55 protein-coding genes, 1 tRNA gene and 2 pseudogenes (2 of these 58 running past the window's edge) are annotated in these 55718 nt (G+C 65.0%); 25 read left to right on the top strand and 33 right to left on the bottom strand.

Annotated elements, in window-relative coordinates:
• From uvrC to D1F64_RS17215, 4 genes are all read right to left on the bottom strand, one after another.
• Positions 1-1300, bottom strand: partial view of an excinuclease ABC subunit UvrC gene (uvrC, locus tag D1F64_RS17230; protein WP_117413417.1) — the 5' portion only. The gene continues 704 nt to the left of window position 1, outside the view; 1300 of the gene's 2004 nt are visible here — the first part of the coding sequence; its start codon is at positions 1298-1300; the stop codon falls past the left edge of the window.
• Positions 1301-1337: 37 nt separating this feature from the next.
• Positions 1338-2114, bottom strand: a complete 777-nt coding sequence (locus D1F64_RS17225) for an SDR family oxidoreductase (RefSeq protein ID WP_117413416.1) — start codon at positions 2112-2114, stop codon at positions 1338-1340.
• A 30-nt stretch (positions 2115-2144) separates the two neighbouring features.
• Positions 2145-3182, bottom strand: coding sequence for a calcium/sodium antiporter (locus tag D1F64_RS17220; protein ID WP_117413415.1), 1038 nt, complete (start codon positions 3180-3182; stop codon positions 2145-2147).
• Positions 3183-3314: 132 nt separating this feature from the next.
• The gene (locus tag D1F64_RS17215; protein WP_117414685.1) at positions 3315-4091 is read right to left on the bottom strand and encodes a glycosyltransferase family 2 protein; all 777 of its coding nucleotides are present in this window, start codon (positions 4089-4091) and stop codon (positions 3315-3317) included.
• Positions 4092-4323: 232 nt separating this feature from the next.
• Between D1F64_RS17215 and D1F64_RS17210 the strand changes: the two genes are divergently transcribed.
• A complete protein-coding gene (locus tag D1F64_RS17210) occupies positions 4324-4992 on the top strand; it encodes an outer membrane protein (RefSeq protein WP_117413414.1) in 669 nt (222 codons plus the stop codon).
• 59 nt (positions 4993-5051) lie between these two features.
• Here the strand turns inward: D1F64_RS17210 and D1F64_RS17205 are convergent, their stop codons facing one another.
• Positions 5052-5660 (bottom strand): glutathione S-transferase family protein, encoded by a 609-nt coding sequence (locus D1F64_RS17205; protein WP_117413413.1) that lies wholly within the window; start codon positions 5658-5660, stop codon positions 5052-5054.
• Positions 5661-6047: 387 nt separating this feature from the next.
• Between D1F64_RS17205 and D1F64_RS17200 the strand changes: the two genes are divergently transcribed.
• A complete protein-coding gene (locus D1F64_RS17200) occupies positions 6048-6368 on the top strand; it encodes a hypothetical protein (protein ID WP_117413412.1) in 321 nt (106 codons plus the stop codon).
• A gap of 47 nt (positions 6369-6415) precedes the next feature.
• Here the strand turns inward: D1F64_RS17200 and D1F64_RS17195 are convergent, their stop codons facing one another.
• Together D1F64_RS17195 and D1F64_RS25255 are read right to left on the bottom strand one after the other, a co-directional pair.
• Positions 6416-6868, bottom strand: coding sequence for a cytoplasmic protein (locus D1F64_RS17195; RefSeq protein ID WP_117413411.1), 453 nt, complete (start codon positions 6866-6868; stop codon positions 6416-6418).
• 117 nt (positions 6869-6985) lie between these two features.
• The gene (locus D1F64_RS25255; protein WP_205470516.1) at positions 6986-7549 is read right to left on the bottom strand and encodes a cold-shock protein; all 564 of its coding nucleotides are present in this window, start codon (positions 7547-7549) and stop codon (positions 6986-6988) included.
• Positions 7550-8057: 508 nt separating this feature from the next.
• Between D1F64_RS25255 and D1F64_RS17185 the strand changes: the two genes are divergently transcribed.
• Positions 8058-8387: a hypothetical protein gene (locus D1F64_RS17185; RefSeq protein WP_162901623.1), complete on the top strand. Its 330-nt coding sequence runs from the start codon at positions 8058-8060 to the stop codon at positions 8385-8387.
• A gap of 350 nt (positions 8388-8737) precedes the next feature.
• The gene (locus tag D1F64_RS17180; RefSeq protein ID WP_117413409.1) at positions 8738-9379 is read left to right on the top strand and encodes an MBL fold metallo-hydrolase; all 642 of its coding nucleotides are present in this window, start codon (positions 8738-8740) and stop codon (positions 9377-9379) included.
• 10 nt (positions 9380-9389) lie between these two features.
• Here D1F64_RS17180 and D1F64_RS17175 read toward each other — a convergent pair whose 3' ends face one another.
• From D1F64_RS17175 to D1F64_RS17165, 3 genes are all read right to left on the bottom strand, one after another.
• Positions 9390-9698 (bottom strand): septal ring lytic transglycosylase RlpA family protein, encoded by a 309-nt coding sequence (locus D1F64_RS17175; RefSeq protein ID WP_117413408.1) that lies wholly within the window; start codon positions 9696-9698, stop codon positions 9390-9392.
• A gap of 167 nt (positions 9699-9865) precedes the next feature.
• On the bottom strand, positions 9866-10609 hold the full coding sequence (locus D1F64_RS17170) for an SIMPL domain-containing protein (protein WP_117413407.1): 744 nt from the start codon (positions 10607-10609) through the stop codon (positions 9866-9868).
• Between the two features lie 144 nt (positions 10610-10753).
• A complete protein-coding gene (locus D1F64_RS17165; protein ID WP_205470515.1) occupies positions 10754-11866 on the bottom strand; it encodes an AI-2E family transporter in 1113 nt (370 codons plus the stop codon).
• Positions 11867-12103: 237 nt separating this feature from the next.
• Here D1F64_RS17165 and D1F64_RS17160 point away from each other — a divergent pair.
• Positions 12104-12180: transfer RNA gene (locus D1F64_RS17160), tRNA-Ile, on the top strand.
• Positions 12181-12739: 559 nt separating this feature from the next.
• Here the strand turns inward: D1F64_RS17160 and D1F64_RS17150 are convergent.
• On the bottom strand, positions 12740-13225 hold the full coding sequence (locus D1F64_RS17150; RefSeq protein ID WP_117413406.1) for a hypothetical protein: 486 nt from the start codon (positions 13223-13225) through the stop codon (positions 12740-12742).
• A gap of 351 nt (positions 13226-13576) precedes the next feature.
• Entirely contained in the window at positions 13577-14182 is a 606-nt protein-coding gene (locus D1F64_RS17145; RefSeq protein WP_117413405.1) for a tail fiber protein, read from the bottom strand.
• A gap of 108 nt (positions 14183-14290) precedes the next feature.
• Between D1F64_RS17145 and D1F64_RS25170 the strand changes: the two genes are divergently transcribed.
• The gene (locus tag D1F64_RS25170; RefSeq protein ID WP_256372877.1) at positions 14291-14425 is read left to right on the top strand and encodes a hypothetical protein; all 135 of its coding nucleotides are present in this window, start codon (positions 14291-14293) and stop codon (positions 14423-14425) included.
• A gap of 575 nt (positions 14426-15000) precedes the next feature.
• Here the strand turns inward: D1F64_RS25170 and D1F64_RS17135 are convergent.
• The 3 genes from D1F64_RS17135 to D1F64_RS17125 are packed head-to-tail and all read right to left on the bottom strand — an operon-like array spanning position 15001 to position 17788.
• A complete protein-coding gene (locus D1F64_RS17135; RefSeq protein WP_117413404.1) occupies positions 15001-16029 on the bottom strand; it encodes a hypothetical protein in 1029 nt (342 codons plus the stop codon).
• A complete protein-coding gene (locus tag D1F64_RS17130; protein ID WP_117413403.1) occupies positions 16026-16988 on the bottom strand; it encodes a hypothetical protein in 963 nt (320 codons plus the stop codon). Before D1F64_RS17130 ends, D1F64_RS17135 begins: the two co-directional genes overlap by 4 nt.
• A complete protein-coding gene (locus tag D1F64_RS17125; protein WP_162901622.1) occupies positions 16985-17788 on the bottom strand; it encodes a methyltransferase domain-containing protein in 804 nt (267 codons plus the stop codon). Before D1F64_RS17125 ends, D1F64_RS17130 begins: the two co-directional genes overlap by 4 nt.
• Positions 17789-17857: 69 nt before the next feature.
• On the opposite strand from D1F64_RS17125, the gene D1F64_RS17120 reads away from it, so the two are divergent.
• Complete coding sequence (locus tag D1F64_RS17120; RefSeq protein ID WP_162901621.1) at positions 17858-18811, top strand: WbqC family protein; 954 nt, start codon at positions 17858-17860, stop codon at positions 18809-18811.
• Here the strand turns inward: D1F64_RS17120 and D1F64_RS17115 are convergent.
• Positions 18808-19479, bottom strand: coding sequence for an acetyltransferase (locus D1F64_RS17115; RefSeq protein ID WP_162901620.1), 672 nt, complete (start codon positions 19477-19479; stop codon positions 18808-18810). The two genes, D1F64_RS17120 and D1F64_RS17115, sit on opposite strands and share 4 nt — an antisense overlap.
• A 220-nt stretch (positions 19480-19699) precedes the next feature.
• Here D1F64_RS17115 and D1F64_RS17110 point away from each other — a divergent pair, with 220 nt between their 5' ends.
• Positions 19700-20845 carry a DegT/DnrJ/EryC1/StrS family aminotransferase gene (locus D1F64_RS17110; RefSeq protein WP_117413401.1) on the top strand — a complete coding sequence of 382 codons (1146 nt, stop codon included), beginning with the start codon at positions 19700-19702 and terminating at the stop codon, positions 20843-20845.
• A 34-nt stretch (positions 20846-20879) separates the two neighbouring features.
• On the opposite strand, the gene D1F64_RS17105 is transcribed toward D1F64_RS17110, so the two are convergent.
• The 3 genes from D1F64_RS17105 to D1F64_RS17095 form a co-directional block, all read right to left on the bottom strand.
• Complete coding sequence (locus tag D1F64_RS17105; protein ID WP_205470513.1) at positions 20880-22619, bottom strand: radical SAM protein; 1740 nt, start codon at positions 22617-22619, stop codon at positions 20880-20882.
• 196 nt (positions 22620-22815) lie between these two features.
• The gene (locus D1F64_RS17100) at positions 22816-23478 is read right to left on the bottom strand and encodes a GntR family transcriptional regulator (RefSeq protein ID WP_117413400.1); all 663 of its coding nucleotides are present in this window, start codon (positions 23476-23478) and stop codon (positions 22816-22818) included.
• 33 nt (positions 23479-23511) lie between these two features.
• Entirely contained in the window at positions 23512-26454 is a 2943-nt protein-coding gene (locus D1F64_RS17095) for an FAD-binding and (Fe-S)-binding domain-containing protein (protein ID WP_117413399.1), read from the bottom strand.
• A gap of 102 nt (positions 26455-26556) precedes the next feature.
• Between D1F64_RS17095 and D1F64_RS17090 the strand changes: the two genes are divergently transcribed.
• From D1F64_RS17090 to D1F64_RS17070, 5 genes are all read left to right on the top strand, one after another.
• On the top strand, positions 26557-27750 hold the full coding sequence (locus D1F64_RS17090; protein ID WP_117413398.1) for an aminotransferase class V-fold PLP-dependent enzyme: 1194 nt from the start codon (positions 26557-26559) through the stop codon (positions 27748-27750).
• A gap of 50 nt (positions 27751-27800) precedes the next feature.
• Positions 27801-28784: a TRAP transporter substrate-binding protein gene (locus D1F64_RS17085; RefSeq protein ID WP_117413397.1), complete on the top strand. Its 984-nt coding sequence runs from the start codon at positions 27801-27803 to the stop codon at positions 28782-28784.
• Positions 28785-29001: 217 nt separating this feature from the next.
• Positions 29002-29514, top strand: coding sequence for a TRAP transporter small permease subunit (locus tag D1F64_RS17080; RefSeq protein ID WP_117413396.1), 513 nt, complete (start codon positions 29002-29004; stop codon positions 29512-29514).
• Positions 29515-29517: 3 nt separating this feature from the next.
• Positions 29518-30798 carry a TRAP transporter large permease gene (locus tag D1F64_RS17075; RefSeq protein WP_117413395.1) on the top strand — a complete coding sequence of 427 codons (1281 nt, stop codon included), beginning with the start codon at positions 29518-29520 and terminating at the stop codon, positions 30796-30798.
• 3 nt (positions 30799-30801) lie between these two features.
• Entirely contained in the window at positions 30802-31608 is an 807-nt protein-coding gene (locus D1F64_RS17070; protein WP_117413394.1) for an enoyl-CoA hydratase/isomerase family protein, read from the top strand.
• Positions 31609-31644: 36 nt separating this feature from the next.
• Here the strand turns inward: D1F64_RS17070 and D1F64_RS17065 are convergent.
• The 5 genes and pseudogenes from D1F64_RS17065 to D1F64_RS17045 all read right to left on the bottom strand — a co-directional run bounded on the left by D1F64_RS17065 (position 31645) and on the right by D1F64_RS17045 (position 35302).
• Positions 31645-32240, bottom strand: a pseudogene (locus D1F64_RS17065) (protein-L-isoaspartate(D-aspartate) O-methyltransferase).
• A 112-nt stretch (positions 32241-32352) separates the two neighbouring features.
• Complete coding sequence (locus D1F64_RS17060) at positions 32353-32901, bottom strand: HPF/RaiA family ribosome-associated protein (protein ID WP_117413393.1); 549 nt, start codon at positions 32899-32901, stop codon at positions 32353-32355.
• Between the two features lie 101 nt (positions 32902-33002).
• On the bottom strand, positions 33003-33749 hold the full coding sequence (locus tag D1F64_RS17055) for a LuxR family transcriptional regulator (protein WP_117413392.1): 747 nt from the start codon (positions 33747-33749) through the stop codon (positions 33003-33005).
• 72 nt (positions 33750-33821) lie between these two features.
• Positions 33822-34472 (bottom strand): acyl-homoserine-lactone synthase, encoded by a 651-nt coding sequence (locus D1F64_RS17050; RefSeq protein ID WP_117413391.1) that lies wholly within the window; start codon positions 34470-34472, stop codon positions 33822-33824.
• A 98-nt stretch (positions 34473-34570) separates the two neighbouring features.
• A complete protein-coding gene (locus D1F64_RS17045; protein ID WP_117413390.1) occupies positions 34571-35302 on the bottom strand; it encodes a LuxR family transcriptional regulator in 732 nt (243 codons plus the stop codon).
• A 453-nt stretch (positions 35303-35755) separates the two neighbouring features.
• Here D1F64_RS17045 and D1F64_RS17040 point away from each other — a divergent pair, with 453 nt between their 5' ends.
• Genes D1F64_RS17040 through D1F64_RS17010 form a run of 7 tightly spaced genes read left to right on the top strand, consistent with a single transcriptional unit; the run spans position 35756 to position 44476 of the window.
• Positions 35756-37960, top strand: coding sequence for a NosR/NirI family protein (locus D1F64_RS17040; protein ID WP_248304494.1), 2205 nt, complete (start codon positions 35756-35758; stop codon positions 37958-37960).
• A gap of 25 nt (positions 37961-37985) precedes the next feature.
• On the top strand, positions 37986-39914 hold the full coding sequence (gene nosZ / locus D1F64_RS17035) for a TAT-dependent nitrous-oxide reductase (RefSeq protein WP_117414678.1): 1929 nt from the start codon (positions 37986-37988) through the stop codon (positions 39912-39914).
• Positions 39911-41191 carry a nitrous oxide reductase family maturation protein NosD gene (locus D1F64_RS17030; protein ID WP_346432258.1) on the top strand — a complete coding sequence of 427 codons (1281 nt, stop codon included), beginning with the start codon at positions 39911-39913 and terminating at the stop codon, positions 41189-41191. The genes nosZ and D1F64_RS17030 overlap by 4 nt, the downstream gene beginning before the upstream one ends.
• Positions 41188-42081 carry an ABC transporter ATP-binding protein gene (locus D1F64_RS17025; RefSeq protein ID WP_117413389.1) on the top strand — a complete coding sequence of 298 codons (894 nt, stop codon included), beginning with the start codon at positions 41188-41190 and terminating at the stop codon, positions 42079-42081. The genes D1F64_RS17030 and D1F64_RS17025 overlap by 4 nt, the downstream gene beginning before the upstream one ends.
• 3 nt (positions 42082-42084) lie before the next feature.
• Positions 42085-42915, top strand: a complete 831-nt coding sequence (locus D1F64_RS17020; RefSeq protein ID WP_117413388.1) for an ABC transporter permease subunit — start codon at positions 42085-42087, stop codon at positions 42913-42915.
• Positions 42912-43484, top strand: coding sequence for a nitrous oxide reductase accessory protein NosL (locus D1F64_RS17015; RefSeq protein WP_117413387.1), 573 nt, complete (start codon positions 42912-42914; stop codon positions 43482-43484). Before D1F64_RS17020 ends, D1F64_RS17015 begins: the two co-directional genes overlap by 4 nt.
• A complete protein-coding gene (locus D1F64_RS17010; RefSeq protein ID WP_117413386.1) occupies positions 43481-44476 on the top strand; it encodes an FAD:protein FMN transferase in 996 nt (331 codons plus the stop codon). The genes D1F64_RS17015 and D1F64_RS17010 overlap by 4 nt, the downstream gene beginning before the upstream one ends.
• Before the next feature lie 30 nt (positions 44477-44506).
• On the opposite strand, the gene D1F64_RS17005 is transcribed toward D1F64_RS17010, so the two are convergent.
• From D1F64_RS17005 to D1F64_RS16980, 6 genes are all read right to left on the bottom strand, one after another.
• Positions 44507-45223, bottom strand: a complete 717-nt coding sequence (locus D1F64_RS17005) for a Crp/Fnr family transcriptional regulator (protein WP_205470512.1) — start codon at positions 45221-45223, stop codon at positions 44507-44509.
• Positions 45224-45442: 219 nt separating this feature from the next.
• Entirely contained in the window at positions 45443-47776 is a 2334-nt protein-coding gene (locus tag D1F64_RS17000) for a heavy metal translocating P-type ATPase (protein ID WP_117413385.1), read from the bottom strand.
• A 79-nt stretch (positions 47777-47855) separates the two neighbouring features.
• Positions 47856-49163: an APC family permease gene (locus D1F64_RS16995; protein WP_117413384.1), complete on the bottom strand. Its 1308-nt coding sequence runs from the start codon at positions 49161-49163 to the stop codon at positions 47856-47858.
• On the bottom strand, positions 49163-49834 hold the full coding sequence (locus D1F64_RS16990) for a VTT domain-containing protein (RefSeq protein WP_117413383.1): 672 nt from the start codon (positions 49832-49834) through the stop codon (positions 49163-49165). The genes D1F64_RS16995 and D1F64_RS16990 overlap by 1 nt, the downstream gene beginning before the upstream one ends.
• Positions 49835-50023: 189 nt before the next feature.
• Entirely contained in the window at positions 50024-50680 is a 657-nt protein-coding gene (locus D1F64_RS16985; RefSeq protein ID WP_117413382.1) for a glutathione S-transferase family protein, read from the bottom strand.
• The gene (locus D1F64_RS16980; RefSeq protein WP_117413381.1) at positions 50677-51123 is read right to left on the bottom strand and encodes a DoxX family protein; all 447 of its coding nucleotides are present in this window, start codon (positions 51121-51123) and stop codon (positions 50677-50679) included. The genes D1F64_RS16985 and D1F64_RS16980 overlap by 4 nt, the downstream gene beginning before the upstream one ends.
• Before the next feature lie 94 nt (positions 51124-51217).
• Here D1F64_RS16980 and D1F64_RS16975 point away from each other — a divergent pair, with 94 nt between their 5' ends.
• Together D1F64_RS16975 and D1F64_RS24765 are read left to right on the top strand one after the other, a co-directional pair.
• Positions 51218-51661, top strand: coding sequence for a MarR family winged helix-turn-helix transcriptional regulator (locus D1F64_RS16975; protein WP_117413380.1), 444 nt, complete (start codon positions 51218-51220; stop codon positions 51659-51661).
• Between the two features lie 51 nt (positions 51662-51712).
• Positions 51713-51832: pseudogene (locus D1F64_RS24765) on the top strand (LysR family transcriptional regulator); the annotation flags it as partial.
• Between the two features lie 347 nt (positions 51833-52179).
• Here D1F64_RS24765 and D1F64_RS16965 read toward each other — a convergent pair.
• Together D1F64_RS16965 and D1F64_RS16960 are read right to left on the bottom strand one after the other, a co-directional pair.
• Positions 52180-52653, bottom strand: coding sequence for an SRPBCC family protein (locus tag D1F64_RS16965; RefSeq protein WP_117413379.1), 474 nt, complete (start codon positions 52651-52653; stop codon positions 52180-52182).
• Between the two features lie 32 nt (positions 52654-52685).
• Complete coding sequence (locus tag D1F64_RS16960; protein WP_117413378.1) at positions 52686-53549, bottom strand: NmrA/HSCARG family protein; 864 nt, start codon at positions 53547-53549, stop codon at positions 52686-52688.
• 106 nt (positions 53550-53655) lie between these two features.
• On the opposite strand from D1F64_RS16960, the gene D1F64_RS16955 reads away from it, so the two are divergent.
• Positions 53656-54549: a LysR substrate-binding domain-containing protein gene (locus D1F64_RS16955; protein WP_117414675.1), complete on the top strand. Its 894-nt coding sequence runs from the start codon at positions 53656-53658 to the stop codon at positions 54547-54549.
• Here D1F64_RS16955 and D1F64_RS16950 read toward each other — a convergent pair.
• On the bottom strand, positions 54534-54788 hold the full coding sequence (locus D1F64_RS16950; protein WP_117413377.1) for a hypothetical protein: 255 nt from the start codon (positions 54786-54788) through the stop codon (positions 54534-54536). The two genes, D1F64_RS16955 and D1F64_RS16950, sit on opposite strands and share 16 nt — an antisense overlap.
• A gap of 104 nt (positions 54789-54892) precedes the next feature.
• On the opposite strand from D1F64_RS16950, the gene D1F64_RS16945 reads away from it, so the two are divergent.
• Entirely contained in the window at positions 54893-55465 is a 573-nt protein-coding gene (locus D1F64_RS16945) for a TetR/AcrR family transcriptional regulator (RefSeq protein ID WP_117413376.1), read from the top strand.
• Positions 55458-55718: the 5' portion of an NAD-dependent epimerase/dehydratase family protein gene (locus D1F64_RS16940; RefSeq protein ID WP_117413375.1), read on the top strand. It continues 717 nt past the right edge of the window; only the first 261 of its 978 coding nucleotides appear in the window; it begins with the start codon at positions 55458-55460; its stop codon lies off the right edge, out of view. Before D1F64_RS16945 ends, D1F64_RS16940 begins: the two co-directional genes overlap by 8 nt.

The raw sequence follows: 55718 nt of genomic DNA, 5'->3' as shown, positions 1-55718 counted from the left end.
TCATGCCGCCCACGGCGTTGGTGCCCATGATATGCGAGTTGTCGTAGACCTCGATGCGCCGCGGCGGATGCTCCAGCCCGAAGACCTGGGCCACCCCTTCCAGCAGCCGCGCCTGGCTCGAGGTTTCCGCCAGCCTGCGGCCCAGCGCCTCGCGCGCGTTGGTCACCGCGTGATCGACCAGCGCCTTTTTCTCGCCGCGCCGGGGCACAGCCACCTCGATCCGGTGCCCGGCGCGCTGGCTGAAGGCTTCCGCCAGCAACGCGCGCTCGGGGATGTCGTGGCTGAGAAGCACCAGTCTCGGGCAGGGTTTGTCGTCGTAGAACTGGGTGAGGAACGGCTCCAGCACGGCGTCCGGCTCCAGGCTCTTGTCGGCCTTGGGGTAGTAGGCGCGGTTGCCCCAGTTCTGGCCGGTGCGGAAGAAGAACACCTGAATGCACGTCTGGCCGCCGTCCTGATGCACGGCGAAAACATCGGCTTCCTCCACCGTCTGCGGATTGATGCCCTGTTGCTGCTGCACATGCGACAGGCCGGCGAGCCGGTCGCGGTAGATCGCGGCGGTCTCGAAATCGAGCGCGTTGGACGCGGTTTCCATGGCGTTGGCCAGATCGGCCTTCACGATCTGGCTCTTGCCGGACAGGAACGCCTTCGCTTCGCGAACGAGTTCGGCGTAACCCTCCATGCTGATCTCGCCGGTGCAGGGCGCCGCGCACCGTTTGATCTGATGCAGCAGGCAGGGGCGCGAGCGGTTGGCGTAGTAGCTGTCCGAGCAGTTGCGGATCAGGAAGGCCTTCTGCAGCGCGTTGATCGTGTGATTGACCGCGCCGGCCGATGCGAAGGGTCCGAAATAGGCGCCCTTGCGCTTGCGCGCGCCGCGGTGCTTGACCATCGCGGGCGCCTCGTGGTCGCCGGTGATCAGGATGTAGGGAAACGACTTGTCGTCGCGCAACAGCACGTTGAAGCGCGGCCGCAGCCGCTTGATCAGGTTGGCCTCCAGCAGCAGGGCCTCGGCCTCGGTGCGGGTAGTGACGAATTCCATCGTCACGGTTGCCTGAATCATCCGGATGATGCGGTTCGACTGGCCGCCGATGCGCGCGTAGTTGGAGACGCGCTTCTTCAGGTTGCGCGCCTTGCCGACGTACAGAACCTCACCCTGGTCATCCATCATCCGGTAGACGCCGGGCGCATTGGGCAGGCGGGTGACGAAATCGGCGATCACCGCCACGCCGCGGGGCATCGCGGCCCGCTCATCCGGGGTCGGGATGGCGTCGTCGCCGGGCTGTTCGATGCTGTCGTCGGTCATGGTCGAAAACTGGTGCTCACAGGGGCATCTGGCAAGGTCATTCCGGCATGCCCGTGACATCCGGTGTCTGCCAGGCAAGATGCTGGCCGCCGTCGAGCGCGATCATCTGCCCGGTCACCGATGGCGTCTCGGCGAGAAAGCGGATGGTGCGGCCGAATTCCGCCAGTGCCGGTCCGTGACCCAGCAGCAGATTGTCCGTCTGGCGCCGGAAATCATCCTCCGTCTGACGGGTGTTCGGCAAGGTCGGTCCGGGTCCGATGGCGTTGACGCGAATGCGCGGCGCGAGCGCCTGCGCCAGGGTGCGCGTGGCCGCCCACAACGCGGATTTCGACAGCGTGTAGGAAAAGAACTCCGGGGTCGGCTTCCACACCCGCTGGTCGACCATGTTGACGATCGAGCCGGTCATGCCGTCGGGCAGCCGTGCCGCCATCGCCTGCGCCAGAAAGCATGGCGCGCGAACATGCACCGCGTGATGGGCGTCAAACAGCTCCGGCGTCAGCGAGCCGACCGAGTCCTTTTCGAACAGGGACGCATTGTTGACCAGCAGCGTCAGCGGCGCTCCGAATGCGGAGCGCGCCGCCTCCACGAGGCCGTTCAATTGCGAGACGTCGGAAAGATCCGCGAACAGAGCCTGCGCCTGGCCGCCGGCGTCCCGGATTTCGGCGACCGTGCGCTCGGCTTCACCATGCGATGACGTTCTGGCGTGCACGCACACAGACCAGCCGTGCGCGGCGAGGTCCCTGGCGATCGCCCTGCCGATGCGTTTCGCGCCGCCTGTCACCAGCGCGGCTTTCACGGATTTGGCTTGCGCCACGGACGCGCTCCTCCCAACCGGTGCCGCGCCTCACAGTGTCCGGGCGATGGCGAAGACGACAAAAATATAGGCGAAATAGCCGCCGACCATTGCAAAACCGGCCGGCTTGCCGAGCGTGATGCGGAAGATCGCCAGCAACATCAGCAGGACCGTTGTCGCCAGCATCACCCAGATGTCGAATTCCATGATCTCCGGCGGAATTGCGATCGGCACGATGACCGCCGTTGTGCCGAGGATCGCCAGCAGATTGAAGACATTGGATCCGATGACATTGCCCAGCGCCACTGCGGAATGATTGCGCTTCACCGCCATGACGGTGGTCGCAAGCTCGGGCAGCGAGGTTCCCAGCGCGATGACCGTGAGGCCGATCGCGGTTTCCGTGACGCCCCACTGGCGGGCGATCGCGACCGCGCCCTCGATCGCCAGATGGCCGCCAACGGGAAGGCTGATCAGGCCGACGATCATCAGGAAGACAGCCAGCGGCAAACCGTCGGGAATGCTTTCGACTTCCTCCAGAAAGCCTTCCGTATCAACCGCGCTGATACTGAGTTCATTGTCACTGTCGCAGCACGGCTCCGGCGCGCAGGCCGCCAGGCCCGCCGCAATCTTGCGGTGTTTGCGGGCTTTGCGCATCTCATGCACCGAATTGTAGAGAAACAGCGCCAGCAGGCTCAGCAGGGCAATGCCCATGGGGCGCCCGAGCGGATCGAACGTGCACATGGTGATGAAAATGATCGTGACGACGGTGAGGAAAACGGCATTGCGCGTTGCGCCGCTCTGGCGGCAGCTCGTGCTTGCGAGCAGCGCGGGAACCCCCATGACCAGCAACACGTTGGCGATGTTGGAGCCGACAACGTTGCCCACCGCGATGCCGGGAGCGCCGTCGAGCGCCGCGCGCAGCGAGATCACCAGTTCCGGAGCGGATGTCCCGAATGCCACGATCGTCAGGCCGATGACCAGAGAGGGAATGCCGAGCCGCTGCGCCACCGCCACCGAGCCCCGCACCAGCACATCACCTGCGACAAGAAGAATGGTCAGGCCGCCGATGAGGCTGATGTAGTCAAGCATGCTGTCGTCGTTCCATTGTTCTTGGGTGCCGGGCGGCCGGGGACGAGCCCTATATAGGAAATCGCATGGCCGGGTGAAAGGAGCGGTAGATCTGTCAGGAGGGAACCGGATTGCGGCAGGGCCCCGGTGGGGTTAGCGGCCTCCTGAGCGGCGTCTTTCAAGATGCTTGGCAATCCGCAGGTGGCGGTAGATGGCATAGTTCATGGCGGTCAGGAATCCGTAGCGGCCGCGCAGGAAGTGGCGGCGCAGGACATAGGCCTTGAGAAAGGCCATGGGGAACTCCGTGAGGATGCGCCAGAACGGCAGCCGCACGCCGCGCGCCTCCATGTTCTCCGCCTGCATGTCGGAATAGGCGTTGAGTTTCGCAATCTCGTGGCTGAGCGATCGCACCGAGCGGTGGTGGATGCTGGTGCGCAGCCGGCCGACGCTTGTTCCTTGTGCGAGCTCCACGCGGTCATGCACCGTGCTGTCGGCGTAGCGGCCGGCGGAGCGGCGATAAAGCCGCACGGGATCGATGGTGTAGGACCAGCGGTGCGGCGCCTTCTCGCCGGGGAATTGCTCGGCGATCGGCACCCGGTAGGCGCCGCATGAGGGTGCGCCGGAGGCGAACAGGGCCCGGATCTCGGCAATCAGCGCCGGCGGACAGATCTCGTCCGCGTCGATGTTCAGAAGCCAGTCGTTGCGGCACTGGTCCTCGGCGAAACGCTTTTGCGGGCCGTACCCTTGCCAGTCGTTGTGCAGAACCCGCGCGCCAAGGGCCGCGGCGATGTCGCGGGTGTCATCGCTGGAGCCGGAATCGACGACGATGATCTCGTCGGCCAGGCCGCGAACCGCCTCAATCGTGGCGCCGATGCGGTCGGCCTCATTGAACGCGATGAGGAATATCGAGAGGGGAAGCGGGGCTGGCATCGACGCCTTTCGGAGTTGGAAGGTGGCGGGATCGGCGGTCGGCAAGGCTGGATGTGGCATGGCGCGGTATCGGGCGCAAGTCGTTCACCATTCGCTAACCCTGTCCGGAAATACCATCAAATTGTCGCTAAATTTTCTCAATTGCCACCTTTTGCGGGCACAGTTGAGGTCTAGGTATTGCGGACGGACGGCGATTGCCCGTCCGCACTGGAATACCGAGTAGGAGCGTACTATGAAACGCCTTGTCACCGGTTGCCTGATGTTCGGCGCATGTCTTGGCGTCGGACAGGCGGTTGCAGCCGATCTCCCGCAGCCCGAGGTTTCCGCTCCGGTCTACGATCCTGTGCCTCAGGAGCGCTTCTATTGGACCGGTTTCTATTTTGGTGGCAACATTGGCGCCACCTATGCCGACCGCGCGGCCAACGGCCCGGTCACCGGTGCCTTCAAATCCCAGCGCACGGGCGTCAGCGGCGGCTTTCAGGCCGGCTACAACCACATGATGTCACCGAATTTCCTGATCGGCCTGGAAGCCGATCTGGGCTTTGCCGATATCGCCAAGCGGTCCACCGCGGGCGGTGTTGCACTGCGCACAAGCAGCGACTGGAACTCCAGCCTGCGCGCGCGCGCCGGTTGGGCCTTTGACCGCTATCTGGTCTACGGTACCGCGGGTCTCGCGGTGGCCGATGTCGATTGGACGAGTGCCGGCGGATCCGACAGCACGACGGCGATCGGCTACACGGTTGGCGCCGGCGTCGAGGGTGCGGTCAGCGACCGCGTCACCGCGCGGGTGGAGTATCTCTACACCGATTACGGCAGCGAGAACTTCAATCTCGGCGGCACGGCCCTCAAGTCCGATCTGGACACGCACACGGCACGCGTCGGCTTGAACTACAAGTTCTGACGATCGCCGCGGGCGCACGAACACCAACGGCACGGACGCAGACGCGTCCGTGCCGTTTTTTATTGCGGATCCATATGGGTCTTGGCGAAGGCGGGCAGACGCGCGGCGAAATCGTCAAGCCAGGCGACGAGTTTGGGGCAGTGCGCGCGCCATTCTCCACCCAGACGCAAATCGAGATAGCCCAGTGCGCAGGCGACCGCGATCGCGCCGATGTCCAGGGTCTTGCCCAGCGCTGGCGGCATTTCCTCAAGCACGTCGAGACCGCGGGTGATCTTCTCGGCCTGGCGATCGGTCCAGGGCTGGTGCCATTTCTCTTCCGGCCGGAAACGCTTCTCGTAGACGCACAACAGCGCGGCATCCAGGATGCCGTCGGCAAGCGCCTGCATGCGCAGGGCCTCATACCGGCGCGGCCCGTTCGGGATCACGATGCCGCCGCCCGCCAGATGGTCGAGATATTCCACGATGACGCGTGAATCGTAGAACGCCTCGCCGTCCTCGTTGATCAGCACGGGGATCTTTCCCAGCGGATTCTGCTGGCGCAGGGTATCGTTGGGATCGATCGTGTCGGCGTTCTGGGAGTCGATCTGGTCATAGAGGCCGACGACCGCGGCGGCCAGTTTCACTTTGCGTCCGAAAGGCGAGGCAGGCGAGCTGCGTAGAACGAGCATACGGTTTCTCCCTGGAGCATGATCCGGCCGAAGCCGTGTTGAGCGGCGGACGCATGCTTGTGCGTGACGTGAGGAACGGCGCATCAGCGCGTGGACCGGATGCCGCTCCCAATGGCCGCACCACTCTGCCGTTCCGGACCGCAAGTGCAAGAGGCTGCGCGCCGGTCTGCCGGTTTTCCTTGATTCCCAAGTGACCGGATTTCTCTGAATGTCCGGGCGGATCCGCTGTGTCGATGCACGCGGGTCTTGAGAATGTCTGACGCGCCTCGCTCAAGTTTTACACAAATGTCCGTTTTATTTTCTGCGTATTTTTGCGAGTGCCGTAATCGGGGTTTAAGCCGCGCCATTTACAGTGGAGGCTGGAGTGGCGAGAGACGACGTTTGCGTATGTATGCTTTGGCGATCAGGAATTGTGCCGGGATAGCGGGAACGCTGTTCAAGTCGCTGCTTTTGGCGGCGATCTTCTACGTGTGCTCCGCCGACCAGTTTTCCCCGATCAGGCCCGAGATTGTCGATGTTGCGCTGCTGCGCTACCGCGCCGCCGTCGACACAACGCTGCGCGGCAAGCTGGACATGGGTGGTCTCGACAAGAAGATCGTCCTCATCGTGGCCGATCTTGATCCGCGGGTGCACTTGGCTGCCGTGCGGTCCGATCTGGAATACGAAGTGCACATGGCCTTCGACCAGGGATTTAACGCCACCCGCTAGAGCGTGGGCGGTTTGCGCGAAAGGTCCGGGATCCGGGTTGCCGGTGTTCAGGGGCGAACGGTGCGGCACCAGGTGTCGTGCACATACCAGCGGTCGCGCCCGGCAACGCAGACCTCGACATTCCAGCCGATACCGGCGAACGCCTGATATTCCTCGATCATGTAGTAGAGCTTGCGGTGGCGGAGGCGCGCGCCTTCCTGCGTCTCGGCGCTGGCGCGGCAGTAGCGCCGGGCGAGCGGGCTGGGACGGTCCTTGAGAAATCCGGTCTGGGAGCCGGGACCCAGCGATTTGATCGAGAAGTCGCGCCGATAGTCGGGATCCGCGCGTTCGATGGTGCGCAGCACGGCGGCGCGGATCGGGGCGGCGTCGCAGGCCGGCAGCCGCGCGCGATCGGTCTGTCCTGCGCCGGGCTTGTTCCAGTCGAAATAGACATCGGCCGCGGCGGGGGCGCTCGTGGCGAGAGCCAGCGCAAGCATGATCGTTGCGAGACGGATCGGCATGACGGCCACCTTCGCTGTTGACCGCGGGCGCATGTCCGCGCGGTCGTCGTGTTCATGAGCAACCGGCGCGCGACGGGATCATATCGCCGTGGCGCGCCGGTCAGGATGATCTGCGGATCAGGCGGCGTCGCCTTCCACCACCTGCAGTTCCACGGCTTTCGGTCCCTTGCCGCGCCGGTCCGGCTCGGTTTCGAACGAAATCCGCTGGCCGCTGTCCAGTCCGGTGAGGCCCGAGCGTTCCACCGCCGAGATGTGGACGAAAACATCCGTCTCGCCGCTGTCCGGTGTAATGAAGCCGAACCCCTTGTCGCCCTTGAAGAACTTTACGGTACCCAGTTGACGGGGGCCGCGTTCTTCCTGGCTCGCGGGCGGATCTCCCGCCGGCGCGCGCGGGGCGGCGGGCCGTGGCGAAACATCGCCGCGGGGACCGCCGCCATCGTGGCGGCTATCGGGTCTGCTGTCAGCCCGGGCAGGGGCGCGCGGACCGCCGTTGTAGTCCTGCCCGCGTCCGAAGTCCCCCGTGTAGAGGGGAACGCCGAAGTCTTCGGGTACACCAAATTCCGGTGTGTCGCCGAACTCCTTCGAGCCGCGGCCGTGTCGCCGTCCACGGTGCTTGCGGTTCGAATGATCCTCTCTCACGTCGTAATCGTCGTCGTCGTCTTTCCCGCGCCAATCGGGCATCACAATTCTCGCCTCTATTCACTTTTCTGTCGCATCCGCGATCCATAGCCTTCCGCTCCCGGATCGCTCGACCGTCAACCAATGCGTGTCGTCTCGCAGCATGCGCCGCGGTTTCGCGCCGCGCACCTGTTGACCCGACAACCCGTGCCCGGATCGTCTTGTTCGTTCCCGTTCGCTTCCGGATGGCGGGATCCTGCCATTCGTCTGCGGCCTGCATACCGGAATTTGGCTCTTCGAATGGCTGAATTCCGCAGATCTGATCGGACACCCATCCATCATAAGAAAAGTCTTGGCCAATGGGCAAGTCTTACATTGCGTTTGTCGTCGATGCCCAGTGTAAGGCGCGTCGCGGGACTTGTCCCGGCGGAAATATTATTTGGTGCGTTAATCGTTAGTCCTGTGACCTGCGTCCGCGCGGGAATAGTTTTCCGGCTTTCCATTTAAGGCAGGCGGCGCGCCGCCGTTCCCCGCCGCCATTAACCGCGCTGGCAGCAAGATACTGAACAGTTTGAATGAAGCTGTTAAGCCTTTGTTAGTGACGTTTTTGACTTCGGCATTTGACGCGAAAAGGCGGCTTGGCATGGTTTCGTTGGATGATGGTATTGGATTGTTCGTTCTTGTTGGCATGGGCATTGGCGCATTCAGCACCATCGACCGGCCGGTCGTTGCGGGTGGATCGCCCGAAGCGCTCTACGCCCAGGCACAACTGGACGGCGGGATTGACGTGGCGCGCGACTGGGTGTGGCCGGTGATCAGCGCCTTCGATCCGCAGGAGGCTCTGCGGCCCGCGAGCATGTTGCCGATGGTCGCGGAGAAGATGAGGCGCGCGATCCGTTGATCCCGTGTTGTTGGCGCCTGTGACGGTTTCGGTGGGGGCCGGAATGTCTTATACCAACGGCACCAATTATTGACTCCTTTGACCGCGTTCGCGCGTCGTCTGGCAAGGAGCGGTTCGCAGGGCGATGCGGGGCATCGTTCAAGAATCGCGACACTGTCCAGTCGGCGCGCGAACGCGGCCTTCGGTGGGCTGGTCCGGCCCGCCGGCGGCGTTGCGCCGCTTGCCCGACCGGGCGGGTCGCGCTGCGCGACGCGCCTTGCCGGACGAACCGGACCAGCCCATCAAAGGGGTCAGTAATTGGCGCCGATGGTATAATGTAGGGCTATCCCTCTGTTTCTCGTTAGGCGCCCATGACCCAACTCAAGGCTATGATCATCCCCGTTACAGCCTTCGCGCAAAATTGCACGATGCTGTGGAATCCCGAGACCAACGCCGGCGTGATCATCGATCCCGGCGGCGATGTCGAGCAGATCCGCGCGGCGATCGAGGCGGAAGGGGTGACGATCGAGCGTATCCTGCTGACCCACGGGCATCTTGATCATGTCGGCGGCGCGGCGGATCTGGCGCAGGCCCTCGGCGTCCCGGTGGAAGGGCCGCATGAGGCGGACAGGCCGCTGATCGCGCAGGTGGCCGAGCAGGGCCTGAAATACGGCATCCCGGGGCTCAAGCCTGTCACGCCCGACCGTTGGCTTGAGGAAGGGGACACGGTGGAGATCGCCGGCAAGACCTTCGAGGTGCTGCATTGCCCGGGCCATGCGCCGGGACATGTGGTGTTCGTCGACCGGGAAGGGCGCTTCGCGATCGTCGGTGATGTGTTGTTCAAGGGATCGGTCGGCCGGACGGACCTTCCGGGCGGTGATCATCCCACGCTGATGCGCTCGATCCACGAGAAGCTTCTGCCGCTTGGGGACGACGTGACGTTCCTGTGCGGACACGGCCCGCATTCCACCATCGGCGAAGAGCGGCGCAGCAACCCGTTCCTGCAGGACTGATTTCAGCCGGTCAGCACTTGGGCGCGCCCTTCACCGGCGCGCCCTTGATGACGATGCGCACCGGCGCCCAGCCGGCGCGCTTGAAATCCAGCTCCCTCGCCGCCCGGCGCGTCACGTCGATGATCCGTCCCCGGATGAAGGGACCGCGATCGTTGATCCGTACGCTGACCGTGCGTCCGTTGCGCAAATTGGTCACAAGCACCTGGGTGCCGAAGGGCAGGGTGCGGTGCGCGGCGGTCATGGCTTCGGGGTTGGCGCGTTCGCCGCTGGCGGTCTTCGTCGTGAACTCGTACCACGACGCCTTGCCGCAGGTATCCATGGCGCGGGCTGAATGCGGCGTCAAGGCCGCAAGCAATGCCCCGCAAGGATCAAGGCCCGAGGCCCCGGGCGGTAACCTGCCGTGCGTGTCATGACTCCCGTGCTCCGTTTGCACCCTCGCGCCGGACGCGCCCGAAACGGGGCGCACCGATCGTCCAGGGCGCGTCCCTACTGCATCAGCTCCCATTCCACGTGGACGCTGACGCTCAGCGTTTCCTCGCCGACCTCCACCGGAACCGGCGCGGCTTCCATCGCCTTCATGGCCATGGCGCGCGGCGCCGGGCTGTAGCCGTTGGTCTCGGAAATCGTGCGGATGCGGCCCAGCGAGGCGTTGGCGGCGGCGGCGTAGAGCTCGGCCTTGCGCCGTGCGTCCTCGATGGCCATCGTGCGCGCCGCGTCCAGTTTCTCGTCGGCGTTGGAGACCACGAAGGAAATCCCGCCGATGGAATTCGCTCCATTGGTGACCATGCCGTCGAGCAGCGTGCCGAGGCTGGCCAGATCGCGCACGCGGATGGTCAGGCCGTTGTTGACCCGGTAGCCGACGATTTCCGGGGAGTCCAGCTCGAGCTCGCGGGCCGGCCGGTTGCTGTAGCGCGGCGAGACGGAGAAACCGCTGGTCTGGATGTCCTTGCCGGCGATGCCCGCGTGCCGAATGGCGCTGATCACGTTGTTCATGGCGCGCGAGTTAGCCACCAGGGCGTCGCTCGCGGTACGCGCCTCGCTGACGACCCCCGAAGTGACCACCGCGAGATCGGCCGCCGCCGTGATGCGGCCGGTGCCCGACAGGCTGATGGTCGCCTGACTCGGCGTCGGCTCCATTCCGTCCGCCCGGGCGGGCTGCGCCAGGAGCAGCGGTGCCGAGGCGAGCGCGAGGACGAGCAGGGCGGCGGGAAGCCGGCGTGAAACGGTCATGGTGTGTGTCCAGTCGAATCGTTGTGCGTTCGGTACGTGTGCCAGCTTATCGCAAGCGCCCGGGAGTCCGGGCAAGCCCGTGGCGAAATCGCCATGTCATCCGGCGCCAAGATTTTCGCGCATTGCGGCGGTGGTGAGGCGCGCTCAGCTTTTTTCCTGCGTATGGCGTTCGCCGGCCGCATGCCGCACGACCGGTTGGCCCACGTTGCCGTCCGCCGACAGCAGCACCGCGATCGGTCGGCTTGCCGGGAACTGGGCGCAGACGATGATGATGATCACCGTCAGCGGCACGCAGAGCACCATGCCGGTAACGCCCCAGACGGTGCCCCAGAAAGCCAGCATCAGCATGATGACCAGCGGGGAGATGTTGAGGCTGGTTCCCATCAGCCGCGGCTCGATCAGGCTGCCGATGGTGAACTGCACGATGCTGAGCCCGATGGCGATGGCGACGAAGGGACCCAGCGTATCGAAGAACACCAGCGCCAGCAGGCTCGGGAAGATCACCGCGATCAGCGAACCGATGGTCGGAATATAGTTGAGCAGGAAGGCGATGAACCCGAAGAGCGCCGGGTAGGGCAGTCCGGCGGCCACGAGGATCGCGCTGGTCACCAGCCCCGTGGTGATGCTGACGGCGGTCTTGATGCCGACGTAGTGGCGCACCCGTCCGGCGATCTCGCTGCGCATGGCGGTCGCCAGGTCGAGCTGGGCCCTGTCGGCGAAGAGCGCGGCCAGCTTGCGGTCGAAGGTGGTCTGCTCGATCAGCAGGAAGAGCACATAGATGAACATCAGCGAGGCGGAACCAGCGATGGTGGTGACGGCGGCAGCGGCGGCCGAGACGAAGCGCGACAGGATGTCGTCGGGCAGCAGCTCGCGGAAGTCGATCGTCTTCTCCAGCCCCACCGTGTGCGACAGCGAGGCCGCCAGTTCCTCCAGCCGCGCCTGGTAGGCGGGCGCGTCCGAGGCCAGCCGGGCGACGTTGGCCGTCACCATGTTGATGAAGAACACCGACGCGGAGACGATGATGACCAGCGCAAGCGGCAAGGCGATCCAGCGCGGCAGCGACAGCCGGCGCGACAGCCTGCCTCCGGCGAGCGGCAGCGCCTGAAGCCCGCGCGCCAGCGTGTCGATCATGTACCACACGATCAGCGCGATGACGAAGGGGATCAGCATCGAGCTGCCCACCACCAGCAGCCAGCCGATCAGCGTGACCAGCACCAGCGCGGCCGTGGCATTGAGCAAGGGGTTGTTCATCGGCATGCGGTCCGTTTCCGGTGGGCCTGCCCGCATGGAATCGCGGCAGGCGACGTTGGCAGACTATCGTTCGCCAACTTTGGCCGCCCGGTCAATCGCGCGTGGGCGGTGGCGTGCGTCAACGCCAGGACACGGCCTCTCGGCCCCCGTCATCAATGTCGGCGTTACGAGTGTGCGCAACTCCGCCCCCTCTACTTGTGCCTTCGCCGCCCGGTGGTATAGGAAGGGCTGTGCGAAGTGACAGGGCCTGTAGCTCAATTGGTTAGAGCCGACCGCTCATAACGGTCTGGTTGCAGGTTCGAGTCCTGCCGGGCCCACCATTCCGTCCCGCGGCGCGAACCTCATGGCTCAGGACGATGTTGCCGATCATCAGGATGCCCGACGGCGCTCGGGAGACGGTGAGATCTGTCTGCCGGACGGAGTCCGGAAGCCGCGCCTCGACGCCGGAGCGCTTGTTCTGGACCCGAACATGGGCGAGGTCCGGGTCGGGCCCTTTGTCGGACACCGGCGAAATCGTGGCGGAACCCGTGCTGGAGCTGGATTCGATGTGGATCAGCCCGGCGGGGCCGGTCACACCGCCCTCGATCGTACGCGTCACCGAGTTTTCCACCGCCTCTGCGGTTGCGCATCTTGTTCGTCGCAGGCGGCGGTCAACAGCAGGCCGGTGAGGGTGAGTACGCTGATCCTGAAGGCGCGGTATCCATCTTGTGTGTATGAGCCGGAGGCTGGAAGGTCGCGCGACCGGGGGCTGACCGCTCCCCTGGGAACGTGGGCGGGCAGGAGACGCATCCGCACGGGAAAATGTGTGCATCGAGAACCCGGCGGGCCGGGGAAGCGGGTGGCGGAGAGCCGCGGCCTGTTGAAAGTGTCAATGCTCCGCTACTCGCCAAGGCCGGCGATGCGCATCCATTGGGTCGTGCTGCGGGTGACGGATACGGCTCCCTCAAGCACCTGGATCAGCCGGCCGCGCACCACACCGTAGCCGAAATCGCCGCTCTTCCAAGCGATGCTCTCGCCGAAGGGCCGCAAGCTCGTGAGCCGCGCCAGCAGTCCCGGGGCTGCATCCTGCATCGTTGCGTGCGGTGTATCCTCGCGCGTGGCATAGGCCGTCGCCATCCACCGTTCCGACCCGCGTGTCGGCGTGCCGTCCACCCGGATGGTCAGGCCGTCGCCGGGAATGGCATGCGCGCAGATCGCGGTCATCGCGGGAAACAGGGTCTCCGCCTGGCCGGCGATCTGACGGGCCATCGCCGCCTGGCAGGCCTCGACGCTGGTCCAGGGGCCGTCGACGGTCCGTACATACTCGCATTGCTGCGCGGTGCAATCACAGCCAAGCAGGGTCATGACGACAAGGGCGGTTTTCATGACAAGGGTTTCCTGTCTGAACGGGAACAGGTCCGTCTCGGATATCTGTCCGGTTGGGTCTCCGGGCTGGGAAAATGCCCGGTTTCAATCGTGTAGGCGCGGGCATTGGCGTAAACGTGACGCGATTGTGTCGGTTTTCCGGTGCGTACGGGGAAATGCTGTGGCACGCCGGATCTTCCGTGGCGAGAAACGCGGGCCGCCCGCACGCGCCTTGACGCCACGGGACCGGCTGTCCGAGCTGAATCAGGAGCATGTTGACGGGCGACTGGCCCGCTCGGTGTCTGGCCCGTTCGATGTCTGGCGCGGCGGTGCTCGAGCCGCCGCGCCAATGTTCCTGATTGGGCCGTGTGATCAGCCGCGCGAGGGGTAGATCCCGACGATCGCGACACACCAGTTCGTCGTGATGAAGGGCATGCGGTTTTCGTGGCTTTGGCTGCCGCCGGTGTTGCCGATGGCGATCGTGCCGGATCTCATTGGGGCGGCATTCGGCGCCCCGGTCGAATAGATGTCCGCGGCCGCCGACGCGAAAGTGCCGAACGTGTTGCCTTCCGGTGTCGGCTCCGTGGGCACGCTGCTGGATGGCACCAGATTGCCCAGGTGATTGTGCGACGAAATCTGGCTCGTGATCAGCGTCACGGATTCCATGCCGCCTTTTTCGCCCATCCTGTATTCGCTCAAGCCAGGGCCGTGGCCATGAGCGAACGTCGCGCGGCCGCGCATGTCGGGCAGGGCGAAGGTCGTACGGCCGTCGCCGCCGTAGATGGTGCCGTACAGCGAAAACAGCGCCGCATTGGCGCTGATGGGGAGCAGGGTGCCCTTGGCGTCCGCCCAGCCCCGGGGGCAGAAATCGAAGCCGAACTGGCGAATCTCGCCCAGGATCGGTTCCTGCGCCAGCACGCTGGAGGTTGAAAGGGCGAATGCGAAGGCTGCCAGGCCGATGCGGAATGTGCGTTTCATGTCTCTACCTCGTTCGAAAAAGGAATTGCGGTTTCAAATGTCATTGCGGGAGCGCCGGGCGCGGATGGTTCGCTGCGCCGGCTCCCGGTCTAGTTGCGCGACGGGAAGATGCCGACCATCGCAACACACCAGTTCATCGCGATATACGGCATGCGGTTTTCGTGGCTCTGGCTGCCGCCCATGTTGCCGACAGAAATCGTGCCGGATCTCATCGGTGCGGCGTTGGGCGCGCCGGTTGAGTAGATGTCCGCGGTTGCCGCCGCAAAGGTGCCGAATGTGTTGCCCTCGGGCGTCGCTTCGGTGGGGGGGTGCTGGATGGCACCAGATTGCCCGAGTGATTGTGCGACGGGATCTGGCTCGTGGTCAGCGTCACGCGCTCGGCGCCTCCCATGCTGCCGATCCGGTATTCGCTCAATCCCGGCCCGTGCCCACGGTTGAAGGATGCGCGCCCGCGCATGTCGGGCAGGGCGAATGTCGTTTGCCCGTCGCCACCGTAGATTGTGCCGTAGAGGGAAAACAACGAGTTGTTGCTAGAAATTGGCAACAGCGTCCCTACGGCTGCCTGCCAACCGCGGGGGCAGAAGTCGAACCCGAAGAGCCTCACCTCTCCCAGGATCATATCCTGCGCAAAAGCTGTTGTTGACGACATTGTGATCGCGGCAATCGCGATGCATGTGCGAAACGATCGTCTCATTTCTTTGAATCCTTGTAATTAATACTGGAATTAACGCATTATTTGCTATCATAAATCAAACTATATGAAAAGATACTTATTGGCCTGTCGGCCACATTTGTCCGCTCATATGCGGCCGCCGCCGTCAGGCCGCGGGTCCGCGCCAGGGATAAGAGCCTCCGGTGACCTCCAGCACGTGGCGTTGAAACAGAAGGTTGCTGCCTGTCAGCGGCAACCTGAGAAACCGGTTGAATTCCGTCTCCGTCGTGAAGATCCGGCTTCGGTCGAATTCATTCAGCCGCAGGTAGTGCAGGAAGGCGATGTCTTTGAGTTCATCGGCATGCAGACGCTCGGCGAGCGGATCGTTGGGGAAATTGTAGCGCAGCGGCAGCTCCCGGTGAGGCGCGCCCGTGTCGTGCACTGTGAGGGCGAATGCCACCTGGCCCGCGAAGAACGGCTCGCCGTAATGTTCGAGAAGAGCCTGCCGCAGCTCGCGAACCCGCGGCAGCAGAGCCTTGAAGAGGGCCGGGGGGCCGAAGAGCACGCCCTGATTGACGTAGAAGGGGCACCGCGCCCGGGGACTTTGGGCGGCATTATCCGGATCGACGAGAGTGTGCCGGTGGTCGAGGGGGATCGGAGCATCGAGCAACCGTGTCGCGACTTCATCCCATGCCTCCACAGAGCTGCGGCCGCGAAACGGCGTGCCGTGGGCGATGGTGCCCAGGACGGCGCCTTCGGAGGCCATGGCGTCCAGAATCTCCGGGATCGGCCGCATCAGGACGGTATCGGCATCGCACAGGCACGCGACGTCGGCGTCTTCGGAGAACACCTGAAGGCGCAGTTCGCCTTGCGCGATGGCGCCGATTTTCGCCACCTCGGCCGGGTCGGCCCAGACGATCTCGACGGTGTCGAGATGCGGCAGCCACGCTTCGGGAAGACTGCCGGTTTCGGTGTCGCCGAACACGGCAATCAGCCGCGCCTTTTTGTAGATGCCTCCCAGGTGGTCGAGAGACATGCGAAAGAAGGCGATCTGGGCGCAAAACTCGGGTGTCGGGCTGGCGGGGATGGCGAATTCGATGGTCCGGCCCGGCGCGGAAATCGCGTCGGCATCCGGATCTTCGCGGGGGGGCGGGCTGTCACCGATGCCGATGTCCGGGCCGGGCTGATCGCTCATGGCGCATCCAGTCGCACACGGGTCGCATAGCCAATGCCCGTCTGGCCGTATCCGTTGCCGCAATAGAACATGTAGGATTGGTCCGGCGTTTCGACGACGCTGGCGTAGCACTGCATCTCCGCGTCCCAGTCGCCGGGCTGCGGAGGATTGACGAAGGTGTGGGCGTCGTCGCGCCGCGTCCAGACCAGACCGTCGCCGGACGTGGCGTAGCCGATGCGATAGGCGCGCTGGCGCGGCTTGTGCGGATCGTATCGGCCGCGTGTGCAGTACCACATTTCATGGCCCGAGCGGCCGATCGAGACCCAGGGGCGGGTGATGCCGCCCTCGTGGTCGCCGGCGAAGTCGATCGCCGGGGTTTCGCTGGCCGTCCAGTGCAGGCCGTCACCGGAGACAGCGTGTTTGATGTTGTAGCAGGGCTCGGGGTGCGGCTCGACGTCCAGCCGCCAGAACCGGGTGCTCGAATACCACATGTGATAGGTGCCGCCGATCAGGCGCACGTGCGGCGTCGCCACCGAGTAGGGGTCGAACGGTCCCGAAGCCAGCACCGGTTCGTCGCGAACCCTGCGGAACCCGTCGCCTGTGCCCTCCAGCGCGCCGACGGAAAAGCGATAGGTCCCGTCCTGCGCCAGTTTCAGGCCGGTGTAGTAGGCCAGGGTGCGGTCGCGATCGTTCAATATGCAGGTAACACCCAGCCCGTCGCAATCAAAGGCGCCCGGCTCTCCAAACGGCGCGACCGGCTCGAAATGTTCATCGATGATCTGCATGCCCGCCTCAGGGTCGATGTCGACCGAGACCGTGTGGCCACGGTTGGACGTGCTGCGCGCGGCGAAGAACATCCGCCAGCGGCGCTCGTTCACGATCATCACCGTGGGCACCTGCGCCTTGCCGCTCCACCACGCATGATCGCCCGGCGGAATGAGCACCCGTCCTTGGCGTTCCCACAGCGACTGGACGCTCATCGGTGCGGCCCCTGCTTGAGGGGCGCTCCAAAGGGCGCACGGTCCGCGCCGCCGATCCCGCCATGGACCGCAGCGTCGACGTTCGCCACCGGTTCCCCCGTTCCCACGCGGAAGGCCAGTTCGTAGAAGACCCCGCCCAGCGTCCAGCGCACCGAGACGTCGCGGGCTTCGACCGGCAGGTGCGCGAGAGGGACATCGCCCGCGAACAGCGGGTTGGCGTTGATCAGATTTCGTGCAAGGGCGGTCTGGCGCAGCCACACGGGCACGTTTTCGTCAGCCACCACCACACGCCCGCCCGGCCGGGTGACGCGCGCCGCTTCCGATAGCGCGCGCGGAATATCGGAAAAGCAATTGATGGCTCCGGCGTGGAAATAGGCGTCGAAGCTGTTGTCGGGGAACGGCAGGTAGCAGGCGTTGCCGATATGCGGCGCGACGGGGACCGCGCAGCCGTCGAGGCGGCGCAAGGCCTTTGTGAACAGCGTTTTTGAAATGTCCTGGACGCACAGCAGGCCATCGGGCCCGAGCCGCCGGGCGATCAGTTCTGAATCCCGGCCGCTGCCCGCACCGGTCTCCAGCACCCGCATGTCCGCGCGCAGATGAAGCTGGTCGATCGCCGCATTGCGGCTGGCGGCCTCGTCCGCGCCGAACATCGCGAACAGATCGTCGATGTCGCGGTCGTAGGTCTCGGCGGCGCTGTCGTAGTGCTCTCGCGCCCGCCCGTCGGCTTCCGCGAGCTTCGGCGGCCAGGTGAAATCGGGCACGCCGTCGATGACCTCGAAGACGTCGCCGGCGGGCGACACCAGCCGGCCGGAGAATGCGCGCTCCGTGGAATCTGGGATGACGGTTCGGCCCGACGCGTGAGGCGATGCGTGAGGCGCCGGGAATGGCTGCGCCTCCAGCGCCGACAGGTCGTGCGGACAGACATACAAATCTTCGAAAAAGTTGACGCTCACGATTTTCTGGCTCGCGATATTACTCGTGCACAGGGATATGTCGAAGGAAGTGCCCTTGAGGCAGTATATGTTGAAAATATTTCGTCAAAAGTATCAGCGAGTCATTCGCGTATCGATATTACTTATGATGATATATGCCTTTGGGTCAATGGAGCGGGGCCGGACGTGCCGTACAAATCGGGGAAAACCATCGCGGTGATGCAGCCGTATCTCTTTCCCTACGCGGGCTATTTCCGGCTGCACGCACTGGCTGATGCGTTCGTGATCCTTGATTGCGTTCAGTTTCCGCGCCGCGGGCGGGTGCACCGGTGTGAGATGCCGGGTCCCGCCGGCGCGCCGGTCTGGCTGACGCTGCCGCTTGCAAGGCAGCCTGTCGGGACGCTGATCCGGGATCTCCGTTTCGCGGAGGACGCGCGGCCCCGCCTGGATCGGCGCCTGCGGCGGTTCCCATGGTTGGAAACGGCTGGCGGCGGGCTTGCCGGCCGGCTGCGCGATCATCTTTACGCGCCCTTGGGATCCGTCGCCACCATGCTCGATGAGGGGATGCGGCTGGTCGTTGACGGCCTCGGTCTCGATGTCGAGATCAGCCGCAGTTCGGCGCTCGGCCTGGATCCGGCCCTGCGGGGCGCGGACCGGATCATCGCCATCGTCAAGGCTTTGGGCGGCAGCCACTATGTCAATGCGCCCGGCGGTGTCGACCTCTATGAGCCGGATGACTTCCGGCGGGCGGGGGTGAGCCTGTCGTTTCTCGAGCCCTACCGGGGGCGGTTTCCGTATCTGCTGCCCGCACTGGTCGAATGTGGCGTCGAGGCGCTGCGCGATGACATTCTCCGCCACAGCCGGACCGCCTGCGGCACAACGGTCACCTAGCCGAGCAATGTCGAGGCGAAGCGGCCGGCGGCGCCCTCAAGCGTCCGGGTGCCGCGAAACATCACGAAGCTCTCGTCACCGAGATCATTCAGCACGGTGGAACCCGCGCCGATGATGCAGCCCTCGCCGATGCTCGTGTTGTCGATCACGCCGCTCTGGCCGCCGAAGAAGGTGCGCTCCCCGATCCGCGCGTTGCCGCCGATGCCCACCTGCGAGGCGAGAAAGCAATGATTGCCGATGATCGTGTGATGACCGACATGATTGCCGCTCCACAGGATGCAGTTGTTGCCGACTTCGGCGAAGGGCTGCACCACATTGCCTTCCAGGATGATGCAGTTCTCACCGATCCTGTCGCTGTAGATGTGGGTCGCGGGGTGAATGAAGCTCGCGAAGTCGTAGCCGCGCGCCTTGCCGTCCAGATAGCGGTCGCGGCGGAAGCGGTTGGCGTCGCGGTAGCTCACCGGCCCGAGCAGCAGCACGCGATCGGTGGCGAAATGCTCCTCCAGTCTTTCCCAGGCAACCAGCGGCAGGCCGTTGAAGGTGCTGCTGCCTCCCAGGTAGGAGTCATCGACCGTGTAGCCGACGATCCGGTGGCTGCTTTCGCGCGCGATGTAGACGCTGATGACGCTGGCAAGTTGCCCCGCGCCGAATATGACGATATCAGACATGATACGGTTTATCCTGCGTTGATACTTTTGCCATAGTCTGTTCAGGGCACCCGGCGCAATGGAAGGCCAAGTCGAATGGCGCATTCCTCTGCGTTGGTTCTGTCCATAAGATCGATTTGCGCGAGATGCGGTGCGGACGAAGCTCTGCGGCAGGGGCGTGCTGTTCCCTTCGCGCGGTGACCGCGTTGCGGTTCCATCGATCAGTGTGAGGGCGATTTGTATGTCTGATTCCATCGCCATTCCGGTCTGCCGGCCGCAGCTTCCCGCCACGCAGCAGATCATACCGTACCTCGAGCGGATCGATGCGTCGCGCCGCTATGCGAACTACGGTCCGCTGGTGCTGTCGCTGGAAACGGAGCTTGCGCATCATTTCGGTCTTGAGCCGGGCAGCGTCACCACCGCGGCTTCGGGCTCCATGGCGATCGTCGGCGCCATTCTCGCGCGCGCCGGACGCGCGAAAGCCGGCAGATCTCTGTGCATTTGCCCCGCCTATACCTTCGTCGCCACCGCGGCCGCCGCGCGGCACTGCGGATACGAGCCGTATTTCACTGATGTGGAGCCTGACAGCTGGGCGCTCGATCCGGAGCGCCTTGAGCGCGATCCGGTTCTGGAACGCGCGGGGCTTGTGATCGTGGTGGCGCCCTACGGGCGCCCGGTCGACGTGGCCGCATGGTCGGCGTTCCATCGCCGCACCGGTGTGCCGGTGGTCGTCGACGCGGCTGCCGGCTTCGATACATTCGCCAAGGTTCTGCCTGTGCTTCCCGAAGACGTTCCGGTGGTGCTCAGTTTTCACGCCACAAAGGCCTTTGGCTGCGGCGAGGGCGGGGCCGTGGTCAGCACCAGCCGCGAGTTCACCTTGGGCTGCCACCGGGCGCTCAACCACGGATTTCTTGGCGAACGCCAGTCGGTCGGCGATGCGGTGAACGGCAAGATGAGTGAGTATCATGCCGCCATCGGGCTCGCCGAACTGGAGCGCTGGCGGCACAAGCACCAGGCTTTCGGCAAGGCGGCCAAACGCTATCGCGGCTGCGCCAGGCGGCACGGATTGGGCGACAGGCTCAGGCTTGCGGGCGATGTCTCGGCGGCCTACGCGCTGGCTGTCTGCGGCGACGCGCAGGCGGCGCAGGCGGCGGCTGCGGCGCTGTGGGAACGCGGTATCGAAAGCCGCTTCTGGTATGGGGCGGGGCTGCATCGGGAGCCGGCCTTCGCGGATTGTCCGCACGGCAGCCTGGATGTGAGCGAGATGCTGGCGGGCCGTCTTCTGGGAGTGCCGTTTTTCATCGACATGAGCGACGCGCAGATGGACGCGGTCTGCGGCGTGCTCGCGCGTGCGTGGGCCGCGCTTCCCGTCTATTCGACCGCATAGCCGGGTCGGCGGCGCCGGGGGCCGCATTGGGCGCTCACGCCTGACGCAAGCTTTCGCGGGCCATTTTGGGCGGACCGTAAGCGGGCGGTAATGCAGGGCGCGACGAGGCGCCGAGTGGAGCCGCGTCGAACATGTTGAGCGATCGGGCGTCGCCGCCGGTCCGGCTCAGCTTGTAGTGATGCCGGTGCAGGATGCACAGCGACAGGAAATTGTGCAGCGACAAGCGCGGCCCGCGCCCGCCCGTGCCCCTGTAGAGCGCCAGGTACCTGCGGCCCATGGAAAGCAGCATCCGATCCCGGCGCAGCGCTCTTCCCAGCCGCAGCGTCATCACCAGGAGATCCCGCGCCGCGGTGAGCGGACTGGCCCGGTCGGCCGGTTTTGACCACGCGAGGATACGGGCGCGTTTTTCGCGGAACGGGCGCGAGGCGGCGATGTTGCCGAGAACCCGTTCGAAGAAGGCCTCCGGCTCGTAGAGACGGCGCAGCAGTTCGGCGCAGCCGTCGACAAGCTCCGCGCGGCTCATTTGCGCGGGTTCGAAGTTGCAGGTGTCGCCATCGTCGCGCAGCCGGCCCTCGCGTTCCAATCGCGCGTGCAGCGGTGTCCTGGGGAGCGCCATGAGAATGCCCAGCGATGCCTGGCCGATCGCGTTGTCCTGGATGAACCGGTACTGCTCGTCGAAGATCGATGCGTCGTCATTGTCGAAGCCGACGATGAAGCCTGCGGAGACCACGATCCCCGCGTCGCGGATGCGCGCCAGTTTCTCCGCCAGCGGGTCGCCGTGCACGTTCTGGATCTTCTTCGTCTCGCGCAGGGACGCCTCGCGCGGGGATTCCAGACCGATGAAGACCTCGCGGAAATTGGCGCGGTACATCAGGTCCATCAGTTCCGGGTCGTCGGCGAGATTGATGGTCGCCTCGGTGGAGATGATCAGCGGATAGCCGTGCGCCTCCTGCCAGCGGATGATCTCCGGCAGCAGCAGCTTCGCCTCGCGCTTGTTGCCGATGAAATTGTCGTCGACGATGAAGCACACCTTGATGCCGTCGCGGCGCAGGTCGTCGAGTTCCGCGATCACCTGGCCCGGCGTTTTTACGCGCGGCTTGCGGCCGTAGATCACGATGATGTCGCAAAACTCGCAGCGGAACGGGCAGCCGCGCGAATATTGCAGCGAGGCCGCCATGTAGTGCTGCTGCTTGAGAAGGTCGATGCGCGGCTTGGGAAGTCGCGTCATGTCCGTGCGCCCGGTCTGCTCGTAGCGGCGCTCGATCGGCCTGTGCGCTGCGAAATCCTCGATGAACCGCGGCCAGGTCTCCTCCGCCTCGCCGACGAACAGCACGTCGCACAGCCCGTCGAAGAATGGCTCGTCGATCGCCGCATAGGGACCGCCGACCACCACAAGCGCGGGCAGGGCGCGCAGCCGCAGCAGGATGTCGCGCATCCGGTCGCGCTGCACGATCATGCCGGTGACGCCGATGATGTCGTAGGCGCCAAGCGCGTCGAAATCGATGTCCTCGACGGCCTCGTCGATCAGCCGGACGTCGTGTCCCTCGGGAGTGAGCGCGGCGAGCAGTGGCAGCGCGCCGCCCATCATCCAGGCGCGCTTTTCACCCGGCTGAACATCAAGCGCATGCTCGCGGCCCCAGAAGGAGGGCTGAAATTTCGGTCCGATGAGGCAGATGGACAGTCGCCGCCTGGCTCCGGTGTTCGGAACGTGGTCACTGACCCGCGCAGCCGTCGTGTGGGCCCGGCGATCCGCCCCGTTTTCAGCGATACTCAATACAATCCGTCCCGGTGGGCGCTGCAATAAACAAAACTCGTCGGTCCGCGCGTGAAAAATGTATGCGCGCCGCGGTATCGGGTCATTTCCGCGCAGCGGCTTTATCCGGAATTGACCCTACGGAAAAGCACTATGCGTCAAGCGTGTGCGGAATTCCAGACCGGCGCGCAAGTTTCGCAAGGCGCGGCGATACGCTCTATTGCTCGACGAGGGCGTCGCGCACCGTCTGCAGTTTGTTGGCGAGATGCACCTTGAGCAGCTTGCCAAGGCGGGCTCCATCGCGCGCCTTCAGCGCCTCGAGGATGACTTCGTGCTCCGCCACGGCCTCCGCCCAGCGCTCGGCCGACATGTTGGCCATGTAGCGCGCGCGGCGGACGCGGCCCGACAGGCTGCGCTGCATTTCCGCAAGCGTGGGATTGCGCGCGGCGTCGAGGATCAACTGGTGGATGCGCTCGTTGCGGCGGAAATACGGGCCGAGCTCGCCCGCGCGGTGGTTCTCCACCATCTCGTCGTGCAGCTTGGCGATCTGCGCGATCTCGGCGTCGGTGATGTGCAGGCAGGCAAGCTCGCCCGAGACCGCCTCCAGCGCCCCCATCACCGGAAACGCCTCTTCCAGATCGGTGAGCGTGAGTTTCGCGACCGTGGCGCCGCGGTTGGGGATCAGCCGCACCAGCCCGTCCTTGGCGAGGATCTTCAGCGCCTCGCGCAACGGTGTGCGCGAGACGTCGAAATGACCGCACAGGTCCTTTTCCGACAGCTTCTCGCCCGGCGCCAGGTCGCCCTCGATGATCATGTGGCGCAGCCGGTCCACCAGCTCGTCATGCAATGTCCTGCGGGGGATTGCGGCGCTCATCGACATGATCGTTTCCCGTTCGTAGTCCTGGCCGGAGGCTCAATCCGCCGCCTGGTGCAGGGCAAGGTCGGAGGACTCGCACAAAATCCGCGCCACGTGAACCGCTTTTCTCGGCGTTCCGTCCTCGATCTGGTGGCGGCACGAGGTGCCGCCGGCGATGATCAGCGTGTCGGTGTCCGCCGCGCGCACCTTCGGCAGCAGGCTCAACTCGCCCATGGCGCGTGAAACCGCGAGCGTCTCCGCCTGATAGCCGAAGCTGCCGGCCATGCCGCAACACGAGGAGGCGATGACCTCGATCTTCAATTCCGGAACAGCGGCCAGCGTGCGCTGCAGCGCGCCCATGGTGTTGAAGGCCTTCTGGTGGCAGTGGCCGTGCACCAGCGCCGACTTCTGCGGCAGCGGCGCCAGCGGCAAGGTCAGTTTCCCCGCCATGCGTTGTGCGTCGATGAACTCCTCGAACAGCACGAATTGCTCGGCGTATTCCGGTTTCCAGTCAGCCCCGAGCAGGGCAGGGGCCTCGTCGCGGAAGGTCAGCACGCAGGAGGGCTCCAGCCCCACCACCGTCGCGCCGCGCTCGAGCGCCGGCGCGAGGCTTGCGATGGTACGCCGCATCTCGGCCTTGGCCTCCTCCACAAGGCCTGCGGAGAGGAACGTCCGGCCGCAGCACAGCGGCCGCTCCCCGGGACCCGCGATTGCCTGGCCGACCGTGAACCCCGCGCGCGTCAGAACCGTCTGCGCGGCGCGCAGGTTGTCGGGCTCGAAGTAGCGGTTGAACGTGTCGGCGAAAAGGATCACGTCCGGTGTCTGCGGCTGTTCCACCGGTTGCCGCACCCAGTCGGAGCGCCAGACGGGCAGCGCGCGGCCGCTGGCGAAACCGGCTATTTTCTCCGAGAGATACGCCAGTCCGGGGATCCGGTCGCGCAGGTTCAAGAGCCACGGTACCTTCGCCGCATAGGGCGCGTAGCGCGGCAGGTAGGCCACGAGCCTGGCGCGCAGGCCGAGGCCCTTCTTGCGAACGCGCGCGGCCAGAACCTCGATCTTCATCTTCGCCATGTCGACGCCCGTTGGGCATTCCCGCCGGCAGCCCTTGCACGAGACGCACAGCGACATCGTCTCGGCCATCTCGTCGGACGTGAAGGCGTCGGGGCCGAGCTGGTCGGAAATCGCCAGCCGCAGCGTGTTGGCGCGGCCGCGGGTGAGATCGCGTTCGTTGCGTGTCACCCGGTAGGACGGGCACATGACGTCGCCGGCGATCTTTCTGCAGGCGCCGTTGTTGTTGCACATCTCCACCGCGCCCTGGAAGCCGCCGGCGTTGCCGGAGTATTCCGACCAGTCGAAACTGGTCTTGAACTCCGGCACGGAATAGTCGGGCGCAAAGCGCATCAGCGAGCGGTCGTCCATCTTCGGCGCGCGCACCACCTTGCCCGGATTGAGCACGCCTTCGGGATCGAAGCGGTCCTTGACCCATTCGAAGGACCGCGCCATGCGGGCGCCGAACATCGGCTCGTTGAACTCCGAGCGCGCGATGCCGTCGCCGTGCTCGCCGGAATGCGAGCCCTTGTATGCGCGCACCATCTCGAACGCCTCCTCGGCGATGGCGCGCATCTTCTTCACGTCCTGGTCGAGCTTCAGGTTCAGCACCGGGCGCACGTGCAATGTGCCCACGGACGCATGGGCGTACCAGGTGCCCTCTGTTCCGTATTTGCTGAAGATCGCGGTCAGCCGGTCGGTGTATTCCGCCAGATCCTCCAGCCGCACCGCGCAATCCTCGATAAAGGAAATCGGCTTTCCCGCCGATTTCATTGACATCATGATGTTCAGGCCCTGCTTCCGGAATTCCATGATCCGCGTTTGGAAGGCCGGGTCGATGGCGTCGACGACGCCGCCCTCCTTCTTGCCCGGATCGCCCCACTTGTAGCCCAGCTCCGCCATGCGCTCGTGCAGGGCGGCCAGCCGGCGCAGGTTCTCGTTCTGGTCGTCCTCGGCGAATTCGACCGTGAGCAGGGCGGCGGGATTGCCGCGCACGAATTCGTCCACCACCGGCTTGAACATCGGGATCGCCCGGCCCAGCGCGATCATCGTGCTGTCCACCAGCTCGATCGCCGTGGGGCCGAGATCGACCAGATGGCGGGTGGCGTCCATCGCCTCGTAGAAGGTGGGAAAATGGCAGATGCCGATGGTCTTCCGGCGCAGCACCGGCGACAGTTTCAGGGTCAGTTGGCGGGAAATCGCCAGGGTGCCTTCCGAGCCCACGAGCAGTTCCGCCATGTTGTTGGTCTGCCCGTTGGGCACCAGCGCGTCGAGATTGTAGCCGCCGACGCGGCGCATAAGATCGGGGAACCGGGCCTTGATCTCGTCGGCCTCGCGGACGCCGAGATCCAGCAGCTCGCGGAAAAGCTGCTGGGTGTCGTCGGGCGCGTTCAGCCCGGATATGTCGCGCGGCACGTCGGAGAATCGCGCCTGCGTGCCATCGGCCAGAAGCGCGTCGATGGCGGCCACGTTGTCGCGCATGATGCCATAGCGGAATGACCGCGCGCCGCAGGAATTGTTGGCGGCCATGCCGCCGAGCGTGGCGCGCGAGGCGGTGGAGACATCGACGGGAAACCAAAGCCCGTGGTCTTTCAGCGCGCTATTGAGATGATCCAGCACCAGTCCCGGCTCGACCACCGCCGTACGGCTTTCCGGGTCCACCTCCACGATTGTGTTGAGGTGTTTGGTGAAGTCGATCACGATGGCCTCGTTGACCGTCTGGCCGCATTGCGAGGTGCCGCCGCCGCGCGGCAGAACCGCCACGCCGGCCTCGCGGGCGATGGCGAGCGTGGCCTCCACATCGGCGAAGGTTTTGGGAATCACCACGCCGATGGGCATCATCTGGTAGACCGAGGCGTCGGTCGCATAGCGGCCGCGGCTGAAGCGGTCGAACAGCACCTCGCCTTCGATTTCCCGCGCAAGCCGCCGCTCCAGATCGGACTCCATCGCCATGCCGATTCAACCCTTGACTTGAATTTTGAATACAATATTCATTATGAAGAAACACGGCGCCGATCAAGTGCGCTGATATTTGTTCCTTGCGGGAGGGCGGGCATGGCTGGGCCAGGTCGACATTTTCTTCAGATTCCCGGGCCGACGAATGTGCCCGACCGGGTGCTGCGCGCCATGGACATGCCGACGATGGATCATCGCGGTCCGGCGTTCGCCGATGTGGGCAAGCGCGCGCTCGATGGAATGAAGTCGATTTTCAAGACCCAAGGCCAGGTCGTGATCTTTCCGGGGTCCGGCACCGGCGCCTGGGAAGCCGCCCTGGTCAACACCATGTCGCCCGGCGATCTGGTGTTGATGTATGAGACCGGCCATTTCGCAACCCTTTGGAAGAAGCTCGCCGACCGTCTTGGCCTGCGCACCGAATTCATCGAGGGCGACTGGCGTTCGGGCGCCGACGCCGATGCGATCGAGACCCGGCTGAGGGCCGACACCGCCGGCGAGATCAAGGCGGTCTGCGTCGTCCACAACGAGACCTCGACCGGCAGCGTCAGCCCGATCGCCGATGTGCGCAAGGCCATTGATGCGGCGGGCCATCCCGCGCTGTTGATGGTGGATACGATCTCTTCGCTCGCCTCTCTCGACTACCGGCATGACGAATGGGGCGTCGACGTCACCGTCGCGGGCTCGCAGAAGGGCCTGATGCTGCCGCCGGGCCTGTCGTTCAACGCGGTCAGCGAGAAGGCGCAGGCCGCGGCGAAGACGGCAAGGCTGCCGCGCGCCTATTGGGACTGGGCGGACATGGCCGGTCCCAACGAGACGGGATATTTCCCCTACACCCCGGCGACCAATCTGCTCTACGGCCTCAACGAAGCCATCTCGATGCTGCACGAGGAGGGGCTGGACAACGTGTTCGCGCGGCACCAGAGCCATGGCGAGGCCGCGCGCCGCGCCGTGCGCGCGTGGGGCCTGGAGGTGTTGTGCAACACTCCCGCTCACTGTTCCGGCGTGCTGACCGCGGTCATGATGCCGGAAGGATACAGCGCGGACGCTTTCCGCAAGGTGACGCTGGAAAACTTCAACATGTCTCTCGGCAACGGGCTGTCGAAGGTCGCCGACAGGGTCTTTCGGATTGGACATCTGGGCGACTTCAACGACCTGATGCTGATGGGGACGCTGTCGGGGGTGGAGATGGGACTGGAACTTTCCGGCGTGCCGTATCGGCGCGGCGGCACACAGGCAGCGCTTGACTGTCTAACGGGTCGGCAACAGACCCGGGCGGAGGACGCCGCGGAATAAGCGGCGCATCGCACCAAGAAAGACGCAGAGGACAATCGAGGGAGGAAACGATGAAACTCAGCACAGTAATGGCAGGCGCGGCGCTTTCCGCCGTCCTGGCAACAACGGCCATGGCCGAAAAGCTGGAATTGAAATTCGGCCACGTCGGCGCGCCGGGGTCTCTGTTTGAAGCCAGCGCCAATGAATTCGCCCGCTGCGCCAACGCGGCGTTGGGCGACAAGGCCGAAGTCCAGACGTTTGGTTCGTCGCAGCTCGGCAAGGACAGCGAGCTGCTCAAGCGCCTGAAGCTCGGTCAGGTCACCTTCTCGCTGCCGTCGTCGGTGATGTCGTCGGTGGCGGATGAATTCGGCGTCTTCGAGATGCCGTATATCATCAGCGACCGCGATCACATGAGGCGGGTGCAGGCGGCGATCCTGGAAAGCAAGCTGCAGCCGGCCGTCAAGGCCAAGGGCTACCGCATCATCGGTGTGTGGGAAAACGGCTTCCGCCACATCACCAACAACAAGCATCCGATCAACGTGCCTGCCGATCTGCAGGGCATCAAGCTGCGCACGCCCAAGGGCGCGTGGCGCGTGAAGATGTTCAAGCTGTATGGCGCCAATCCGACGCCGATGGCGTTTTCCGAGGTCTTCACCGCGCTGCAGACCGGCGTGATCGACGGTCAGGAGAATCCTTACGCGCAGATCTGGTCCGCCAAGTTCCAGGAAGTGCAGAAGTATCTGTCGATCACCGGCCACGTCTACACGCCGGGCTATCTGCTGGTCTCCGACAAGCACTTCGCGGCCCTGCCGCAGGACGTCCAGGACGTGCTGACCACCTGCGGCAGCGAGACCCAGGACTACGTCTACGACACCGCGGCGAAGCTTGAAGTCGAGCTCCTCAGCAATCTGAAAGAGGGCGGTATCGAGGTGAACGAGGCCGACAAGGCGGCGTTCATCGAGGCATCCGCTCCGGTCTACGAGGAATTCGGCACATCGTTTGACGGGGCGCAGGACCTGGTCGACACGATCCGTTCGCTCGCCAAGGGTTCCTGATCGTTTCGCGGCCCGGGGTTCGCTCCGGGCCGCGTTTTCCGCTTCTTCTTGCGATCGGCATTTTCAAGCAATCTGCGAGTGCGTCTCGCGGTCATCCGGGGATTCCCCGGGGCTGCCGGTTCGCGTCCCGAATCGCGCGGACGGCTTGAGGCGGCGAGTGTTTGTGGCTATCGGGCGGATCGGGACGGTCGGCCGGAACAACGGAACGGGTTGACGCATGCTCAGGCGACTACAAGCTTTCCTGACCTGGATCCTGGAGTGGACGACCATCATCCTGATGATCTTGCTGACTGTCGTGGTGATCGTCGCCGTCGGCTACCGGCTCGCCGAGGACTCGCTGTCCTGGTACGACGAGATCGCTGCCATCCTGCTGGCCTGGATCACCTATTACGGCGCGGCGCTGGCGGCGCTCAAGCGGCGGCATATCGGTTTCGACAGCGTGCTTCTGGCCATCCCCAATCCGATGAGAATGGTTGCGGTGCTCGTGGCGGAGGCCATCGTGCTCACCTTCTTCGCGCTGCTGGCCTGGACCGGGCTCGAGGTGCTGGAGGTGCTCGAGGGCGACACGCTGGTGTCGCTGACCTGGATGCCGGTGCGGCTCACCCAGTCGGTGATCCCGATCGGCGCCATCCTGTTCATCATCGCGGAGATCCTGAGCTTCCCGGACTATTGGCGCGTGACCGCCTCGGGAATGTCGCTCGAGCATCCTGAAATTCACGGCGAGGGCTAGTTCATGCTGATCCTGTTGATGTTCGTCGCTCTCGTCGCGATGATCTGTTTGAACGTGCCGATCGCCATCGCGCTCGGAATGTCCGCCCTGCTCGGCATCGTGATTACGGAAGGCACGGGCAGCATCGTCACCATGGCGCTGGACATGTACGACGGCTCGACGAAATTCTCGTTGATCGCCATCCCCATGTTCGTGCTCGCCGGCGCCATCATGAACGCCGCCGGCATCTCTCAGCGGCTGATCAATTTCGTCGCCGCCCTCATCGGCTTTGTGCGCGGCGGCCTGTCGATGGTGACCATCGGCGTGTCGCTGTTCTTCGCCGAAATCTCCGGCAGTGCCGTCGCCGATGTCGCGGCGATCGGCTCGATCCTTATTCCCGCGATGAAGAAACGCGGATACGGCGCGCCATTCTCCGCCGCCGTCACCTCGTCGTCCGCTTCGCTGGCCATCATCATTCCGCCGTCGATCCCGATGATCCTCTACGCGGTCTCCGCCAACACATCCGTTGAGCAGCTCTTTGTCGCCGGCGTGGTGCCGGGGCTGCTTGGTGCGGCCGGGCTGATGGGCGTCGCCTACGCGTTCGCGCGCAAGTACGACTTCCCCGTCGAGGAGGCGTTCAGCCTGCCGACGCTCAGGGCGGCGTTTATCGACGCGCTGCCGACCTTCGCGCTGCCGGTGATCATTCTTGGCGGCATTTTCGGCGGCTTCGTCACCGCCACGGAAGCAGCCGGTCTCGCGGTGCTCGCCTCCATCGTCATCGGTCTCTACTACAATGAGGTCGACTTCCGCCGGCTGAAGAGCGCCATGCTCGACGGCGGCATGCAGACCGCCGTCGTGATGGTGCTGGTGGCGGCCTCGGTGCTGATGGGCGGGTTTCTCACTCGTGCCCAGATCCCCCAGGAAATCGCCGCGGAAATCCTGGCGTTCACAACCAACAAGTACGCCATATTGCTGATCCTGAACGTCTTCTTCCTGGTGATCGGTTTCTTCCTGCATTCGGCCGCCGCCATCATCCTGGTGGTGCCCATCGTCATCCCGCTGATCCAGCAGGTCGGCATCGATCCGGTCCACTTCGGCCTTGTCGTGACCCTCAACCTCGCCATCGGCCAGCAGACGCCTCCGGTGGCCAGCGTCCTGATCACCGCGTGCTCGATCGCGCGGGCCAACATCTGGGAAGTCTCGAAGGTCAATATCTATTTTGTCGCCGTGCTTTTGACTGTGCTGCTCATGTGCACCTACATTCCGTCGATCCCGATGTTCCTCGTCGACTATTTTTACAGGTGATGCATGAGCGAGACTGAACTGGACACGGCCGCGGACGAACTCCTCTATGAGGTCCGCGACGGCATCGGCCATGTCACCCTGAACCGGCCGCAGGCGCGCAACGCGCTAACCTTCGCCATGTACGAGGGGCTGGCCGAAATCTGCCGCACCACGCCGACGGACGGCTCGGTGAAGGCCATCATCATCACCGGCGCCGGCGACAAGGCGTTTGCCGCCGGCACCGACATCGCCCAGTTTCGCGCCTTCAAGACACCGCAGGACGCGCTGGACTACGAGCAGCGCATCGACAAGGTGATGGGCGACATTGAACGCTGCCCCGTGCCGACGATCGCGGCCATGCACGGCGCCTGCACCGGGGGTGGGGCGGGGATCGCGGCGGCCTGCGATCTGCGCCTGTGCTCCGGTGACCTGAAATTCGGCTTTCCCATCGCCCGCACGCTTGGCAACTGCCTGTCGACCTCCAACCTGATGCGCCTGGTCTCGCTGGTCGGCGCCGGCCGCACCCGTGAGCTGCTGTTCACCGCGCGGCTGGTCGGCGCGCAGGAGGCCTCCGCGCTGGGTCTGGTGGCCGAAGTGCTCGACAGCCAGGAGGCGCTGCTGGCGCGGGCGCGGGAACTCGCCGAGCAGATGGCCACCTTCGCGCCGCTCACCCTGCGCGCCACCAAGGAGGCGCTGCGCCGTCTCAAGGAAGCCCAGCAGTTGTTGCTCAAGGACCACGATCTCATCGAGATGTGCTATATGAGCGAGGATTTCCGCGAGGGCATGGAAGCCTTTTTGGCCAAGCGCAAGCCCGACTGGAAGGGCCGCTGAAGGCATGGTGGCTGAGGGGAACGGCGCGCCGGTCCCTCACTCCTCGATCGGCTGTCTGGGCATTGCCATCTCGCTGCCCCAGCCTTCCTCGCCGATCAGCGGCACGAACAGCACGCCGCCGAGATTTTCCTCGCTGTAGTCGTCCTCGCTTCTGCGCGTGACGCGCATGAGGTTCTGGAAGCGCGGCGCGCTGCCCACGGGAATGACGAGACGCCCGCCGATCTTGAGCTGGCGCTTCAGGCTTTCGGGCACCTTCGGGCCGCCTGCGGTGACCACGATGCCGTCGTAGGGCGCCTCGGCCTCCCAGCCCGGGTGCCGTCACCGCAGATTACGGTAACGTTGGAACAGCCCGCGCGCTGGAGATCGCGGCGGGCGCGGTTTGCCAGAGCCTCGATGCGCTCGATGGTGATCACGTCACGGGCGATTTCCGCAAGAACCGCGGCGGCGTAGCCCGAGCCGGTGCCGATTTCCAGCACCTTTTCGCCGCCCCTGAGCGCCAGCGCCTGGGTCATCATCGCCACCATGTAGGGCTGCGAGATCGTCTGTCCCTCGCCGATGGGCAGGGGAGAATCGTCGTAGGCGTAGGCGCGCATCTCGGCGGGCACGAAGAGGTGGCGCGGCACCCTGCGCATGGCGGCGAGCGTGCGGTTGTCGTCGATGCCATGCGCCTCGAGCTGGTGGCTGACCATCCAGTCGCGCGATTCCCGGAACGCCTGATCGTCGGTTTTGGCCATGCGGACGACCCTAGATCACCGTCACGGACACCGCGTGCAGACCCATCTCGCCGTCCATCTCGGTGAAATGCACCTGGCTGCCGATCTCCATGTCGTTCCAGCCCTGGCCGTTAACGCTGTCGGCGCGGAAGAAGAAGCGGCGCCCGTCGGCCGCGTCGATGAAGCCATAGGCCTCGTCCACGAACTTGTCCGTGACCTTGCCGTGGGTCTTCGGGGGATGGTCCTTCACGTGAATGCCGCCGGTCTTGCGCACGTGGTCCTCGAGTTGTCGCTGCGCGGCATTGAAGGCGTCGCGGATGGCCACCAGCACGTCTTCATGGGCGTGGTTCTTGCCCGGTTCGCGGTTGACGACGACGTGTCCGCCAGGCACCTCGACGTCGATGCTGATTTTGTAGATCTCGCCCTTCTGGCCGCGCTGGTGCGGCGCCTCCACCGTTACCCGGCACGAGGTGATGCGGCCGTGGAATTCCTCGAGCTTGGCGATGCGCTCGTGGATGCGCTCCTCCACATGCGCGGACGGTTCCATGTTGCGATAGGTGATCTGCGGGTCCACCTGCACGGCGTTCCTCCCGTTCGACTGTCGGTGCGCCGTCCCTGCGGCGTCTGCGCATCATCGGGCATGATCGCCGCGGCCTCATTGATGAATGTCAACGGCGCTCGTCAGCCGGTGTTGATCAGCCCGCAGTCCAGCGCGATCGCCACCGCGTGCGCCTTGGACGCGGCGTCCAGCTTCACATAGGAATTCTTCAGGTAGAAGGAGACCGTGCGCTCCGTCAGCCCGAGGATCTTGGCCGTTTCCCATGCCGTCTTGCCCTTCGCCGCCCAATAGAGGCTTTCCACCTCGCGTTTCGACAGGGGGCTGTCGGTGCCGACCGGGCACCGGCTGTAGGCGTTGGCGATTTCACGGTGCATCGCCTTCGCGGTGCGGACGATCTCGTGCTTGTGCGTTGTGCAATACCGCCGCCACTCGCGCGCGCCCGTGTGGGCGTTGAGCGAAAACAGGATGGTGTTGCCGAAGATGCCCTTCATCGGCACCGTGAGGCCCTGTTGGCCGATGCCGAAGGCCGCCGCCTCGTCGAAAAAGGCCCGCACCGCCGGGTCCTTGCGCGGGATGTCGGCCCAGTTGAGCGGCGCCATCACCTGGGAGCCCAGCGACAGCACCGGATCCAGCCGCCGGTAGTCCATCGACACGTAATGCGAGATCCAGTCGGAGGAATAGGTGGTGACCAGCACGTCGTTGCCGCCGGAGTGCACCGGCAGCCTGGTTCCGAAATAGGTGGCGTGGGAAAAGCCGAACTCCGCGCAGAACGCCCGCAGGCAATCCGCCATCGTGTGATCGTCGGACGCGGCGCTCCAGGTTTCCGCGAACTGCGACATGGCCGGCATTGAGGTGGGGTCTCTCATCATCTGTCGTGTCTCGTCCGGTGGCTTGCCGCACGTCTCCACAAGGCGGCCGCGGCCGCCTTGTGGAGCGGGGTGTCAGACAAAAGCCGCCAGCGGGTGGGTGGCAGGCACCTTCTCGAACACCGAGTCCCGGATGCCGCTGACCTCGCGCAGCGCCTCGATCATCGCGTCGTCGGTGGCGAACAGCCCGGCATAGGTCATGACGCGGCCGAACACCTTCGGCGTGCCGACGAGTTCGGCCTTGCACCGGGCCTTGCGGAACACCCGCGCCATCGCCGCGTCATAGACGGAGACCACGTGCGTGAGCCCCACCAGCTTGCCGATCTCCGCCATGCCCAGCAGCAGTTCCACCGTGATCTCACTGACCTGGCCGGGCGAGCGCGATGCGCAGGCGTATTCCGGATCGACGGAGAAGCGCGAGCTTTCCCAGATCAAGGGGCTGCAGACCCTTTCACCGTCGGGCAGCAGCGCGTGGAACACGTCGCGCAGCATGTTGGGTCCGGTGGTGGGCAGCAGCCGCACCGAGCCGCGCACGTCGTCCGTTTCCGGGTCGATGGACACGACATACAACGGATTGCAGTCGTCGAAGCGGTCGATTTCCCAGCCGTCCTCCACCGTCACATCCCACTTCAGCCGGTCGTGGAACACGCTGGCGCGAATGGTGTGCATCCGATCGACTTCGAACGCGTGCTGGTATCGGTCAATTCCTTGGATGAGCCTGATCATTGTCGCCTCTCGTGTTAGGTGAGGAGGCGATGGTCATGCGAAGCGAGCGCGCTGAACACTCGGCTGAATGGCGGAATAGGGGCCGCCGTCCGGGTTTGTTATTCTGACAGATTGATCAATCGCGCGGACATTGCCCTGGCCACCGAATGGGTGGTGTTGAGCGTGTTGAGCTTGGCGCGGGCGAACTCCATGTATGTCTTCACGGTGCTCACGTTGATGTTGAGGATCGTCGCGATGTCGGCGTAGGTCTTGCCGGCGGCGGCCCACTTCAGGCATTCCAGCTCGCGCGGGCTCAGTTTCGGGCACTTCGGCCGCACGTCCTCGGTGCGCAGCACCATCTCGTGCACGAAGTTGGCGATGGTCTGGAAGTCGCGCATGTAAAAGGCCTTCAGGAATTTCCAGTCCCGGTCCGAGGCGTCGCTGGTGATCGAGAACATCGCCGCCTCGCCATGTGCGCCGCGGATGGGAAAGGTCATGCCCTGGCAGCCCACGCCGAACTCGTCCGCTTCGCCGAACATGCGGCGCACCATCGGCTGGCTGCGGTCGAACGTCGACCAGTCGGTCGGCAGCATCTGCAGCAGACCGGCGCGCAGCACCGGGTCGATCTCCACGAACCCCATCTCCTGGTAGTGCCGGATCCAAGGCTCGGAATAGGTGGTCGCGATATAGGGTTCGCGCGTGGTCAGCTCCGGCACGCGCGAGGCGAAGTACACCGCATGACGCAGGCCGTAGAGATCGGCGATCCGGCGCAGCAACACCCGGCCCTCGGCAATGGTTTCAATGGTTTCGAATTCATCGATGAGTATGGAAAATGCACTTTCGAGCTTCATCACATCACCCCCATCTCGGCCCTTGCGGGGAATAGTATCATGCGCATTGTTATTTATGATGAATAACGTTGCGTCGCTTTCCGCCTTTTCTGATTGTGATCCGCACAACCCGCCCGGAGAATCTTTGGCGTTGGACCGGCGGCCGTCCCTGTCGCGCCTGAAACGTCCCGGCCAGCATGAGGCGTCATGACGCCGGCGGACGGTGGCGCGCCACGCTGCGGGCCACGGCACTGGCGCGCTTTGGGTCGTGATGCTTGTAACGCAGGGATTGCAGGTTGCTTACATTAAGTAACTTTCCCTATATCTTTGATGCAATTCTTGTAAATCTCCGAAAGAATTCAATAATGCTAATATACTCCAAAAGTTGATTGAATTGATCAACGTCAATGTGTCGCGCGCCTCTGAAGCTCATGGTCCGCAGGAATTGGACCGGAATCTGAGTCGGAGTGAGACGTGGCGTTTCTCAAGGCCTTTCGTTGCTGCCTGAGCGCGGCGTGTGTCGCGTTCGCCCTCTGCCTGTCCGGCGCGGCCGGCGCCGCGGACCTTCCGGCGTTCCTCGACGCGGTTCCCGTGGCCGAAATGGTCCCCGGTGCCGATGCCTACGGGGCGATGCGGAGCGACGTCCCGGTGGTTCCGGCGCTGAAGGATGGCGAGACCGTCGGCTGGGTGTTCCTGACGTCCGACTTCGTCTCGACCACGGGGTATTCCGGCAAGCCGATCCACACGCTGGTCGGCATCGATTCCGAGGCGGTGCTGACGGGCGTGCGCCTCGTCAAACATTCCGAACCGATCGTGCTGATCGGCATTCCGGAGAAGAAAATCCGCGCGGTCATCGCCGAATATGTCGGGCTGGACCTGAAGGCGGAAGCGGCCGCCGGCGGCTCGGCGCACGATCTCGACATCATCTCGGGCGCAACCGTCACCATCATGATCATCGACGACTCGATCGTGCGCGGCGGCCTCAAGGTCGCCCGGATGCTCGGTCTGGGCGGCCTTGCGGAACCGCTCGCGGCGACCGGACCAAAGCGGGTCATCGATGAGCAGCTGCGCGAGACGCGCGACTGGATGGCCCTGACGGGAGACGGTTCGGTCCGCCGGCTGTCGCTCGATGTCGGTCAGATCAACGAGGCCTTCGCGGCCCAGGGGGACGCGACGGCGATCGCGCGACCGGAGCACGGGCCCGACACGGACAATTACGTCGATATGTATCTGGCGCTCGCCGATGTGCCCGCCATCGGCCTTTCGCTGCTGGGGGAGGCGGAGTACGCCAACCTGCGCGCGCGCCTCAAGGAGGGAGAACACGCGATCCTGGTGATGGGCCGCGGCCGCTATTCCTTCAAGGGATCGGGTTACGTGCGCGGCGGCATCTTCGACCGTATCCAGCTTATCCAGGGAGACATATCGGTCCGGTTCCGCGACCGGCAGCACCAGCGTGTGCGCGAGATCGCGACCGATGGCGCGCCGGCGTTCACCGAAGCCGATCTCTTCATCATCCCGGCTGGGTCCGGCTTTGACCCGGCCAGTGAATTCCGCCTTCAGCTGCTCGTGCAGCGCGCCATCGGCGCCATCGACAAGGTCTTCCTGACGTTCGATCTCGGCTACCGGCTGCCGGCGCGCTACCTGAAGAGCGAGCCGGTCGCCTCAACAGCAGCCGCGCCGGGCGTGCCTGCCGCGTCCGCGGCCGGCGACGAACGCGCGGCGACGCAGAAACTGTGGCTGCGTATCTGGGAGGCGCGCAAGATCGACATTCTCATTCTGGCCGGTGCCGTGGCGCTGCTCAGCGCGGTGTTCTTCTTCCAGATGCAGGTGACGCGGCATGAGCGCTTCACCTTCTGGTTCCGCATCGTCTTTCTCGTGTTCACGCTCGTCTGGCTCGGCTGGATCCAGAACGCGCAGCTTTCCGTCGTCAATGTGCTGGCCTTCTTCTCGTCGCTGACCAGCGAGTTCAGCTGGAACGCCTTCCTGCTTGATCCACTGGTGTTCCTGCTGTGGTTCTCGGTCGCCGCCGCGCTGCTGTTTTGGGGGCGCGGCGCCTATTGCGGCTGGCTGTGCCCGTTCGGCGCCTTGCAGGAACTGACCAACCGGCTGGCCAAGCTCGCCCGCATCCCTCAAATCGAGGTGCCCTGGGGGCTGCACGAACGGCTGTGGCCGCTCAAATACATGATCTTTCTCGCCTTGTTCGGCCTGTCGCTCTATTCGCTCGACGTCGCCGAGCATTATGCCGAGGTCGAGCCGTTCAAGACCGCGATCATCCTGAAATTCCAGCGCGCCTGGCCGTATGTCACCTTCGTCGTGGTGCTGTTGGGTGCCGGTCTCTTCATCGAGCGCTTCTATTGCCGCTATCTGTGCCCGCTGGGCGCGGCGCTGGCCATTCCGGCACGGCTGCGCATGTTCGACTGGCTCAAGCGCTATCGCGAGTGCGGCAACCCCTGCCAGCGCTGCGCCAAGGAATGCATGGTCCAGGCCATCCATCCCGAAGGCAACATCAATCCCAACGAGTGTCTGAACTGCCTGCATTGCCAGGTGCTCTATCAGCACGATCAGAAATGTCCCGTCTGCATCAAGAAGCTCGCCAGGCGCCAGCGGTTTGAGGCGCAGACCGGGATTTCCGGGCCGGACGGCAACACCGCGCGGGATGTTCTCGCACCGGCCGAATAACGTAAGGAACGACAAGGAGTTTGCCATGAAAGACCAGAACGAACACACGGGCAATGACCATAACGAACATTCGGGCCTGTCGCGACGCGACCTGCTCGGCGGCACAGCCAAGACCGCGATCGTCGCCGGCATGGGAGCCGTGGCGCTGTCGGGCGCTCAAAGCGTCCAGGCGGCGGAGCACGGACAGGCGTTCGAACTCGCGCCGGGCGAACTGGATGAATATTACGGCTTCTGGTCGTCCGGCCAGACGGGCGAGGTGCGTATTCTCGGAATGCCGTCGATGCGCGAACTGATGCGCATTCCGGTGTTCAACCGTTGCTCGGCGACGGGATGGGGCCAGACCAACGAATCGAAGAAGATCCTGACCGAGGGCCTGCTGCCCGAAACCAAGGCCTATCTCGCCGCCCAGGGCAAGGAGACCTACGACAACGGCGATCTCCATCACCCGCACATGTCGTTCACCGACGGCACCTACGATGGGCGCTACCTGTTCGCCAACGACAAGGCGAACACCCGCGTTGCGCGCATCGACTGCAAGACGATGAAATGCGACAAGATCATCGAGATCCCGAACGCGCACGACATTCACGGCCTGCGGCCGCAGAAGTTTCCGCGCACCGGCTATGTCTTCGCCAATGGCGAGCATGAGGCGCCGCTGGTCAACGACGGCAAGATCCTCGACGATCCGTCCCAGTACGCCTGCGTCTTCACAGCCATCGATGGCGACGAGATGAAGGTTGCCTGGCAGGTCATCGTTTCCGGCAACCTCGACAACTGCGATGCCGACTACCAGGGCAAATACGCCTTCTCGACCAGCTACAACTCGGAAATGGGCATGAATCTGGCCGAGATGACGGAGAGCGAGCTCGATCACGTCGTCATCTTCAACATCAAGCGCATCGAGGAGGGCGTCGCCGCCGGAGACGTTCAGATGCTGAACGGTGTGCCGGTGATCGACGGACGCAAGGGGTCGAAGTACACGCGCTACGTGCCGATCCCCAACAGCCCGCATGGCTGCAACACGGCGCCGGACCAAAAACACGTGGTCATCAACGGCAAGCTGTCGCCGACCTGTTCGGTGATCGACGTGACCAAAGTCGACGCGCTTTTCGACAGTGACGCCGATCCGCGGTCGTGCATCGTGGCCGAGCCGGAACTGGGCCTTGGTCCGCTCCACACCGCCTTTGACGGCAAGGGCGACGCCTACACCACGCTGTTCCTCGACAGTCAGATCGTCAAATGGAACATCGACAAGGCGATCCGCGCCTACGCGGGCGAGGATGTCGATCCGATTATCTCCAAGGTCGATGTTCACTACCAGCCGGGCCACAACCACACGACCATGGGCGAAACAAAGGACGCCGATGGCAAATGGCTGGTCTCGCTCAACAAATTCTCCAAGGACCGCTTCCTGAACGTCGGTCCTCTGAAGCCGGAGAATGAGCAGCTGATCGACATCTCCACGGACGAGATGAAGGTCGTGCATGACGGCCCGACGTTTGCCGAGCCGCATGACGTGATTCTGGTCAAGGCCTCGATCGTCAACCCGGTGAACGTCTGGAACCGCGACAACCCGATGTTCGCCGACGCGGTGGCTCAGGCCAAGGCCGATGGCGTCGAACTGGAGGATGCCGCCGACGTCATTCGCGACGGCAACAAGGTGCGGGTCTACATGTATTCGACCGCACCGACTTTCAGCCTCGAGAAGTTCACCGTCAAGCAGGGCGACGAGGTCACCGTCTACGTCACCAATATCGATGACATCGACGATCTGACACACGGCTTCTGCATGTCGAACTTCGGGGTGGCGATGGAAGTCGCGCCGCAGGCCACCGCGTCCGTCACCTTCATCGCGGAACGCCCCGGCGTACACTGGTTCTACTGCCAGTGGTTCTGCCATGCGCTGCACATGGAAATGCGCGGCCGCATGTTCGTCGAGCCGCGCGCGGCATGACGATGAGGCGCGCCGTCCCCATCATCGGCCTCACGGTCTGTCTCCTCGCCGGCGCTCTCGCGCCGGCGGGTGCGGCGGAGCGCGCGGTCGCGGCTGGGCCCGGCGCGCTTGTCATGGCCATCGGAACCGCGCGGGCCGGGGATGTTCTCCGGCTCGCGCCAGGCACGCACGAAGGGCCGGTTGTCATTGACCGGCCCCTGACGCTGCTCGGCGAAGGCCTGGCCACCATCGCCGGGTCGGGCACCGGCAGCGTGATCACGGTCGACGCGCCCGACGTCACGATCGCCGGGCTGACGCTGACCGGCTCGGGCCTGTCGCAGCAGACGCTTGATGCCGCCGTGAAACTGACCGACAAGGCCGACCGCGCCGTCGTGCGCGACAACCGCATGCTCGACAATCTCGTCGGCGTCGATGTGCACGGTCCGGCCGATACGCGCGTCTCCAACAACCTGATCGAGGGCCGGCGCGACCTCAGGCCGAACGAGCGCGGCAACGGCATCTATGTCTGGAACGCGCCGCGGCTCCTCGCCGAGTACAACACCATCCGCTTCGGCCGCGACGGTATTTTCGTCAACACCAGCAAGGCCGACGTCCTGCGCGCCAACCGCTTCGAGGATCTGCGCTTCGCCATCCATTACATGCACGGCAACGATGGCGAGATCGTCGGCAACGTCTCGACCGGCAACACCATCGGCTACGCCCTCATGTTCTCCTCAGGCCTGCTGATCAAGGACAATGTCTCGATCGGCGACCGCGATCACGGCCTGATGCTGAACTACGCCAACGACGCGGTGATCTCCGGCAACCTGGTGCGGGGCGGCGGCGAGAAGTGCCTGTTCATGTACAACGCCAACAAGAACCAGGTCACCGGCAACCGGTTCGAGCGCTGTCCGATCGGCATCCATTTCACCGCCGGCTCGGCGCGCAACACCTTTGCCGGCAATGCCTTTGTCGGCAACCAGACCCAGGTGAAATACGTCGGAACGCGCAATCTCGATTGGAGCGCCGGTGGCCGCGGCAACTACTGGAGCGACCATGCCGCCTTCGACGTCAACGGCGACGGCATCGCCGACACGGTCTTTCGCCCCAACGACATCGTCGATCAGATCCTGTGGACCCAGCCGGCGGCCAAGCTCTTGACCGGCAGCCCGGCCGTGCAGCTGCTGCGCTGGACGCAATCGCAGTTCCTCGCGCTGCTGCCCGGCGGTATCGTCGATTCAGCGCCGCTGATGCATGCGCCGGTCCTTTCCACGCCTCACGCCGGAGTTCAGGGATGAGCATCCTGTCGCTCGACACCGTCAGTCTCGCCTTCGACCGGCGTCCGGTCATCCGGGGTGTGAGCTTTGATCTCGCCGCGGGCGAGCGCGTCGCGCTGCTCGGCCACAATGGCGCCGGCAAGACCACGTTGTTCAAGATGATCCTCGGCTTCCTGCGCCCCGACAGCGGCTCGATCGCGGTTCTGGATGCGGCTCCGGGCAGCGCCGCCGCGCGCGGCGCTTCGGCCTATCTGCCGGAGGCCGTGGCCTTCCAGAAGACGCTGAGCGGCGAGGAAGTGTTGCGCTTTTACGCCCGGCTCAAGGGTGAGGATCCGGCCAAGGCGGTGGCGCTGCTCGAGCGCGTCGGTCTCGCCGAGGCCGGCAAGCGCCGTGTCGGCACCTATTCCAAGGGTATGCGCCAACGGCTCGGCCTCGCCCAGGCGCTGATCGGCCGTCCGAGGCTGGTGCTGCTCGACGAGCCGACCAGCGGGCTCGATCCGATTTCGCGGCAGAATTTCTACGAACTGGTCGAGGAAGTCGCGGGCCTCGGCGCCACCGTGCTGTTGTCGTCGCACGCCTTGACGGAGGTCGAGGCGCGCACCGACCGGATTCTGATCTTGTCCAGGGGCAGGCTCGTCGCCGACGACACCCTGTCGAAGCTGCGCGGCGCGGCCGGGCTGCCGATCCGCCTGCGGGTTCAGGCCAGCGATCCCGCGGCCGTCGCCGCGAAGCTCGGCGGTGCACGCGTCAACGGCCAGGGCGTCGAGCTCGTGTGCGCGCCCGACGACAAGCTTGCGCGGCTCGCCGCGATCACCGCTCTGGGGCCGCTGGTCACCGATATCGACGTTGCCCTGCCCAGTCTCGATGATGTCTACCGCCATTTTTCCGGCGAAGCCGCGAAGGAGCATTGAGCCATGCTGACACGCATCCTGACCGTGGCCGTCCAGGAAATCCGCATCGGCCTGCGCAACCGCTGGATCCTGCTGGCGACCCTGATCCTGGCGGCTTTCTCGCTGGCGCTGGCGCTGCTCGGATCCGCGCCGGCGGGCGCGCTCGGCATCGATCGCATGACGATCACGGTCGCCTCGCTTGCCAGCCTGTCGGTCTATCTGGTGCCGCTGATCGCCCTGCTGCTGGGCTTTGACGCCATCGCCGGCGAGATCGACCGCGGCACGCTGCTGCTGATCTTCTCCTGCCCGATCTCGCGGGCCGAATTCCTGCTCGGCAAGGCGCTCGGCCATCTGTGCGTGCTCGTGCTGGCGCTGGTCATCGGCTACGGCATCACCGCGGCCTTGCTGTTCGCGACCGGCGGGGGCTCGCTCGCGGGCCTGATCGATTTCGCCCGGCTGATCGGCACCTCGGCGCTGCTTGGTCTGGCGTTCCTCGCCATCGGGTACGTGTTGAGCGCCCTGGCGGGCCAGGGCAGCACGGCGGCCGCACTCTCCGTTGGCGCCTGGCTGGTGCTTGTCGTCCTCTATGACCTGGCGCTTTTGGGCGCGCTCGTCGCCGCCCCTGGCGGCCTGTTCGCCACCCGGGTCTTTCCGCTCGCCATCCTGCTCAATCCCGCCGACGCCTTCCGTCTGTTCAACCTTTCGGCGCTTGGCGCCAACACGCTCGTCGGCGGCATGGCCGGCGTCGCCGACAGCCTGCCGTTCCCGCCTGTCGCGGCGCTGGCGTCGATGGCCGGTTTCACGCTGTTGGCCTTGTTGCTTGCCGTAGCCCTGGTCCGGAGGATCACGCCATGATCCGGCTTCCTATCGTTTTCGCCCCGCTTGTCGCCATCGCAACGCTGCTTTCCGGCTGTCAGGAGGAGGGTCCGCTGGCCAAGCCCGCCGCCGTCGCGCTGACCGAGGACGCCGCCGGACACTATTGCCAGATGACGGTCCTTGAGCACGAAGGCCCCAAGGCGCAGATCCATCTCGCCGGCAATCCCCATCCGCTGTGGTTCACCCAGGTGCGCGACGCCGTTGCCTTCACCCGCCTGCCGGAGGAGCCCAAGGACTATGTCGCGATCTACGTGAGCGATATGGACAGGGCGGAAAGCTGGTCGGATCCTGGCATTGACAACTGGATCGACGCCACCGAGGCCTGGTTCGTCGTCGGCAGCGCCCGGGCCGGCGGCATGGGGGCGCCCGAGGCGATCCCCTTCGGCACGCGCGCGGGCGCCGAAGCGCTGGTCGCCAGCGAGGGCGGCGCCATCCTTCGGCTTGCGGAGATCCCGGACGATTATGTTCTGGCTCCGGTGATGCGTGATGACGCGGCGCGAACCTCCTCGATCTCCCCCGCGGTTCACCTGACGGAGGCCATGCAATGACCGGATCCTGGTCCACCCCGAGCCGCCGCCGTTTCCTGGCGATTTCCGCCGCGGCATTCGGCACGGCTCTTCTGCCCGCCGCCGGCCGCGCCGCCTTGCCGCTGCACCGCTGGCGCGGCGTCGCGCTGGGCGCGGACGCCGAAATCCGGATCTATCATGCCGACGCGGCCGTGGCCGGGGATCTGCTGGCGCGCGCGCGGGCGGAGATCCGCCGGCTTGAGGCGGTCTTCAGCCTGTATCAAGGCGACAGCGCGCTGAGCCGGCTCAACCGGGACGGACGGCTCGAGGCGCCGCCGCTCGATCTGGTCGACCTGCTGGGCTACGCCCGCACCCTGCATCAGCTCAGCGGCGGAGCCTTCGATCCGACGGTGCAGCCGCTATGGCGGCTCTATGCCGAGCATTACGCAGGCGGCGGGAGCGGGCCGGCCGCCGAGGCCATCGCCGCGACGCTCGGCTGCGTCGGATTCCATCATGTGCGGGTCGCACCGCACGAGATCCGTCTGACGCGCCCGGGCATGGCGCTGACATTGAATGGTATCGCCCAGGGGTTCGTGACGGACCGGATCAGCGATCTTTTGCACGCGGACGGACTGCGCGACATCCTGGTCGACCTCGGCGAGATCCGTGCGCATGGCTCGGATGCGGCCGGCGATGGCTGGCGCGTCGGGCTCGATCCCGACCACAGCGCGGGCGCGGCGGCAGAGCGCATCCGGTTGCGCGACGGGGCGCTTGCCAGTTCCGCCGGCCTTGGCACGACGTTCGATGCCGCCGGGCATGTCGGTCACATTCTCGATCCGCGCGACGGCCTTCCGGTCCGCTCGGGTCTGCGCGGCGTCAGTGTCATGGCGGATCGCGCCGTTGTGGCCGATGGCCTGTCGACCGCCGCCCTCGTTTGCGATCGCGCAATGCTTGGGCGCATGCTCGCGGCCTATCCCGGCGCGCGCGCCCGGCTCGTCACGGGGGAGGGGGCCGGCCTGTGGCTGGGCGGCTGACGCCAATGGGCATGCGAACGCAGGCATGACTCAGCCGCGGGTGCGCAGAACCTCGGCGCGTTCCTGCTCGAAGAAGTCGCGCAGTTGCTCCACGTCGCTCAGCGTTGCCATGTTCTGCTTGACCCGCACGCCGCGCTCCTTGAGCCGCGCGATGGCCCGCGAAAGGCTTTCGGGCTTCATGCCCAACTGGCCGGCGATCAGCGCCTTGTCATAGGGCAGCGCAATCGTGCAGGCGCCGGATTCCACGGGCGCCAGCGACAGCAGGAACTCGGCCAGCCGCTGCGCTCCCGTATGCGCCTTGAGCTGCTGGATCTGGCGCATCAGCGAATGCAGGTGCTGCGAGGTAGAGGCCAGCATGGTCAGTCCGATTTCGGGCCGGGCACGGATCCGGTCGAGCAGGTGGCGCGAGGGGATCATCAGCAGCCGGCAGTCGGTGACGCATTCGGCGCTGGCGGGAAACTTGCCCGCGGTGAACGCGGCGGCTTCGGCGAAGCTCTGGCCGCGTGTGAAGACCCCCACGACAGTCTCTTCGCCCGCCTTGGTTATTCGGTAGATCTTCACCCAGCCTTCGAGCACCACGAAAAACGCGTTGGCCGGATCTCCCTGCAGAAACAGCGTCTCGCCGCGCGACGGCGTCTTGACCGAACCCGCGGACAACAGCTCCGTCAGGGCGTCGTCGCCCAGCCCGCCGAAGATCGCGGTCTGCTTGATCAGCTCGATGTCGCCGGTGATATGGCCAATGATCACGTCAGAGAATTCCCGGTGTCAGGGCAGCAGGTGTTTCTTCTACACGCCGCCGCGCGATCAATCCAGATCCGTGCTTCACGCGCCTCCGCCGCCCACGCGCGGCGCGTGACCTCAGGGATCGGCGCGGCGACCAGCGCCGCGCCACCCATCAGGATCGCGCGTCGCGAGGGGGTGTCGGCGGGTATCTGGTGTTTTCGATTCTGATGGCGGGCCGTAGGGTCAGAGGTCGACCCGTCTGAGCCGCAGGGCGTTGGTGATGACGGAGACGGAAGACAGACTCATCGCAGCCGCCGCGATCATCGGCGACAGCAGCAGGCCGGTGACGGGGTAGAGCAGCCCCGCCGCGATGGGCACGCCAAGCGCATTGTAGGCGAAGGCGAAGAACAGATTCTGCTTGATGTTGCGCAGGGTGGCGCGGGCCAGTTTTCGCGCCCGGACGATGCCCATCAGGTCCCCGCCCAGCAGGGTAATCCCCGCACTTTCCATCGCCACATCCGCGCCCGTGCCCATGGCGATGCCGACATCGGCGGCGGCGAGCGCGGGCGCGTCGTTCACCCCGTCGCCCGCCATCGCGATCTTGCGGCCTTCCTTGCGCAACTGGTCGATCAGGTCCTTCTTGGCCTCGGGCAGGATACCGGCGCGCACCTCGTCGATGCCCAGCTTGCCCGCAACCGCCTGCGCCGTGCGCTCGTTGTCGCCTGTTGCCATGATGACGCGCAGCCCCTGGCCGTGCAGTTCCCTGATCGCCTGCGCGGTCGATTCCTTGATCGGGTCGGCCACCGCCACGATCCCTGAGAGCGCGTCATCGACGGCAATGAACATCGCCGTCTTGCCTTCGGCCCGCAGGCTGTCGGCCGCCGCTTCGGCCTCAGCCGTGTCCAGGCCCATTTCCCGCATCATCGCCGTGTTGCCGAGGGCCACCGCGCGTCCGCCGACCTTGCCGCGCACGCCCATGCCGGTGACTGCGTCGAAGTCGGTTGCGTCTTGACGCGGAGCACCCTGCGCTTCGGCTCCCTCGACGATCGCCTCGGCCAGCGGGTGCTCGGAGCCTCGCTCCAGAGCCGCGGCAAGCGACAGCAGCTCCGTCTCGGACAGCTCACCAAGCGCAACCGTATCCGTCAGCTTCGGCTTGCCCAAGGTGAGCGTCCCGGTCTTGTCGACGATCAGCGTATCGACAGCCGCCATGCGCTCGAGCGCCTCGGCATCCTTGATCAGCACGCCCGCCTGCGCCCCGCGCCCTGCCGCCGTCGTGATCGAGATTGGCGTGGCCAGCCCCAGCGCGCAGGGGCAGGCGATGATCAGCACGGAGACGGCCGAGGCGATGGCGAAGACCAGCGCCGGTTCAGGCCCTAAGATCATCCACATGAAGAAGGCCGCGACGGCGATGGCCACGACGGTCGGCACGAACACCGCCGAGACCCGGTCCGCCAGGCCCTGGATCGGCGCGCGCGACCGCCGCGCGTTCGACACCATCGCCACGATCTGCGCCAGCACGGTATCGGCGCCCACCTTGCTCGCCTCGATCACCAGGCTGCCGTTCTTGTTGATCGTGGCCCCGGTCACCGTGTCGCCCGGGCCCTTTTCCACCGGCATGGACTCGCCGGTCAGCATGCTCTCGTCCAGCGAGGACCGCCCGTCAATGACCACGCCATCGACCGGGACGGCGTCGCCGGGGCGCACGCGCAGCCGGTCGCCCTCCGTGATGTTCTCCAGTGGCGCGTCGTATTCGGTCCCGTCCGGCAGGATGCGTCGCGCGGTCTTGGGCGCAAGATCCAGCAGCGCGCGGATGGCGTCGCCGGTGCGTTCGCGCGCGCGCAGCTCGAGAACCTGGCCCACGAAGACCAGCGCGATGATCACCACCGCGGCCTCGAAGTAGGTTCCGACGCCGTGTCCCATCCGGTACTGTTGGGGAAAGACGCCCGGCAGGAATGTGGCGACCAGAGAATAGAGATAGGCCGCCCCCACGCCGAGGCTGATCAGCGTCCACATGTTGGGCGACCGGTTCAGGATCGAATCCCAGCCGCGCCTGAAGAACGGCAGCGCCGCCCAGAGCACGATCGGTGTCGCCAGCGCGAACTCCAGATAGCTCGCCGTCTGATGACCGATCCAGTCGCGCACCGGCAGGGCGACCAGTTCCCCCATCGTCAGGATCACGAGCGGCACCGCCGCCGCCGCCGAGATCCACATCCGGCGGGTGAAGTCCGTCAGTTCCTCACTGGGTTCGTCCGAGGGGACCATGGGCTCCAGCGCCATGCCGCAGATCGGGCAGGACCCCGGAGCGTCGCGGACGATCTCCGGGTGCATCGGACAGGTGTACTGGACGTTGGCCGGAGCAGCTTTCTTTTGCCCGGCGGCCCGGCCCGAGGCGTAGAACCATGGATCCGCCTTGAACTTCGTCTGGCATTTCTGCGAGCAGAAATGGAAGGTCTCGCCCTGGAACTCGGCGTGACGTCCGTCGGGCTTGACCGTGACCGTCATCCCGCAGACCGGGTCCTTCGCCGTCTCGGCCCCCGCGGGGATGTCGGACGCCGCGTGATGATGATCGTGGTCCATGTCCTGCCAACCTTTTGCTACGTATTCAGCTTTTGGCGTGCAGCTTGAGGCTTCCAGCGGCTGGAAGCTCAAGCCATTTTCAATGATGATCGTGAGCGCCTTCCCTGACCGGATTGCGCGCCAGGAAAACCCTCACGAATACGAACACCAGCGCCATACCGACGATTCCGATCACGACGATGAGCGGGTCGGACTGCCATTTCATGGCGGCGAAGGCCGCGAGCACAACGGCATCGAGCGCGATCGCCGTCAGCAGCACCCAGCCGTGTGCGCCGATCTCCTCGCGCAGATGCCGGAACACGCCCCAGTGAATGACGATGTCCATCACCAGGTAGAAGAAGGCGCCGAGAGAGGCGATCCGGCTCAGGTCGAAGAAGACCGTGAGGATGCCCGCGATCACGACGGTATAGACGAGCGTGTGGTCCTTGATCGTGCCCGGCATCCCGAAATGGCTGTGCGGGATCATCTTCATGTCGGTCAGCATGGCCAGCATCCGCGAGACCGCGAACACGCTTGCGATCAACCCGGAGGCCGTGGCCACCAGGGCCAGCGCCACCGTCAGATAAAAGCCTGTCGCGCCCAGTGCGGGTTCGGCCGCCTCGGCCAGCGCATAGTCCTTTGCCGCCACGATGCGATCGAGCGGCAGACTGGAGCCCACGGCGAAGGCGACGAGAAGATAGACGACAACGCAGATGCAGATGGACCAGACGATGGCCCGGCCCACGTTGCGGTGCGGGTCGGTGACCTCGGCGCCGCTGTTGGTGATGGTCGTGAACCCCTTGAAGGCGAGGATCGACAATGCGACCGAGGCCACGAACCCGCCGGCGCCAAGGTCTCCGCCCGTGGCCTCGAACGAGATGCCGCTCGCCCAGAGACCGGCAGCGCCGAACAGCGCGATGCCGCCAACCTTGAGCACCGCCATGACAATGGACAAGAGCCCGACCGAACGGTTGCCGGAGACGTTCACGAGATAGGCGAAGACGATCAGCCCGACGCCGAGAACCGGCACCAGAATGCCGTTCGGATCGCCGCCAAACGCCTGGAGCGTGTAGGTGCCGAAGGTGCGCGCGACGAGGCTTTCATTGATGACCATCGACAGCGCCATCAGCAGGGCTGCGCCCGCCGCGACCGTGGTCGGCCCGTAAGCCTTCTTCAGGATCATCCCGATGCCGCCCGCGGACGGAAAGGCGTTCGACATCTTGATATAGGTGTAGGCGCTGAACGCGGTGACGATCGCGCCAAGGATGAACGAGAGCGGAAACAGCGGTCCCGCAAGCTCGGCGATCTGGCCCGTCAGGGCGAAGATCCCCGCGCCGATCATCACGCCGGTGCCCATGGCCACCGCGCCCGGAAGGGTGATGCTGTTCTTCTTGTAGGCGTCCGCCATCAGGATTCCTTTTCGGTTCTGCGTTTCATTGCCACCCAGAGCAGCGGCAACCCGGTTACAAGCCCCAGGCCGAGCACCGCCCAGGTCGCCCGGCCCATGTCTCCGCTGACCGCCTCGCCGCCGACATGGGCAAGGAGGAAGCTCGCCGGGACGATGCCGGCCAGCGTCGCGAGCGCGAACCGCCATGCGTGCAGGCGGCTGAGCCCCGCGGCGTAACTGATCATGTCGAAGGACACGAAGGGCATCAGGCGGCTTGCGAAGACCGTCGCCGTCAGTGCGCTCTGCGAGCCAAGCAGCCCCGCATCCACCCGATCGCCGAACACCCGCCGCAGGACATCATGGCCCAGAACCCGCGCCAGACCGAAGGCGATCAGCGCCCCCAGTTCGGCGCCGATTATGACCTGCACCGTCCCCCAGACATGCCCGTAGGCCGCCCCCGCCGCGAGCGCGATCGGCGCGCTCGGGATCGGGCTGGCCACGACCGCGACGGTCATGAGCGTGACGATCAGAACCGGAGCCCACAGACCCGCGCGCGCGACCAGCCTCTCGAGACGCTCACCGTCCATCAGTCCGCGCGCCTCGGTGAACGCCGAAGGGACGAACAGCCAGACGCCGAGCAGGGCGATCCCGAGGATCGCGATCGCCAGGAGAATGATCGCGCGCAGGCTCATCTAAGATCGCCTTGCTTGTTTCCATCGGACCGTCGCGGACGTCGCCCGTCCGGCAATGTCCCGCTCCGGTCTTTCCCATGGGGATCGTCCAGCCTAACCGCATACCGGGGCCCGTTCCACTCCCGGCCGCCATTGCCTTGGCTTGCCGCGTGACCCGCCCGCCTTGCGGGCATCCAGGGACAAAAGCCTCTAAAGCCGCCGCGACAGCGCGCTGTTCCGGTTGCGGAGAAAGCTCAGCAAGCGTTCGGGGTAATCCGGCGTAACCGCTCCGGCGACAGAGGGCCTCTCGGCAAGCGCGGCCCGCCATGCACCGAGCTTAGGGGTCTGCGAAAACACCCCGAAATCGTCGATTCGATCGAAAACGTCGAAGTAGCGGAAGACAGGGCCATACACGGCGTCGACGAGGCTGAAGGTTGCGCCATCGAACCAGGGCCGGCCCACAAGGCGCGCTTCGACGCGGGCGAATTTCGCCGCCATTGCGTCCGCTTTTGCGCGCAGGGCCGCGTCGTCGGGCGCGTTGTAAAACCCGGCGATGTCGTTCAGGATCGCCGAGCCGAACTCGATCCATGAGCGATGCTCCGCTCTGCGCAATGCGTCGCGCGGATGCAGCGGGTTTGCCTGCGTTTCTTCCAGATATTCCAGGATGACGGCGGACTCGAAAACTGCGGTGTCGCCGGCCTTCAAGACGGGTGTCTTTCCCAGCGGAGAAAGCAGCGTGAACCAGTCCGGCTTGTTTGCCAGATCGATATAGCGGGTTTCGTGCGGAACCTGTTTCTCCGTGAGAGAGATGACGACCCGCTGCACATAGGGGCAGAGATGATGGCTGACGAGTGTGAGCGCGGTCATGCCCGTCCTCCTGCCGAAAGACCGGGAAAGCCTTGGGGCGCAGGCCGGGAGGGGACAAGCGCAAGGCGCCCGTCGCCGAGCAGGAATTGGCTGATCGACAGAAGAGTCAGATAGGCCGGGTATTCCCAGCCGCCGTTTTCATAACCGAACATCCAGCCGTTGCCGGAGTGCGCCCAGGTCGCCCCGGCAAGAACCGGCGCAACCGCCAAGGCCACCCAGCGAGCCTGAATCCCGAGGACAAGCATGACGCCCGCGGCCGTTTCAACAGTGAAGATCACATAGGCGAACCATCCTGGCAGACCGATTGACGTGAAAAACTGCGCGGTCCCCGGCAGCGTGTAGACAATGAGCTTCAAGAACAAGCTGTGAGCGAGAAACATGACGCCAAGCGCGACGCGCTGGAGTGTGGCCGCGAGTGCGACGGCATTGGAATCGGCGGGCATGGCAAGCCTCCTACATGCATTTGCATGTTTATATAGATGCAGATGCATGTACTGTCAATCTTGATGCAATTGCATTTTCTTGCTAGGAGGGTTCATGCAGGATGACACGCCGGAGCTCACAAAGGAGGCGGTAACCGCCTGGGCGCAGCTCGTCCGGGTCTCGCAGGCTGTGTTGACGCGCGTGGAGGGCGACCTGAAAAAGGCCGGGCACCCTCCGCTTGCATGGTACGATGCGCTGCTGGAGCTCGACCGCGCCCGGCCCGATGGCCTGCGCCCCTACCGGCTCCAGGAACGCATGCTGCTTGCGCAATACAATCTCTCGCGGCTGACGGAGCGTCTGGCGGCGGGAGGGTATGTCGAGCGGGAAGACTGCGCCGACGACGGACGCGGACAGGTCCTCAAGATCACCCGGGAAGGGCGCAAGCTCCTGCGCGAGATGTGGCCCGTGTACCGGCAAGCCATAGAGGCGCACTTCGCGAGCAGGCTTGACGCCGATGAGATCTCGGCCCTGTCCAGGATGCTCGTGAAGCTTCGCTGAGTTTCCAGACGTCGATGTTCCGCGCCGCCGGTCGCGCTTCAAGGCGCGCACCCGGTGCTGGAGCCTTGGTGGCAGAGCTTTGGCGGACCGTTCCTGTAAGACTACGGGCGAGACCATGTGCCCGCACCGCTAAAGGCATTCATCGGTTATGTGCAGGAGCACCGCTGGTAAGCGGGTTCCTGAATCTGCGACCCGACCCGACGGGTCGGCAACAAGGCGCGGCGGGGCTTTGCCCAATGTCTGCATGTAGCGGATCTGCGTCTGACATTCGTCGTCAGCGTCGAGGAGGACGGCGTCGATGAGGCGGATGATCGAGACCGTCGTTCGGGAAGATGCCGAGCTGGGGCATTTCCCCGAAGCTGGTCCGGGACGAGAATCGCTGCCTCGGTATCGAACATCCGTTCAGGTCGGCGCCATGGCGAGGCGATGCGGCAGGTGCAGATTGCCGAGCGTGATTGCGGACCAGAGATCGGTCATCGGAGTTCTCCTGAGTTACTGGATGCGGTGGGGAGCGAGGATCAGAGCGTGCCTTCGGCCAGCATCTCGCGGGTGCGCTTCAGCGTGGACAGCAGGGCGGCCTTGTAGCCCTTGTCGCTGTCGAACTGCGCCTGCTCGGTTCGTTCCTCCGGGCCGTCGGGCTGCTTGTCGCGCAGCCCGAGATAGCAGTAGAACTTGAGCTGAAGCGCGCCTGCTTCGCCCTCGACGATCTCGTTGATGATGGCGCCTTCGCGCGGGCCGGTCGCCTGGAAGAAGGTGACCTTGCGCCGCGGTTCCAGCGTGATGATCTCACGCAGGTCGGCGCCGGCGATCGTGGCGTCGCGGACGAAGTGCGTGGCGCTCTCCTCGGTGACGTCGCACTTGGTACACAGGCCGGGCGGAAGAAACAGCCGCGCGTCGCGGGCCTTGAGCTCGAGGCCCTTCCACACCTGCCCACGGGTGAGCGGGGTTTCGCCTGCCGGATTCACCGGGACGGTGGCGGTCGAATAGATCATGGCGATGGTCCTTGTCGGTGCGAGCTGGTGGGTCAGCCGGCGATCTGCGCGACGTAATCGCGGTAGGTGCGCAGCGGGCGGCCGAGCAGCGTGGTGAGCCGGTCCACATCGCCGTCTTTCGGCAGCATGCCGTCGGACACGAAGCGCTCGGCCATCAGGCGCATGTCGTAGGCCATCCAGCCGGGCATGAACTGGCGCATGTTCTGCTCGAACCCGGCGGTGTCGGCGCCCGGATAGGTGATCTCGCGGCCGAGAACGTCGCTCCAGACGGCGGCCGCGTTCGCGCCGGTCAGCGTGTCCGGGCCGACCAGATTGATACGGGTGAGCGGCAGCGGCGTGGGCGACTCTTCGCGGCGGACCAGTTCGATCGCGGCGATCTCGCCGATGTCGCGGGCGTCGATCATTGCCAGGCCCTTGTCGCCGATCGGCATCGGATAGACGCCGTAGCCGGTGATCACGTCCTTGATCGTGATCTCATTGTCCATGTAATAGGCCGGCCGCAGGATGGTGGCACCCATCCCCATCTGCTCGATCATCCGCTCGACGCCGAACTTGCCCGCGAAGTGCGGCACGTTGACGTAGACGTCGCTGTGGATCACCGACAGATAGACGATCCGCTCGATCCCGGCTTCGCGGGCGACGTTCAGCGTGATCAGCGCCTGGGTGAATTCGTCGGCAACAACGCCGTTCAGCAGGAACAGCGTGGAGACGCCGGTCATGGCGCCGCGCAGCGAGTCGACGTCGAGCAGGTCACCCTGGACGATGTCGACGCCGGCGGGGAAGCTGGCCTTGGCGGGATCACGCACGAGGACGCGGACTTGGGCGCCGCGGTTGACGAGCTGTTCGACGACGTTGCTTCCGACATTGCCGGTCGCGCCGGTTACGAGAATGGTCATGGCGTTACTCCTGGGTTGAGCCGTTTGGCTGTCCTGAATTTAGCGATCCACATTCGTGCCGATAGCCGCTATATCTGGACAGACCGTCTCACTGGTGGAACAGATCATGGATCTTCTCGCTCTCGCCGATTTCAACCTGGTCGCTCGCCACGGCGGCTTCGGAATAGCGTCCCGAGCCGCGGGCCGCCCGAAAGCCACGTTGTCGCGCCGCGTTTCTGAACTCGAAGCGAAGCTCGAGGTTCGTCTGTTCGAGCGGGGCGGGAGGATGCTGAAGCTGACCGAGGAGGGGCGCGCCCTCTACGCGCGCACCAGCCGTCTTTTGTCGGAGATGGAGGAGGCGACGGCCGCCATCGCCTCGGGCGGCGAAAAGCCCCGAGGGCGCTTGCGCATCAGCGCACCCTTGCTCTTCTCGCAAATCGCGATGGGAAAGCTGGCCGCCGAGTTTGCCGTCAAGTACCCGGAGGTGAGGCTGGAAATCACGACGGAAGATCGCGCCGTCGACATGGTGGACGAAGCCGTGGACCTGGTGATCCGTGTCAATCCCGAGCCGGATGAAAGCCTTGTCGGGCGCATCTTCCTGCGCGACCGGCTGGTCGTCGTGGCAAGCCCGGCTGTCGCGCGTCCAGATGGGGATGCGGTTGTTCCGGCCGTGGTGCGCGGGGCCGGCGATCAAAGCGCTGTGTGGGATGTGACGATACCATCAGGAAGATTGCGCGTCGCCGTCGACCCGATCCTGCGCCTGTCGTCAATGATCATGGTCCGCGATGCAGTTCGTGTCGGTGCCGGGGCGGCCCGCCTACCGATATCCCTCGTCACTCACGACCTCGCTGACGGCACCCTGGTGCATTGGGGCGACGTGGACGGGCCGGAGATCGCCTTGTGGACGCTCTATCCCACGCGCCGGCTGCTGAGCGCCCGCGTGTCGGCCTTCCTTGATCATCTGAGGGAGGCGTTCCCGCAAGGAACGCCTGACGAGCTCGCTGCCTACCTCGGAAGATAGGGCACCCGTCTCGTCCGGCAGTGCCGCCGGAGGGCGAGCTTGCCAGGGCGGTTCACCACCGGGCTCGCAAAAAAATCGGACACGGCATCCTTGCTGAGCAGCGCGGAATGGACCGGCAATCTCGCGCCCTGTTCCGGCGTCATGGAACCGGCATATCCGGCCTTCACAAGGCCGGGGCTCACCGCGTTCACAATGATCCGCGTATTGAGGAACTCCCGTGCGAGTTGCACGGTCAGCATGTATGGAGAGGTCGGATCCCCATTGATCGACAGCGGGCGCGCTCCTTGACAGATTGGCACCTCCTGTTTATTTCCGAACGGTCGGAAATAAACAGGAGAATTTTATGCCCCGCCCTCGCTTGCATGATCAGGAAAATATTCTTGATGCCGTGGAACGTGTGATCGCCCGCGATGGCGTACTGAGTCTTGGCGCTGTTGCGAAAGAGGCCGGGGTTTCCAAGGCGACTGTTCTTTACGAGCACACCAGCAAACGGGATCTTCTCGCTGCCCTCGTCGCACGGACGATCAGGGCTGACAATGCGTTCAACGCGCGTTGCGAAGCGGAATTCGCCGGACAGGTGGACGCGCCGCTGCTCGGCAGGATCGAAGCTGCCAAGCGAACGCAGTGGGGCAACGGAGGCAACGCCGCCGTCCTCGGGCTGATCTCTGCGCTGATGCAGGATGAAGCGCTTCGCAGCGAGTTCCGTGCCAATCAAGCGAACCTGCGCGAGACGCTGGTTGAAGCCGCAGCTGATGCCCGCACAACGCGTCTGGCCTGGCTTGCTCTCGAAGGGTTCAAATTCCAGCAGCACATGGAGTTGGTTCACTGGAGCGAGACCGAACGCGCCGAAATCCTCGACGACATCACAACGCTTGCCCGAAACGGCACACTCGCCGCAGAGACCTCAAATGACTGAACGACATGTCTTTCTCACCGGCGCGAGCGGCTATGTGGGGCGAAACCTCATTCGACATCTCACGAATGCCGGACATCAGGTAACGGGCCTCGCGCGCAGCGATCAAAGCGCGGAGCTGATTGCCGGGCTGGGAGCCAACGTGGTTCGAGGTGACCTGCTACGCGACGACCTCTCACCGCTCATGGCCGGGGCGACAGAATTGGTTCACGCGGCCGCCAACCTCGACCACGGACCTGGCCGGGACGCTTATGAA

The organism is Breoghania sp. L-A4, from assembly GCF_003432385.1.
Taxonomy (GTDB): domain Bacteria; phylum Pseudomonadota; class Alphaproteobacteria; order Rhizobiales; family Stappiaceae; genus Breoghania.
This window is presented reverse-complemented; position numbering and strand designations above follow the sequence as displayed.

Bases quoted from the DNA above. Each gene is read 5' to 3' on its own strand.
- D1F64_RS16950 (WP_117413377.1), bottom strand. From the start codon at position 54,788: ATGCTGACCGTGCAACTCGCACGGGAGTTCCTCAATACGCGGATCATT.
- D1F64_RS17110 (WP_117413401.1), top strand. From the start codon at position 19,700: ATGTCTGATTCCATCGCCATTCCGGTCTGCCGGCCGCAGCTTCCCGCC.
- D1F64_RS17015 (WP_117413387.1), top strand. From the start codon at position 42,912: ATGATCCGGCTTCCTATCGTTTTCGCCCCGCTTGTCGCCATCGCAACG.
- D1F64_RS17025 (WP_117413389.1), top strand. From the start codon at position 41,188: ATGAGCATCCTGTCGCTCGACACCGTCAGTCTCGCCTTCGACCGGCGT.
- D1F64_RS16975 (WP_117413380.1), top strand. From the start codon at position 51,218: ATGCAGGATGACACGCCGGAGCTCACAAAGGAGGCGGTAACCGCCTGG.
- D1F64_RS17050 (WP_117413391.1), bottom strand. From the start codon at position 34,472: ATGATCAGGCTCATCCAAGGAATTGACCGATACCAGCACGCGTTCGAA.
- D1F64_RS17205 (WP_117413413.1), bottom strand. From the start codon at position 5,660: ATGCTCGTTCTACGCAGCTCGCCTGCCTCGCCTTTCGGACGCAAAGTG.
- D1F64_RS17150 (WP_117413406.1), bottom strand. From the start codon at position 13,225: ATGAAAACCGCCCTTGTCGTCATGACCCTGCTTGGCTGTGATTGCACC.
- D1F64_RS17175 (WP_117413408.1), bottom strand. From the start codon at position 9,698: ATGGATACCTGCGGCAAGGCGTCGTGGTACGAGTTCACGACGAAGACC.
- D1F64_RS16995 (WP_117413384.1), bottom strand. From the start codon at position 49,163: ATGGCGGACGCCTACAAGAAGAACAGCATCACCCTTCCGGGCGCGGTG.
- D1F64_RS17030 (WP_346432258.1), top strand. From the start codon at position 39,911: ATGACGATGAGGCGCGCCGTCCCCATCATCGGCCTCACGGTCTGTCTC.
- D1F64_RS17220 (WP_117413415.1), bottom strand. From the start codon at position 3,182: ATGCTTGACTACATCAGCCTCATCGGCGGCCTGACCATTCTTCTTGTC.
- D1F64_RS16965 (WP_117413379.1), bottom strand. From the start codon at position 52,653: ATGATCTATTCGACCGCCACCGTCCCGGTGAATCCGGCAGGCGAAACC.
- D1F64_RS17180 (WP_117413409.1), top strand. From the start codon at position 8,738: ATGACCCAACTCAAGGCTATGATCATCCCCGTTACAGCCTTCGCGCAA.
- D1F64_RS25170 (WP_256372877.1), top strand. From the start codon at position 14,291: ATGCCGACCATCGCAACACACCAGTTCATCGCGATATACGGCATGCGG.
- D1F64_RS17020 (WP_117413388.1), top strand. From the start codon at position 42,085: ATGCTGACACGCATCCTGACCGTGGCCGTCCAGGAAATCCGCATCGGC.
- D1F64_RS17090 (WP_117413398.1), top strand. From the start codon at position 26,557: ATGGCTGGGCCAGGTCGACATTTTCTTCAGATTCCCGGGCCGACGAAT.
- D1F64_RS17010 (WP_117413386.1), top strand. From the start codon at position 43,481: ATGACCGGATCCTGGTCCACCCCGAGCCGCCGCCGTTTCCTGGCGATT.
- D1F64_RS17000 (WP_117413385.1), bottom strand. From the start codon at position 47,776: ATGGACCACGATCATCATCACGCGGCGTCCGACATCCCCGCGGGGGCC.
- D1F64_RS16960 (WP_117413378.1), bottom strand. From the start codon at position 53,549: ATGACCATTCTCGTAACCGGCGCGACCGGCAATGTCGGAAGCAACGTC.
- D1F64_RS16980 (WP_117413381.1), bottom strand. From the start codon at position 51,123: ATGCCCGCCGATTCCAATGCCGTCGCACTCGCGGCCACACTCCAGCGC.
- D1F64_RS17200 (WP_117413412.1), top strand. From the start codon at position 6,048: ATGTATGCTTTGGCGATCAGGAATTGTGCCGGGATAGCGGGAACGCTG.
- D1F64_RS16955 (WP_117414675.1), top strand. From the start codon at position 53,656: ATGGATCTTCTCGCTCTCGCCGATTTCAACCTGGTCGCTCGCCACGGC.
- D1F64_RS17165 (WP_205470515.1), bottom strand. From the start codon at position 11,866: ATGCCGATGAACAACCCCTTGCTCAATGCCACGGCCGCGCTGGTGCTG.
- D1F64_RS17045 (WP_117413390.1), bottom strand. From the start codon at position 35,302: ATGAAGCTCGAAAGTGCATTTTCCATACTCATCGATGAATTCGAAACC.
- D1F64_RS17055 (WP_117413392.1), bottom strand. From the start codon at position 33,749: ATGATGAGAGACCCCACCTCAATGCCGGCCATGTCGCAGTTCGCGGAA.
- D1F64_RS17085 (WP_117413397.1), top strand. From the start codon at position 27,801: ATGAAACTCAGCACAGTAATGGCAGGCGCGGCGCTTTCCGCCGTCCTG.
- D1F64_RS17130 (WP_117413403.1), bottom strand. From the start codon at position 16,988: ATGAGCGTCCAGTCGCTGTGGGAACGCCAAGGACGGGTGCTCATTCCG.
- D1F64_RS16990 (WP_117413383.1), bottom strand. From the start codon at position 49,834: ATGAGCCTGCGCGCGATCATTCTCCTGGCGATCGCGATCCTCGGGATC.
- D1F64_RS17135 (WP_117413404.1), bottom strand. From the start codon at position 16,029: ATGAGCGATCAGCCCGGCCCGGACATCGGCATCGGTGACAGCCCGCCC.
- D1F64_RS17075 (WP_117413395.1), top strand. From the start codon at position 29,518: ATGCTGATCCTGTTGATGTTCGTCGCTCTCGTCGCGATGATCTGTTTG.
- nosZ (WP_117414678.1), top strand. From the start codon at position 37,986: ATGAAAGACCAGAACGAACACACGGGCAATGACCATAACGAACATTCG.
- D1F64_RS17070 (WP_117413394.1), top strand. From the start codon at position 30,802: ATGAGCGAGACTGAACTGGACACGGCCGCGGACGAACTCCTCTATGAG.
- D1F64_RS17145 (WP_117413405.1), bottom strand. From the start codon at position 14,182: ATGAAACGCACATTCCGCATCGGCCTGGCAGCCTTCGCATTCGCCCTT.
- D1F64_RS17170 (WP_117413407.1), bottom strand. From the start codon at position 10,609: ATGACCGTTTCACGCCGGCTTCCCGCCGCCCTGCTCGTCCTCGCGCTC.
- D1F64_RS17195 (WP_117413411.1), bottom strand. From the start codon at position 6,868: ATGCCGATCCGTCTCGCAACGATCATGCTTGCGCTGGCTCTCGCCACG.
- D1F64_RS17095 (WP_117413399.1), bottom strand. From the start codon at position 26,454: ATGGCGATGGAGTCCGATCTGGAGCGGCGGCTTGCGCGGGAAATCGAA.
- D1F64_RS17210 (WP_117413414.1), top strand. From the start codon at position 4,324: ATGAAACGCCTTGTCACCGGTTGCCTGATGTTCGGCGCATGTCTTGGC.
- D1F64_RS25255 (WP_205470516.1), bottom strand. From the start codon at position 7,549: ATGCCCGATTGGCGCGGGAAAGACGACGACGACGATTACGACGTGAGA.
- D1F64_RS17215 (WP_117414685.1), bottom strand. From the start codon at position 4,091: ATGCCAGCCCCGCTTCCCCTCTCGATATTCCTCATCGCGTTCAATGAG.
- D1F64_RS17080 (WP_117413396.1), top strand. From the start codon at position 29,002: ATGCTCAGGCGACTACAAGCTTTCCTGACCTGGATCCTGGAGTGGACG.
- D1F64_RS16945 (WP_117413376.1), top strand. From the start codon at position 54,893: ATGCCCCGCCCTCGCTTGCATGATCAGGAAAATATTCTTGATGCCGTG.
- D1F64_RS17100 (WP_117413400.1), bottom strand. From the start codon at position 23,478: ATGTCGATGAGCGCCGCAATCCCCCGCAGGACATTGCATGACGAGCTG.
- D1F64_RS16985 (WP_117413382.1), bottom strand. From the start codon at position 50,680: ATGACCGCGCTCACACTCGTCAGCCATCATCTCTGCCCCTATGTGCAG.
- D1F64_RS17115 (WP_162901620.1), bottom strand. From the start codon at position 19,479: ATGTCTGATATCGTCATATTCGGCGCGGGGCAACTTGCCAGCGTCATC.